At 40.1% G+C, this 57,671-nt stretch carries 51 protein-coding genes, 4 tRNA genes and 1 other annotated feature; of the genes, 12 read left to right on the plus strand and 43 right to left on the minus strand.

The features are described 5' to 3' along the window. Positions 1–142: 142 nt before the first annotated feature. The 3 genes from clpB to rluD form a co-directional block, all read right to left on the minus strand. A complete protein-coding gene (gene clpB, locus PSF28_RS03910) occupies positions 143–2,716 on the minus strand; it encodes an ATP-dependent chaperone ClpB (RefSeq protein WP_272684677.1) in 2,574 nt (857 codons plus the stop codon). A gap of 123 nt (positions 2,717–2,839) precedes the next feature. After that, entirely contained in the window at positions 2,840–3,574 is a 735-nt protein-coding gene (yfiH, locus tag PSF28_RS03915) for a purine nucleoside phosphorylase YfiH (protein ID WP_272684678.1), read from the minus strand. Next, entirely contained in the window at positions 3,574–4,551 is a 978-nt protein-coding gene (gene rluD, locus PSF28_RS03920) for a 23S rRNA pseudouridine(1911/1915/1917) synthase RluD (RefSeq protein ID WP_210840118.1), read from the minus strand. The genes yfiH and rluD overlap by 1 nt, the downstream gene beginning before the upstream one ends. A gap of 137 nt (positions 4,552–4,688) precedes the next feature. On the opposite strand from rluD, the gene bamD reads away from it, so the two are divergent. The 3 genes from bamD (at position 4,689) to pheA (ending at position 7,662) form a co-directional block, all read left to right on the plus strand. Then, positions 4,689–5,420, plus strand: a complete 732-nt coding sequence (gene bamD / locus PSF28_RS03925; protein WP_004913985.1) for an outer membrane protein assembly factor BamD — start codon at positions 4,689–4,691, stop codon at positions 5,418–5,420. Between the two features lie 450 nt (positions 5,421–5,870). Next, positions 5,871–6,203 carry a ribosome-associated translation inhibitor RaiA gene (gene raiA, locus PSF28_RS03930; protein WP_247605462.1) on the plus strand — a complete coding sequence of 111 codons (333 nt, stop codon included), beginning with the start codon at positions 5,871–5,873 and terminating at the stop codon, positions 6,201–6,203. 139 nt (positions 6,204–6,342) lie between these two features. Next, positions 6,343–6,463 (plus strand) — a sequence feature (Phe leader region). Positions 6,464–6,489: 26 nt separating this feature from the next. Further along, complete coding sequence (gene pheA / locus PSF28_RS03935; protein WP_198641897.1) at positions 6,490–7,662, plus strand: bifunctional chorismate mutase/prephenate dehydratase; 1,173 nt, start codon at positions 6,490–6,492, stop codon at positions 7,660–7,662. Positions 7,663–7,712: 50 nt separating this feature from the next. On the opposite strand, the gene PSF28_RS03940 is transcribed toward pheA, so the two are convergent. The 8 genes from PSF28_RS03940 to ffh form a co-directional block, all read right to left on the minus strand. After that, positions 7,713–9,281, minus strand: coding sequence for a methyl-accepting chemotaxis protein (locus PSF28_RS03940; protein ID WP_210840116.1), 1,569 nt, complete (start codon positions 9,279–9,281; stop codon positions 7,713–7,715). A gap of 316 nt (positions 9,282–9,597) precedes the next feature. Next, positions 9,598–10,719 carry a bifunctional chorismate mutase/prephenate dehydrogenase gene (tyrA, locus tag PSF28_RS03945; RefSeq protein ID WP_272684679.1) on the minus strand — a complete coding sequence of 374 codons (1,122 nt, stop codon included), beginning with the start codon at positions 10,717–10,719 and terminating at the stop codon, positions 9,598–9,600. A gap of 13 nt (positions 10,720–10,732) precedes the next feature. Then, positions 10,733–11,827, minus strand: a complete 1,095-nt coding sequence (locus PSF28_RS03950) for a 3-deoxy-7-phosphoheptulonate synthase (protein ID WP_272684680.1) — start codon at positions 11,825–11,827, stop codon at positions 10,733–10,735. A gap of 657 nt (positions 11,828–12,484) precedes the next feature. Next, positions 12,485–12,838, minus strand: coding sequence for a 50S ribosomal protein L19 (gene rplS / locus PSF28_RS03955; RefSeq protein ID WP_004914006.1), 354 nt, complete (start codon positions 12,836–12,838; stop codon positions 12,485–12,487). 41 nt (positions 12,839–12,879) lie between these two features. Continuing rightward, complete coding sequence (gene trmD, locus PSF28_RS03960) at positions 12,880–13,644, minus strand: tRNA (guanosine(37)-N1)-methyltransferase TrmD (RefSeq protein ID WP_198641904.1); 765 nt, start codon at positions 13,642–13,644, stop codon at positions 12,880–12,882. A gap of 38 nt (positions 13,645–13,682) precedes the next feature. Continuing rightward, complete coding sequence (gene rimM / locus PSF28_RS03965; protein WP_047757188.1) at positions 13,683–14,228, minus strand: ribosome maturation factor RimM; 546 nt, start codon at positions 14,226–14,228, stop codon at positions 13,683–13,685. Positions 14,229–14,246: 18 nt separating this feature from the next. Next, complete coding sequence (gene rpsP / locus PSF28_RS03970; RefSeq protein WP_004914031.1) at positions 14,247–14,495, minus strand: 30S ribosomal protein S16; 249 nt, start codon at positions 14,493–14,495, stop codon at positions 14,247–14,249. A gap of 136 nt (positions 14,496–14,631) precedes the next feature. After that, a complete protein-coding gene (gene ffh, locus PSF28_RS03975) occupies positions 14,632–15,993 on the minus strand; it encodes a signal recognition particle protein (protein WP_210837520.1) in 1,362 nt (453 codons plus the stop codon). 386 nt (positions 15,994–16,379) lie between these two features. Here ffh and PSF28_RS03980 point away from each other — a divergent pair, with 386 nt between their 5' ends. Together PSF28_RS03980 and PSF28_RS03985 are read left to right on the plus strand one after the other, a co-directional pair. Beyond that, positions 16,380–17,171, plus strand: coding sequence for a cytochrome C assembly family protein (locus tag PSF28_RS03980; protein WP_004264820.1), 792 nt, complete (start codon positions 16,380–16,382; stop codon positions 17,169–17,171). A 42-nt stretch (positions 17,172–17,213) separates the two neighbouring features. After that, positions 17,214–18,500, plus strand: coding sequence for a CNNM domain-containing protein (locus PSF28_RS03985; protein WP_272684681.1), 1,287 nt, complete (start codon positions 17,214–17,216; stop codon positions 18,498–18,500). A gap of 86 nt (positions 18,501–18,586) precedes the next feature. Here the strand turns inward: PSF28_RS03985 and luxS are convergent, their stop codons facing one another. From luxS to gpt, 18 genes are all read right to left on the minus strand, one after another. Next, positions 18,587–19,102 carry an S-ribosylhomocysteine lyase gene (gene luxS, locus PSF28_RS03990; protein ID WP_210837516.1) on the minus strand — a complete coding sequence of 172 codons (516 nt, stop codon included), beginning with the start codon at positions 19,100–19,102 and terminating at the stop codon, positions 18,587–18,589. Positions 19,103–19,255: 153 nt separating this feature from the next. Then, positions 19,256–20,815, minus strand: coding sequence for a glutamate--cysteine ligase (gene gshA / locus PSF28_RS03995; RefSeq protein ID WP_210837514.1), 1,560 nt, complete (start codon positions 20,813–20,815; stop codon positions 19,256–19,258). Between the two features lie 196 nt (positions 20,816–21,011). After that, positions 21,012–21,088 (minus strand) — tRNA-Arg (locus tag PSF28_RS04000). A 94-nt stretch (positions 21,089–21,182) separates the two neighbouring features. Next, positions 21,183–21,259, minus strand: a tRNA-Arg gene (locus PSF28_RS04005). Between the two features lie 138 nt (positions 21,260–21,397). Beyond that, positions 21,398–21,474: transfer RNA gene (locus PSF28_RS04010), tRNA-Arg, on the minus strand. An 11-nt stretch (positions 21,475–21,485) separates the two neighbouring features. Next, positions 21,486–21,578: transfer RNA gene (locus tag PSF28_RS04015), tRNA-Ser, on the minus strand. Between the two features lie 436 nt (positions 21,579–22,014). Further along, complete coding sequence (gene csrA, locus PSF28_RS04020; protein WP_004264815.1) at positions 22,015–22,200, minus strand: carbon storage regulator CsrA; 186 nt, start codon at positions 22,198–22,200, stop codon at positions 22,015–22,017. A 228-nt stretch (positions 22,201–22,428) separates the two neighbouring features. Then, positions 22,429–25,056 (minus strand): alanine--tRNA ligase, encoded by a 2,628-nt coding sequence (gene alaS, locus PSF28_RS04025; protein WP_210837512.1) that lies wholly within the window; start codon positions 25,054–25,056, stop codon positions 22,429–22,431. A 326-nt stretch (positions 25,057–25,382) separates the two neighbouring features. Beyond that, the gene (gene recA / locus PSF28_RS04030; RefSeq protein ID WP_004914068.1) at positions 25,383–26,450 is read right to left on the minus strand and encodes a recombinase RecA; all 1,068 of its coding nucleotides are present in this window, start codon (positions 26,448–26,450) and stop codon (positions 25,383–25,385) included. 104 nt (positions 26,451–26,554) lie between these two features. Next, positions 26,555–27,058, minus strand: a complete 504-nt coding sequence (gene pncC / locus PSF28_RS04035; protein WP_210837510.1) for a nicotinamide-nucleotide amidase — start codon at positions 27,056–27,058, stop codon at positions 26,555–26,557. A gap of 4 nt (positions 27,059–27,062) precedes the next feature. Further along, on the minus strand, positions 27,063–28,274 hold the full coding sequence (gene lplT, locus PSF28_RS04040; RefSeq protein WP_272684682.1) for a lysophospholipid transporter LplT: 1,212 nt from the start codon (positions 28,272–28,274) through the stop codon (positions 27,063–27,065). A gap of 1 nt (position 28,275) precedes the next feature. Then, positions 28,276–30,423, minus strand: a complete 2,148-nt coding sequence (aas, locus tag PSF28_RS04045; protein ID WP_210837506.1) for a bifunctional acyl-ACP--phospholipid O-acyltransferase/long-chain-fatty-acid--ACP ligase — start codon at positions 30,421–30,423, stop codon at positions 28,276–28,278. Between the two features lie 140 nt (positions 30,424–30,563). Continuing rightward, positions 30,564–31,061 carry a shikimate kinase AroL gene (gene aroL, locus PSF28_RS04050; protein ID WP_210837504.1) on the minus strand — a complete coding sequence of 166 codons (498 nt, stop codon included), beginning with the start codon at positions 31,059–31,061 and terminating at the stop codon, positions 30,564–30,566. Positions 31,062–31,188: 127 nt separating this feature from the next. After that, the gene (proA, locus tag PSF28_RS04055) at positions 31,189–32,442 is read right to left on the minus strand and encodes a glutamate-5-semialdehyde dehydrogenase (RefSeq protein ID WP_210837502.1); all 1,254 of its coding nucleotides are present in this window, start codon (positions 32,440–32,442) and stop codon (positions 31,189–31,191) included. A 2-nt stretch (positions 32,443–32,444) separates the two neighbouring features. After that, on the minus strand, positions 32,445–33,548 hold the full coding sequence (gene proB, locus PSF28_RS04060) for a glutamate 5-kinase (protein ID WP_210837524.1): 1,104 nt from the start codon (positions 33,546–33,548) through the stop codon (positions 32,445–32,447). 116 nt (positions 33,549–33,664) lie between these two features. Continuing rightward, positions 33,665–34,066 carry a sigma factor-binding protein Crl gene (gene crl, locus PSF28_RS04065; protein ID WP_272684683.1) on the minus strand — a complete coding sequence of 134 codons (402 nt, stop codon included), beginning with the start codon at positions 34,064–34,066 and terminating at the stop codon, positions 33,665–33,667. Positions 34,067–34,137: 71 nt separating this feature from the next. Beyond that, complete coding sequence (gene frsA, locus PSF28_RS04070) at positions 34,138–35,388, minus strand: esterase FrsA (RefSeq protein ID WP_272684684.1); 1,251 nt, start codon at positions 35,386–35,388, stop codon at positions 34,138–34,140. 184 nt (positions 35,389–35,572) lie between these two features. After that, a complete protein-coding gene (gene gpt, locus PSF28_RS04075; protein WP_036958965.1) occupies positions 35,573–36,037 on the minus strand; it encodes a xanthine phosphoribosyltransferase in 465 nt (154 codons plus the stop codon). A 435-nt stretch (positions 36,038–36,472) separates the two neighbouring features. On the opposite strand from gpt, the gene pepD reads away from it, so the two are divergent. Then, entirely contained in the window at positions 36,473–37,933 is a 1,461-nt protein-coding gene (gene pepD / locus PSF28_RS04080) for a beta-Ala-His dipeptidase (RefSeq protein ID WP_210837496.1), read from the plus strand. Between the two features lie 208 nt (positions 37,934–38,141). Here the strand turns inward: pepD and dinB are convergent, their stop codons facing one another. Next, positions 38,142–39,197 carry a DNA polymerase IV gene (gene dinB / locus PSF28_RS04085; protein WP_210837494.1) on the minus strand — a complete coding sequence of 352 codons (1,056 nt, stop codon included), beginning with the start codon at positions 39,195–39,197 and terminating at the stop codon, positions 38,142–38,144. Between the two features lie 284 nt (positions 39,198–39,481). Here dinB and PSF28_RS04090 point away from each other — a divergent pair, with 284 nt between their 5' ends. From PSF28_RS04090 to PSF28_RS04105, 4 genes are all read left to right on the plus strand, one after another. Beyond that, a complete protein-coding gene (locus tag PSF28_RS04090; RefSeq protein WP_272684685.1) occupies positions 39,482–40,396 on the plus strand; it encodes a glycerophosphodiester phosphodiesterase family protein in 915 nt (304 codons plus the stop codon). 185 nt (positions 40,397–40,581) lie between these two features. Further along, positions 40,582–40,896 (plus strand): hypothetical protein, encoded by a 315-nt coding sequence (locus PSF28_RS04095; RefSeq protein ID WP_272684686.1) that lies wholly within the window; start codon positions 40,582–40,584, stop codon positions 40,894–40,896. 328 nt (positions 40,897–41,224) lie between these two features. Continuing rightward, on the plus strand, positions 41,225–41,587 hold the full coding sequence (locus PSF28_RS04100) for a hypothetical protein (protein WP_272684687.1): 363 nt from the start codon (positions 41,225–41,227) through the stop codon (positions 41,585–41,587). Between the two features lie 54 nt (positions 41,588–41,641). Then, positions 41,642–41,842, plus strand: a complete 201-nt coding sequence (locus tag PSF28_RS04105; RefSeq protein ID WP_272684688.1) for a hypothetical protein — start codon at positions 41,642–41,644, stop codon at positions 41,840–41,842. A 303-nt stretch (positions 41,843–42,145) separates the two neighbouring features. Here the strand turns inward: PSF28_RS04105 and nqrM are convergent, their stop codons facing one another. The 8 genes from nqrM to PSF28_RS04145 all read right to left on the minus strand — a co-directional run bounded on the left by nqrM (position 42,146) and on the right by PSF28_RS04145 (position 49,501). Continuing rightward, positions 42,146–42,373, minus strand: coding sequence for a (Na+)-NQR maturation NqrM (gene nqrM, locus PSF28_RS04110; protein ID WP_198641892.1), 228 nt, complete (start codon positions 42,371–42,373; stop codon positions 42,146–42,148). A 17-nt stretch (positions 42,374–42,390) separates the two neighbouring features. Next, positions 42,391–43,422: an FAD:protein FMN transferase gene (locus PSF28_RS04115; protein ID WP_272684689.1), complete on the minus strand. Its 1,032-nt coding sequence runs from the start codon at positions 43,420–43,422 to the stop codon at positions 42,391–42,393. A 240-nt stretch (positions 43,423–43,662) separates the two neighbouring features. Next, positions 43,663–44,889 (minus strand): NADH:ubiquinone reductase (Na(+)-transporting) subunit F, encoded by a 1,227-nt coding sequence (gene nqrF, locus PSF28_RS04120; RefSeq protein WP_004914098.1) that lies wholly within the window; start codon positions 44,887–44,889, stop codon positions 43,663–43,665. A gap of 15 nt (positions 44,890–44,904) precedes the next feature. Then, positions 44,905–45,501 carry an NADH:ubiquinone reductase (Na(+)-transporting) subunit E gene (nqrE, locus tag PSF28_RS04125; protein ID WP_004914100.1) on the minus strand — a complete coding sequence of 199 codons (597 nt, stop codon included), beginning with the start codon at positions 45,499–45,501 and terminating at the stop codon, positions 44,905–44,907. Positions 45,502–45,505: 4 nt separating this feature from the next. Continuing rightward, complete coding sequence (locus PSF28_RS04130; protein ID WP_004914102.1) at positions 45,506–46,135, minus strand: NADH:ubiquinone reductase (Na(+)-transporting) subunit D; 630 nt, start codon at positions 46,133–46,135, stop codon at positions 45,506–45,508. Continuing rightward, positions 46,128–46,922, minus strand: a complete 795-nt coding sequence (locus PSF28_RS04135) for a Na(+)-translocating NADH-quinone reductase subunit C (protein ID WP_004914104.1) — start codon at positions 46,920–46,922, stop codon at positions 46,128–46,130. Before PSF28_RS04135 ends, PSF28_RS04130 begins: the two co-directional genes overlap by 8 nt. After that, complete coding sequence (locus tag PSF28_RS04140; protein ID WP_210840184.1) at positions 46,915–48,153, minus strand: NADH:ubiquinone reductase (Na(+)-transporting) subunit B; 1,239 nt, start codon at positions 48,151–48,153, stop codon at positions 46,915–46,917. Before PSF28_RS04140 ends, PSF28_RS04135 begins: the two co-directional genes overlap by 8 nt. A 4-nt stretch (positions 48,154–48,157) precedes the next feature. Next, positions 48,158–49,501 (minus strand): Na(+)-translocating NADH-quinone reductase subunit A, encoded by a 1,344-nt coding sequence (locus tag PSF28_RS04145; RefSeq protein WP_272665446.1) that lies wholly within the window; start codon positions 49,499–49,501, stop codon positions 48,158–48,160. Between the two features lie 416 nt (positions 49,502–49,917). Here PSF28_RS04145 and PSF28_RS04150 point away from each other — a divergent pair, with 416 nt between their 5' ends. Beyond that, a complete protein-coding gene (locus PSF28_RS04150) occupies positions 49,918–50,655 on the plus strand; it encodes a L,D-transpeptidase family protein (protein ID WP_272684690.1) in 738 nt (245 codons plus the stop codon). Here PSF28_RS04150 and PSF28_RS04155 read toward each other — a convergent pair. Then, positions 50,626–51,393 (minus strand): class II glutamine amidotransferase, encoded by a 768-nt coding sequence (locus tag PSF28_RS04155; protein WP_004914108.1) that lies wholly within the window; start codon positions 51,391–51,393, stop codon positions 50,626–50,628. The genes PSF28_RS04150 and PSF28_RS04155 overlap by 30 nt on opposite strands. Positions 51,394–51,421: 28 nt before the next feature. Next, positions 51,422–52,000 carry a D-sedoheptulose 7-phosphate isomerase gene (gene lpcA, locus PSF28_RS04160; protein ID WP_004914109.1) on the minus strand — a complete coding sequence of 193 codons (579 nt, stop codon included), beginning with the start codon at positions 51,998–52,000 and terminating at the stop codon, positions 51,422–51,424. Between the two features lie 390 nt (positions 52,001–52,390). Between lpcA and fadE the strand changes: the two genes are divergently transcribed. Then, the gene (fadE, locus tag PSF28_RS04165) at positions 52,391–54,856 is read left to right on the plus strand and encodes an acyl-CoA dehydrogenase FadE (RefSeq protein ID WP_272684691.1); all 2,466 of its coding nucleotides are present in this window, start codon (positions 52,391–52,393) and stop codon (positions 54,854–54,856) included. A gap of 80 nt (positions 54,857–54,936) precedes the next feature. Here the strand turns inward: fadE and PSF28_RS04170 are convergent, their stop codons facing one another. From PSF28_RS04170 to PSF28_RS04180, 3 genes are all read right to left on the minus strand, one after another. Beyond that, on the minus strand, positions 54,937–55,632 hold the full coding sequence (locus tag PSF28_RS04170) for a hypothetical protein (protein ID WP_272684692.1): 696 nt from the start codon (positions 55,630–55,632) through the stop codon (positions 54,937–54,939). 124 nt (positions 55,633–55,756) lie between these two features. Continuing rightward, on the minus strand, positions 55,757–56,863 hold the full coding sequence (locus PSF28_RS04175; RefSeq protein ID WP_272684693.1) for a hypothetical protein: 1,107 nt from the start codon (positions 56,861–56,863) through the stop codon (positions 55,757–55,759). A gap of 17 nt (positions 56,864–56,880) precedes the next feature. After that, complete coding sequence (locus tag PSF28_RS04180; protein WP_272684694.1) at positions 56,881–57,519, minus strand: sel1 repeat family protein; 639 nt, start codon at positions 57,517–57,519, stop codon at positions 56,881–56,883. Positions 57,520–57,671 lie beyond the last annotated feature (152 nt).

The raw sequence follows: 57,671 nt of genomic DNA on the forward strand, positions 1-57,671 counted from the left end.
GTGTTTTTTTGAAAATAATTTTCAAGTGGTGATATTTTATACTTTACGCCCGATTCTCAAACAAAAAAAGTGGTTTTATACGTAATTTGATATAAAAAAGGTGGCTATTATTAGCCACCTTTTGATTTCACAATAACATCAATTACTGTTTAGCAACGATTTCGTCATTTTCTACATCTAAAATGACAGGTTTACCTGGCAATAACTTACCTGACAAGATTTCTTGTGCCAGAGGGTTTTCAATTTCCTGCTGAATTGCACGTTTCAACGGCCTTGCTCCGAAGATTGGGTCAAAACCAGCCTCCCCAATTTTCTCAAGTGCCGCTGGTGTTACACTGACTTCATAACCGTGCTCTTCAAGGCGTTTATATAAACGAGCCAATTGAATATTGGCAATATTCGTAATTTGCTCTTTACCTAATGGATGGAATACAACGACTTCATCTATACGGTTAATAAATTCAGGCCTGAAACTATGGGACACCACTTCCATCACCATATCTTTCATTTCTGAGTAACCAATCATGCCAAACCTTTCTTGGATTAAGTCAGAACCCAAGTTGGATGTCATGATGATTACTGTATTACGGAAGTCTACCGTTCTACCTTGCCCATCCGTTAAACGTCCATCATCAAGCACTTGTAATAAAATGTTGAAAACATCAGGGTGTGCTTTCTCAACTTCATCCAATAAAATGACTGAATAAGGACGACGTCGAACTGCTTCAGTTAAATACCCACCTTCTTCATAACCGACATATCCTGGAGGTGCCCCCACTAAACGTGATACCGCATGTTTTTCCATAAATTCAGACATATCGATACGAACCATTGCATCATCGCTATCAAACATAAAGTTTGCTAACGCTTTACATAACTCAGTTTTACCTACCCCTGTTGGTCCTAAGAACATAAATGAGCCAATTGGTCGGTTCGGGTCTGATAACCCTGCACGACTACGACGAATTGCATTCGATACTGCAACTACAGCTTCATCTTGTCCAATAACACGCTGATGGAGTTGCTGTTCCATACGTAACAGTTTCTCTCTTTCGCTTTCTAGCATTCGAGACACAGGAATGCCAGTCCAACGCGCTAAGATTTCAGCAATTTCAACATCTGTTACCTTGTTACGTAACAGTTTCATGCTTTTACCTTCAGCTTTCGTTGCCGCTTCAAGCTGCTTTTCCAATTCAGGAATTTTACCGTATTGCAATTCAGACATTTTTGCCAAATCACCCATACGGCGTGCTTTTTCCATCTCGATGCGTGTGTTTTCAAGTTCAGCTTTAATATGCTGAGTACCCGTTAATGATGCTTTTTCAGCTTTCCATTCTTCTTCTAACGCAGAATATTCACGCTCTTTCTCTGCTAGCTCTTCTTCTAACATCTCAAGACGTTTTTTACTTGCGTCATCCGATTCTTTTTTCAGCGCTTGCTGTTCAAGTTTGAGCTGAATAATACGGCGTTCCAGCCTATCTAAGGATTCAGGTTTCGAATCCATTTGCATACGTAAACTAGCACCCGCTTCATCAATTAAATCAATCGCTTTATCGGGTAACATACGGTCAGTAATATACCGATGTGATAACGTTGCCGCCGCCACAATCGCCGGGTCAGTTATTTGCACATGGTGATGCAATTCATAACGTTCTTTTAAGCCACGTAAAATAGCAATTGTGTCTTCAACGGATGGCTCTGCGACATACACTTTTTGGAAACGACGTTCTAAAGCTGGGTCTTTCTCAATGTATTGTCGATACTCATCCAATGTGGTTGCACCAACACAGTGTAATTCACCACGAGCCAACGCAGGTTTTAACATATTACCCGCATCCATCGCGCCATCGGCTTTACCTGCACCAACCATAGTATGTAGCTCGTCAATAAATAGAATGACGTTACCTTCCTGTTTGGCGAGGTCATTTAGAACGGCTTTCAGACGCTCCTCAAACTCACCACGATATTTCGCACCTGCAATCAGTGCCCCCATATCTAGGGATAATACACGTTTGTTTTTTAACCCTTCTGGAATTTCACCATTTACAATACGTTGTGCTAACCCTTCAACAATTGCTGTTTTACCAACACCTGGCTCACCAATCAGCACTGGGTTATTTTTAGTACGGCGTTGCAATACTTGAATGGTCCGGCGAATTTCTTCATCTCGACCAATCACCGGGTCTAATTTTCCTTGCTCTGCACGCTCGGTTAAATCAACCGTATATTTTTTCAAAGCTTGGCGCTGATCTTCAGCGCTTTGGTCATTCACTTTTTCTCCACCACGCATCTGTTCTATTGCCTTTTTTAAATTATCTTTATTAACACCTGCTGCTTTGAGCATGTCTGCTAATGTTGTATTGGCTTCTAAAGCGGCGACAAGAAATAATTCAGAGGAGATAAATTCATCTCCGTGCTTTTGTGCCAACTGATCACATAAATTCAAATGACGCATTAAGTCACTTGATGGTTGAACATCTCCCGCAACACCCTGCACTTGAGGTAAACGACCTAACGCATCTTCGACTTTTTGCTGAAATTGTACGGCATTCACGCCTAACGTCGTCAGCAATGGACGAACGGTGCCCCCTTCTTGATTAAACAAGGCACTTAATAGATGTATAGGTTCTATAAACTGGTTTTCGCGCCCAAGGGCTAGTGATTGGGCGTCAGCGAGAGCTTGCTGGAATTTATTAGTTAAACGGTCCAGACGCATAACACCTCCAATAAATGAGATTAAATTTGCTACTGGATACTAGATGAGGTCAGTATTTAAATATTCAAGTTTTGCAAGAAATTATTTTCATAATATCCATTAATTTAGAATAAAACACCAAAACTAGGTGTTTATCCATATTAATGAAGCCATTCTGCCAGTCTTTCCTTCCCTTCGATAGGAAAAAAATCTGTTTTCATCTGTTACGGTACAAAAATCACCACCATAAACTTTCGTTACACCAGCAGCTTGTAGTTTTTTACGCGCTAACAAATAAATATCAGCTAGATATTTATCATTATAAGGAGTAAAAGCAGAGGCTAAATCAGACGATTGATTAACAAAAGCCTCTTTGACTTCCTCACCGACTTCAAATTTCTTAGCACCAATAGCTGGGCCAAGCCAAGCGATAATTTCATTTGCAGGACTAATAAATTGAGCAACTGTATTTTCAAGGACTCCATGACATAACCCACGCCACCCTGCATGGGCTGCGGCAACTTCCGTTCCGGCCTGATTAGTAAATAACACAGGCAAGCAATCCGCCGTCATAATGGCACAAACTTGGCCAACCTGGTTGCTATACACCGCATCCGCTTGCCTATTGTGAATTTTATTCCCAACAAGATGCAGCACATCAGTACCATGCACTTGCTCAAGCCATACAGGCTGTTGTGGTAGCTGAGCAAGTTTCTCAAGGCGTTGACGATTTTCACTGACAGCGTTGGGAACATCCCCAACATGATCACCTAAATTCAAGCTATCAAAAGGTGGTTGGCTCACACCACCTGTACGAGTTGTACTACAGCTAGCTATATTTTTAGGTTGTGGCCAATCAGGGAAAATCAATGTATTCATTACCAGTCCATATCGTCTTTATGCAGTTCAGTATCTGCTTTTAGAGCTTCAATAAGCTTAACCATATCATCAGGTAACGGTGCATGCCACTCCATTTGAATACCTGAGATTGGGTGATATAAACGCAACATGGTGGCGTGCAGTGCTTGCCTATCAAAATTACGCATGACCTCTAAAAATTCCTCTGTCGCCCCTTTTAATGGACGTGGCCGCCCGCCGTATAAAGGGTCACCAATTAATGGATGATTGATATGGGCCATATGAACTCGAATTTGGTGTGTTCTACCCGTTTCCAGACGTAAACGTAAACGAGTATGAGCTCTAAAGTGTTCCATCACACGATAATGCGTTATGGCTAGTTTGCCCATTGGGTGTACAGCCATATGAGTTCGTTTAGTTGGATGGCGAGAGATAGGTTCTTCTACCATGCCACCCGCAGTCATACGACCGACCGCAACTGCTTCATATTCACGTGTAATTTCTCTACGCTGCAATGCTTCGACAAGGTGCGTTTGAGCTGGAACGGTTTTTGCAACAACCATTAAGCCTGTTGTGTCTTTATCTAAACGATGAACAATACCCGCCCTTGGCACATCTGCAATTTCAGGATAACGATATAATAACGCATTCAGAATTGTGCCATCTGGGTTTCCTGCCCCGGGGTGGACAACTAAATCACGCGGTTTATTAATAATTAGGATATCTTCATCTTCATAAATCACATTAAGTGGGATATCTTGTGGTTCCCAGCGATTATCTTCTTCAATGAGGGCATCGATTAAAATTTGTTCACTGCCGAAAACTTTTTCTTTTGGCTTATTGATAACTTTGCCATTAACCTGCACTCTATCAGCTAAAATCCATTCTTTTATGCGAGAACGTGAATAATCAGGGAACAATTCGGCCAAAGCCTGATCTAAACGTTGACCAAGCTGTGATTCAGCGATAGTTGCACTAAGTTGTACTTGTTGAGCCATAAATTAATCTACTTTTTGGTGTTTGTATTTTGACGGCAGTGCCGTTTCATTTAAAATATATGCTATTGTAACTCGAATTTTGCCGGGAGCCTTATGGATAGACTCCCTCGAAACACTCAGAGGATAACCTACACGTGATGATACGTATGAAAAATCTGGTGGCTGCAGCCACGTTGAGCCTGATTTTAGTCGGCTGTTCCAGCACTCCTGAAGTCAGCCCTGATAGCTCCCCTGCTGAAATATATGCAACAGGTCAGCAAAAACTACAGGACGGCAATTTTAAAGCAGCGATTAAACAATTTGAAGCTCTTGATAACCGTTATCCATTTGGTCCATATGCTCAGCAGGTTCAATTAGACCTGATTTATGCATATTATAAATCAGCAGAGCTGCCAATGGCGATAGCCGCGATTGACCGTTTCATGCGTTTGAACCCAACTCATCCAAATATTGATTATGTCCTCTATATGCGAGGCTTAACCGCGATGGCTCTGGATGATAGCTTATTGCAAGGCCTCTTTGGTATTGACCGCTCAGACAGAGATCCACAGCATGCACGAGTTGCATTCAAAGATTTCAGTCAGCTAGTTCGCTACTATCCTAACAGCTTATATTCCAATGATGCGAGTAAGCGATTAGTTTACTTAAAAGACCGTTTAGCAAAATTCGATCTTTCTGTTGTCGAATATTACAACAAACGCGGTGCTTATGTCGCGGTTGTTAATCGTGTTCAACAAATGCTAAAGGACTACCCAGACACAGAAGCAACACGTAATGCCTTAGCATACATGGAAATTGCTTATAATGAGATGGGGCTAAACCAAGAAGCGAATAAAGTTGCGAGTATTATTGCTGCAAACCCACAATAATATCATCGTGAAATCTAAAACAGCAGCCTTAGCTGCTGTGAGGCTGTTGACAAAGCGGGATAAAAGCATAGTTTTTCCCGCTTTGTGTTATCAGCCGAAAATCAATAAATTGATTTTCCTAATTTATTTTCAAAACTTATTAGGCTTGCCGCCAAACATAATATGTTTGTCAGCAGTCTGACACTAACGGCGATTTAGTTGCTTGCCCATTTAGTGTGCTAATTTTAACCCAAAAAAAACTCCGGCTAATTACCGTTCCGTTAGCCAACTCAGCCAGTTTCCCTTAATCAATTCATTTTGGCAATGCTTTTTCGCCCCTTTTTTACGTGAAATCACACTTCGGATGAGTGCAACTCTTCCTCTGAATGAGATGTGATCTACATCAATTTTTTCTTAGCAAGAACGGGTATTCTGAACTCAACAAAGACGGAAACAATGAGAGGTAACTATATGATAGTGAACATTACTAGCAAACAAATGGACATTACCCCAGCGATTCGTGAGCACATTGAAAGCCGTCTAACAAAACTCGATAAGTGGCAAGCATCCTTGATAAATACGCATGTTGTTTTATCAAAAGAGCCACAAGGTTTTATAGTTGATGCCAACATAAAAACAGCGACAGGAAAATTGGTCGCAAGTGCCAAGCATGAAGATATGTACGTTGCAATTAATGAACTAATTAACAAACTCGAAAGACAACTTAATAAAGTGCAACATAAAGGAGAATCAAGAAGAGCATATAATAGTGTAAAAGAAGCGAATAATACTGTTACGTTATAATTTTATATTATCTATCAACTAATCTTGAACCTTGTAAACGCGCTCGCTATGGGCGCGTTTTTTTATGTTTCTGATCCTTAGCTATTGACTTCTTAGTGAGTATCGGGTTTATTTAAATTGAATCTACTAAAGGTATTCATATGAATCTTAATTTTGTTTTCTTTTTCTTCTTTTTTAGCAACTCCTAATTAGGGGCTTTTGTCGTTCGAGAAAGAAAAGAAGACAAAATTAGAAAGCCCCCTCTAGGGGGCTTTTTTTATATCATAATATTAACAGGGTGGGCAGCATGGAAAACAGCACTAATTTATTGAAAGTAAGAGAAAAAATAAGTCAACTGGATAGTGAATTACTAAATCTTTTAGCAAAGCGCCGTGGTTATGCTGTTGAAGTCGCTGAAACAAAAATTGATGATAGCCGCCCTATTCGTGATAAAGACCGTGAGCGTCAGCTTCTTGATGTTTTAATCAACAAAGGTAAACCGCTAGGGCTTGATGGTTTTTATATCACCCGACTATTCCAAATGATTATTGAGGACTCCGTTCTTACACAACAGGCGATTTTACAAAAGCATTTAAATTTAACCCCGAGTGATACTGCCCGTTTCGCATTCTTAGGGCCGAAAGGTTCTTACTCACATATTGCTGCACGCCAATATTCTGCTCGCCATTTTGACCAACTGGTTGAATGCAGTTGCCATAAATTCCAAGATATTTTTTCATTAGTTGAAAGTGGGCAAGCGGAGTATGGCATTTTGCCAATAGAAAATACCAGTTCAGGTGCAATTAATGATGTTTACGATTTACTGCAAAATACATCATTATCAATCGTTGGAGAGATTCGACTCCCAATAAACCATTGTCTCTTAACAACTGGAAATACCGATCTCAGCCAGATCAAAACCGTGTATAGCCACCCTCAGCCTTTCCAGCAATGTAGCCAATACTTAGCGCAATTCCCTCACTGGGAAATAAAATATTGTGATAGTACATCAACTGCAATGCAAATGGTCGCAGACCAAAACTCACCGAGTGTCGCGGCGCTTGGAAGTGAAGCCGGTGGCGCGTTGTATAATTTAAGCGTAATAGAGCATAATCTTGCTAATCAGCAAATTAATATGACACGTTTTATTGTTGTTGCACCGCAACCAATTGAAGTCACTGAACAAGTCCCCGCTAAAACAACACTACTTCTTACCACTGGCCAACAAGCTGGTGCCTTAGTTGATGCATTAGTTATTTTGAAAAATAATAAGATAATTATGAGCAAATTAGAATCTAGGCCAATTAATGGTAAGCCTTGGGAAGAGATGTTTTATGTAGATGTTCATGCAAACTTACGTTCAGATAATATGCAGCAAGCTTTGAGAGAACTTTCAACAATTACTAGATCAATTAAAATATTAGGCTGCTACCCATCCGAAAATGTGGTTCCTGTTGAACCTGAAAAAATCACGCCTTAATAAAATATAATCAGGCTGCACTTTTATTAGTGCAGCCTATTTAACGGAGACTATATTGCTGCTTTAGGCTGATGACTCGACGATTTAACTCTGAAATAATTCACTAACTCCTTCAAATGATATGCTTGTTCATTTAAGGAGTCCGCAGCAACAACAGATTCTTCCACTAAACTCGCATTTTGTTGTGTGGTTAAATCAAGTTGCCCTACCGCACTATTAATTTGAGAGATTCCATCGCTTTGCTCACGGCTAGCTTGCCCAATTTCACGTAGTAACGCATTCATCTCTTTTACACTATCTACCATGCCATGTATTTGCTGAGTTGCTTTTTCAACAAGTTCCATGCCTTCTTGCGTTTGTGACGATGAGTTTTCAATCAACCCGCGAATATCACTCGCTGAAGCTGCACTTTTCTGTGCTAATAATCTCACTTCCCCAGCAACAACGGCAAAGCCTCGCCCATGTTCACCGGCTCTTGCTGCTTCAACGGATGCATTCAATGCTAAGATATTAGTTTGGAATGCAATCGAGTCTATTAGGTTAATAATTTCTGTCATCTGTGATGATGAACCGTTGATTGCTCGCATTTTGTTCGTAACTTGGCTCATCATATCGCCATTATTTTGCACAATCATCGCTGCTTGGTCTGCAAGCATGCTTGCTTCATGGGTGTGCTCAGTCGTGTTTTGAACAGTTGAAGTTATTTGCTCCATTGAACTAGCCGTTTCTTCAACTGATGCGGCCTGTTCTTCGGTACGTGCGGCAAGGTTTTGGTTCCCTGCAACAATTTGCCCTGCTGCTGCCGAAATACTTTCAGAACCTTGCTGAACCTCTTGGACGATTTCCAGCAAGTGTTCTTTCATATCATTAAGTGCATTTAGCAACACACCTGTTTCATCTTTTGAGGTGACCTGAATATCTTTAGTCAAATCCCCATTTGCAATTGACTGAGCGAAATTAACCGCATTTTCCAATGGTCTAGTAATAATAGTCGTAATATACCACCCCATTATGCAGCCCGCAGCGATACTCAAGATTGAGAGTACAGCAAGTAATAACTTATTACTTTCATAGTCTGCATTGACTTTCCGACCGATCTCTTGCATCTGCAAGTCTTGGATTGCCATCAATGTTTGAATGTGATCTCGATAATCCCGCTGAATACTCGAAGTTTTCGTCATCATCTCATCTATAGCGGCTTGGCGATTATTTTGTTGTAAGAATGCATTCATACGTGCCAGCGATGCATGGAATTGTTGGCGGATCACACGTAAATCCGCTAAAATTTCTTTAGAGCGATCATCAGTGACACTGCTTTCTAGTTTTTCTAACAATTCTGTTATTTTCAGTGTAATTTTATCAAGCTCTTCACGGCGCTTATCACTACCTCTGTCATCAAGTAAAATCAGCTCTTGGATCCCAATAAAAGAATAAAAGTTATCCATCATCTGCCCTGCAGTCGAAGCAATAGGATAGCTTTCATAAAGTACTTCCTTCATTCCTTCATTAGCTCGATTCATATTCGCTAAAGAAAATATTGAACTTAAGATAATAAGCGCAACAAAACCACCGAATGCTATCGTTAACTTCATACTGATTTTGAGATTTTTAAAAAACATATATTTACCACGCTAGCCATCATTTAATGAGTAGTGTTATCGGTAAAATAGATAAGATCTTTATCATATAAATCGATCGATTTATAAATATTAATTTTAAAAATTGATTAATTTGAAATTAAATAGTGAATAAATTTAATTTTAGGCTAATTAGCATATTATTTGATAGAAATTATACATATAAGTACAATTACTTATTTTAAATAAAGATTTCAAGTGAAATTAACTAAAATGGAATAATATGGAAGACAGTGATAAATTAACGCCCCAAATAAAGCCCCCTACCGCTATAAAACACGATAGAGGGCGGGGATGATTATTTTCGATTATCGTTTGCTCGTTGCAGTAATGATTGGCTTTCTTTCATAAAATGATGGGCATCTTCGCCGAACCACTGGCTAACTTGATTAAATTGGCGAACAAATTCCGCTTTATCTTGTTTCTCCAATAACGCTATTGAATCGCCTAACAATTGGTGATACCTACGTATTAGTTCAACATTTTCATTTGAAGACATAATAATATCTGCATACAGTTGAGGGTCTTGAGCAAACAGCCGCCCAACCATCGCGAGCTCTAAACGATAAATAGGCGATGATAAATCAAGCAGTTGCTGTAAATCGATATTTTCCTCAGCAAGATTTCGTCCATAGGTAAATGTTGTAAAGTGCCGTAATGCCTGAATAAAGCTCATATTTTTATCATGCTCTTCAGCTGATATTTCTTTCAAGCGAGCTCCCCAAACTAATAGCTGTTCAAGGAACCACTGATAAGACTCCGAGCTACGGCCATGACAATAAGCAAATACTTGCTTTGCAACGCTACCAACATCAGGGCCAAACATCGGGTGAAGTCCAAGTACGGGCCCATCATGCGCCGCTAACATCGCTTCTAATGGCTGTTGCTTAATTGACGCGATATCCATCAAGATCGTGCTTTTATCCAACTTAGGCAGTTGGTTGATCACTTGTACCGTTGAATGAATAGGCACACTGATGATCACCACACTTGCTCCACCAATAATAGATTCTGCTTGCGACCAATCACCTTCATTCAATGTTTTGACTTGGTAACCTGATAAGCTAAGGAGACGATGAAATAACCGCCCCATTTTCCCATCACCGCCTACAATCACAATTGGGCCAGCTGATGGGTTCAATGTTTTGAACCCTTTATCATTTTCACGAGCATAAGATTCACGCATAATCCGCCTTAGAATATCCTCGATCAGATCAGGTGGGATCCCCATACGCTCAGCTTCGGCGCGACGTGCTGCCAACATACTGGTTTCACGCTCAGGCACATAAATCGGTAAGCCATGTAAGCTTTTCACTTCACCAACTTCAGCAACCAGTTGCAGCCTTTTTGCTAATAAATCGAGTAACGATTTATCAACTTCATCAATTTGTTCCCGTAAATGGGATAACTCAACAGACATACCAATACCTTGATCAGCTCACTTTACTCAATTTTTGCGCACGTTGTTCAAGCATAGGTAATAATGCCTGATGCAATTTACGCAATACCGTTTCCGTCGTTTGCCAGTTAATGCAGGCATCAGTTACTGAAACACCGTATTTCATTGAGTCACGGGCTTGTTCAGACGTTTGATTCCCTTCATTAATATGGCTTTCTAGCATAATACCTGTAATTGATTCATTACCATTAATAATTTGTTCAATAATAGAATCAACAACTAATGGCTGACGGCGGTAATCTTTATTTGAGTTTCCATGGCTACAATCCACCATAAGTGATGGCTCTAAACCTGCTTTTTTCATTTCAGATTCACAAGCCGCTATGTCTTCAGCGTTGTAGTTAGGTGTTTTTCCACCACGTAAAATGACATGGCCGTTACTATTACCTTTAGTATGTAATAAACAAACTTGGCCAGATTGATTAATCCCCATAAAACGGTGTGGCATCGCAGCAGCTTTTAATGCATTAATTGCTGTAGATAAACTTCCGTCCGTTCCATTTTTAAAACCAACAGGCATAGATAAACCAGAAGCCATTTCGCGGTGTGTTTGTGACTCAGTAGTTCTTGCACCAATGGCAGACCAACTAAATAGATCCCCTAAGTATTGAGGATTGTTAGGGTCCAGTGCTTCTGTCGCTAATGGTAGCCCCATATTCACTAAATTAGTCAGCAAGTCACGAGCGATATGCAGACCTTTTTCCATTTCAAAAGAGCCATCCATAAATGGATCACTAATCAAACCTTTCCAACCCACGGTTGTACGAGGTTTTTCAAAATACACACGCATCACAATATATAAGCTATCACTTAATTCTTCGGCTAATACTTTCAGACGCTCACCATATTCAATAGCAGCATCCACATCATGGATTGAGCAAGGACCACATACCACGAGTAAGCGAGGGTCGCGTTGATGAATAATGTCAGCAATCACTTGGCGCGATGTCGCAATGGCATGCAGGTTGCTGCGACTCAGCGGATATTTCTCTTTCAGACTCTCAGGAGTGATTAATACCTGCTCGTCTTGAATATTCACATTGTTGAGTACATCTTTTTGCATGATCATTTTTTACCTACTTATTAGCTTATATTTGCTTAGTTTATTATTTACGTATTGTGTTTGAGTGTATGGGTAATAACATACCATGCATCGTAAACAATTCAATCCATTTATGTAAATTATTTCCATATACGTAAAGTAAAATTTACAGTGTGATAATAAATTGATAAATATGCGATTTCACATAAAATTAACATTTCCAATGTTTAAATTAGAGTTCAATACCAATTTTTAGTAAATATTTATTTACAGATTAAGAGATTAATCTCTCAGCTATATTCTAAATAGTTCGAGTTGTAGCAAGGCGGCAAAGGAATGAGACGCTAGGAGCATACACAAGTATGTGACTAGTGCGAATGAGTGCTGCCAACACAGCTACAACTTGAAATATGACGAAATAGGTATGTGACCTGTGTGGCTGAGCGAAGCCAACACAGCTAGGACTTGAGATAAACTCTCTCAGCTATATTCTAAATAGTTCGAGTTGTTGCAAGGCGGCAAAGGAATGAGACGCTAGGAGCATACACAAGTATGTGACTAGTGCGAATGAGTGCTGCCAACACAGCTACAACTTGAAATATGACGAATATAGTGACAAATATAAAAAGGCCCGCATTTGCGGGCCCCTCTCATAACATAACTTTCGGATGTAGCGAAAGCGTATTACTTGGCGTTCAGACGCTCTTTGATACGAGCTGCCTTACCAGAACGCTCACGCAGGTAGTACAGTTTAGCTCTGCGAACAGCACCACGACGTTTAACTGCAATGCTATCTACGACTGGTGAGTGAGTTTGGAATACACGCTCAACACCTTCGCCGTTAGAAATTTTACGAACAGTGAATGCAGAGTGCAGACCGCGGTTACGAATAGCGATAACCACGCCCTCGAATGCCTGCAGACGTTTTTTAGAGCCTTCTACGACCCATACCTTAACTTCCACGGTGTCACCCTGACGGAATGAAGGTACGTCCTGCTTCATTTGCTCTTGTTCAAGTTGTTTAATAATGTTGCTCATAATAACTCTCTTACCCTAGGTAAACTGATATGTTTAGACAATTAATTGTCTGGATTCATTTGTTGCTTGGACTGATATTCAACTTGGAATTCAGTCAACAACATCCTCTGCTCGTCAGTCAGAGCTAGGCTTTCCAGAAGCTCAGGTCTTCTAAGCCAGGTACGGCCAAGTGATTGTTTCATGCGCCAGCTATCTATTTTAGCGTGGTTTCCTGAAAGTAAAACTTCCGGAACCTGCATACCGTCTAACACTTCAGGGCGGGTATAGTGTGGACAATCTAACAAACCATCTGCAAAAGAGTCTTCTTGAGCAGAGGCTTGATGACCAAGTACCCCCGGAATAAACCGTGAAACTGAGTCAATCAACACCATCGCGGGGAGTTCCCCACCACTGAGAACGTAATCACCGATTGACCATTCTTCGTCAACTTCGGTTTGAATGATACGCTCATCAATACCTTCATAGCGGCCACAAACAAGAATCAATTTCTCATTGGTTGCCAGCTCGCAAACACCGTCTTGACTGAGTTTGCGCCCTTGCGGTGAAAGATAAATAACCTTTGCACCAACACCTGCCTCAGTTCTTGCTGCGTTGATTGCATCCTTAAGCGGTTGCACCATCATCAGCATGCCTGGACCACCACCATAGGGGCGATCATCAACAGTTTTGTGCCTATCGTGAGTAAAATCCCGCGGATTCCAGCACTCAAATGTTAGCAGGCCATTTTTCACTGCCCGACCAGTTACCCCGTACTCGGTTATTGCGCGGAACATTTCGGGAAACAGGCTAATTACACCAATCCACATCATTTCGTCCCACTTATCAATACCGTTCAACCGGAGATTTAAAAACCAGGATCCCAATCCACTTCAATAAGTTTGGCATCGAGATCGACTTTCTTGATAACCTGCCCATCAAGAAACGGAACCAACCGCTCCTTGATGCCAAATGCATCTTTTAAATTCGCCTTAATGACCAGTACATCATTTGAACCGGTCTCCATCATGTCAGTGATGGTACCAAGGTCATAGCCTTGTAACGTCACTACATGGCAGCCCATCAGGTCTTTCCAGTAGTATTCGTTTTCTAACTCAGGAAGTTGGGTTGAATCAACCGCAATCTCAAAGTTAGTCAAAAGCGCAGCTGCATCGCGGTCATCGACCCCGTTCAGCTTGACGATGATATCCTTGTTATGATGTTTCCAATCTTCAATTTCAATGTGTTGCCATTGACCTGAGCGTTGGATAAACCAAGGCTGATACTCAAAAATACTTTCAGCATGTTCGGTGGACGAAAAAACTTTGAGCCAACCACGAATACCGTACGCTGCACCTAATTTCCCCAACACGATTGGGTTTTCAGGTGGCTGTAGTTTAGTTTGCTTGCTCATTGTTACCACCGCGACAGATTAAGCTGCTTTCTTAGCTTGTTTGACCAGTTGTGCAACACGGTCAGAAATAGTTGCGCCTAAGCCAACCCAATGCTCAATACGGTCCAGGTCTAAACGCAGTTCTTCTGCTTGACCAGCAGCGATCGGGTTGAAGAAACCGATACGCTCAATGAAACGACCGTCACGCGCATTGCGGCTATCGGTTACAACGATTTGGTAGAACGGACGTTTTTTAGCGCCGCCACGAGATAAACGAATTGTTACCATAACATCCTCATTAGTTAACAAAACAACCAGACTCCATCGAGGGATAGAGTCCGGCTGTCATATAAAAAGCCCGAAAAGTTTACTCACTTTGACGCAAAAATCAATCAAAAGTGCGTTTTCTTTGAGGCTTTATTGCTTAACGCCCCGGAAAACCCGGAGGCATCATACCCTTCATGCCGCGCATCATCTTGGCTAGACCACCTTTTTTCATTTTCTTCATCATGCGTTGCATGTCATCAAATTGTTTTAAGAGGCGGTTAACTTCTTGCACGGTAGTTCCCGAACCTGCCGCAATACGACGTTTTCGCGAACCTTTAATAATTTCAGGTTTTTCACGTTCTTTGCGTGTCATGGAATTAATCATCGCTTCCATACGAACGGTGATTTTATCATCCATTTGGGACTTAACGGCATCCGGTAACTGAGACATTCCGGGCATTTTGCTCATCATGCTCGCCATACCGCCCATATTACGCATTTGCTTTAATTGACTTAAAAAGTCATTTAAATCAAAGCCATCCCCTGTTTTAAGTTTTTTAGCAAGCTTTTCAGCTTCATCACGGTCAACTTTATGCTCAATCTCTTCAATCAGAGAAATCACATCACCCATTCCAAGAATACGCGACGCAACGCGCTCTGGATGGAATGGTTCTAAGGCGTCAGTTTTTTCACCAACACCTAAGAACTTAATGGGTTTCCCCGTAATAGCACGAATTGAAAGTGCCGCACCACCTCGCGCATCACCATCGACCTTGGTCAACACAATCCCGGTCAGTGGCAAGGCTTCATTAAACGCTTTCGCTGTGTTTGCCGCATCTTGCCCTGTCATCGCATCAACGACGAATAAGGTTTCAACTGGCTTAATAATGCGGTGAACTTCTTGGATTTCTTCCATCATCGCTTCATCGACGTGCAAGCGACCCGCGGTATCCACTAACAGCACATCGTAGAATTGCAATTGTGCATGTTTTAATGCTTTTTGAACAATCGCAGCGGGTTTTTCTTGTACTTCCGAAGGGAAAAAATCAATACCAACACTTTCAGCTAACGTCTCTAATTGTTTAATCGCTGCGGGGCGATAAACGTCAGCAGAGACAACTAATACTTTTTTCTTTTGTTTTTCTTTTAAAAGCTTACCTAATTTTGCAACGCTGGTTGTTTTACCCGCACCTTGCAAACCCGCCATTAAAACGACCGCAGGAGGTTGTGCGGATAAATTAAGTTGGTGGTTTTCGTCCCCCATCGCCCGAGTCAGTTCATTTTGAACTATTTTGATGAACTCTTGGCCTGGTGTTAGACTTTTATTGACATCTTGCCCAACCGCATTTTCTTTAACTTTTTGAATGAATTCACGGACAACTGGCAAAGCAACGTCAGCTTCCAGCAAGGCCATGCGAACTTCGCGTAGTGTTTCTTTAATATTTTCATCAGTTAGACGCCCACGCCCACTGATATTGCGCAACGTGCGCGATAGTCTGTCAGTTAAATTATCAAACATATGTCTTAGCTCAATTCTGTTGATGGGCCGATGTCAGCCTGATCTGGTTGCTAATACAGATAATTTCAAGTGCGTTTTATCTAACAACTTGAATTATAAGCATCAATGCCTTCACAACGATGAAGGAAAACCAACACTAAAAATAATTGCGGCAAAATAATGCCCCATTGTAACATGCCCGCAGTTTTTTCGCTGCCCCCTGTTTGAAACGGATGATACAGGTTATTATGGCTTGAATTTAATAATACGAACCAAACCCGTAGGCGCGTGAAGTGCTATCAGCAATGAATATATTGCGATTGACCCGTCCAATAGTTGGAGCCTGCACTCGTACAAGTTATACTATGAAATAACTTTCCACTAAAAATGATTAACGACACTATACTATGCCCGTATTTGCAGTCATAGCAGTTTGTACATACATGGTCAGTCTGTTACTGATCGTCCCCGGCCAAGTGCGTAAACAGCCGTTTTACCGCCATCTCGCGCTTTTTCTTGCCGTTGTTGCGTTAGTAACTCACGCTATTACATTGAAATTTTTGATTTTCAGTGAAGCCGAAGGACAAAACCTCACGCTGTTGAATTTAGGCTCAACAGTGAGCTTACTCATGTGTGTGATTATGACTGTTGTCGCTTACTGGGGAAAGGCTTGGTACTTAACACCCATAGTCTATAGTTTTGCCATCATTAACCTGATGCTGTCAACGCTAATGCCTGGTGAGTTTATTACCCACCTCGAAGCTCGCGTCCCCCTGTTTGTTCACATTGGCCTCGCTTTGTTGAGCTATGCAACACTCCTTATTGCGGCTTTGTATGCATTACAAGTGGCTTTAATTGACCATCAGCTAAAAAATAAGACCTTAAAATTTAGCCCCGATATGCCACCGATGATGGTGATTGAACGTAAAATGTTCCATATCACTCAAGTTGGTGTCATTTTGCTAACTCTAACCTTATGCACTGGCTTTATTTATATGGATAATATTTTTGATAAAGAAAATATCCATAAATCAGTGTTATCCGTTATCGCTTGGTTTGTTTATATCACTCTACTTTGGGGGCATTTCCATGGAGGATGGCGAGGTAAGCGCGTCCTATTTTTCCATGTTGGCGGCTCAATCATCTTAACTATGGCTTTTTTTGGCAACCGTCTAATACAGGAGTTTATGGTATTTTGACGCAAATAAAGTCACTACTTTCACCACATAAGGAAACTTGTTTTGGATGATGTGTCCACGAGTACGCTAATCATCATATTGATTGTTTTAATTTTTATGTCAGCCTATTTCTCTGCATCAGAAACTGGGATGATGACGCTAAACCGTTACCGGTTAAAACATTTAGCAAAACAAGGTAATCGCTCAGCGATACGTGTTGAGAAACTCCTTAAACATCCTGATAAGCTGTTAAGCCTAGTCCTTATCGGTAACAACTTAATCAACATAGTTGCTTCCGCATTAGCCACTATTATCGGTATACGACTATATGGTAACGCGGGTGTAGCAATGGCAACTGGGATCCTGACTTTTGTGATCCTCATTTTTGCCGAAGTTATGCCAAAAACACTGGCAGCGCTGTACCCTGAAAAAATTGCATTTCCAAGTAGCTATCTCTTAAAACCATTACAAGTAGTTATGATGCCTATTGTTTGGGCATTTAATACTATTTCAGCACTACTGTTACGTTGCATTGGGGTGAAGTCACTAACCGCACGGACTGATGCGGTTAATAAGGAAGAGCTACGCACCATTGTTAACGAATCAAAGCATAAAATTAGCCGCCGAAATCAAGACATGCTGATTTCAATTTTAGACTTAGACAAAGTCACAGTTGGCGATATTATGCTCCCCAGGAATGAGATTGTTGGTATTGATGTCAATGATGACTGGAAATCAATTATTCGGCAGCTTACGCACTCCCCTCATGGCCGCATTGTGCTTTATCGCGATTCACTTGATGACTCTATTGGCATTTTACGCGTCCGCGAAGCGTACCGTCTCATGATGGAAAAACGTGAATTTAATAAGCAAAATCTCATTAAAGCTGCAGACAACATTTATTTTATTCCTAACAGTACACCGTTAAATGTTCAGTTAGTTAACTTCCAGCACAATAAAGAAAAACTCGGGATTATTGTTGATGAATATGGTGAGATTCAAGGCCTTATCACTGTAGAAGATATCTTAGAAGAGATAGTTGGTGATTTCACCACCTCTATGTCGCCATCCTTAGCTGAAGAAGTTTTACCACAGAGCGATGGGAGCGTTCTTGTAGATGGTTCTGCTAATATTCGTGAGCTGAATAAGGCTTTTGATTGGAATCTCCCTGTAGATGGTCCTAGGACGGTTAATGGCATGGTTTTGGAAGTCATCGGTGATATTCCACAACTTGAAGAGCAAATCGTGGTAGGACATTACCTTATCGAAGTATTAGCGATGAATGAAAATATCGTTAAGCAGGTCAGGATCACACCTCTTACTTTTAGTTCTCAAGTTCCCGATCTTTGATTTGTTTATAAACTTGCCATTAAATACTTCTATAAAAATAAAAAGAGCCTTAATTGGCTCTTTACATAGAGAATATTTGATAAAAACTAAACATGTAGCTGTTCAAGTTTCTCTGCAGGTAATGCTAACTCATCGTTCTTATTGATACCAATTTCAGATGCAAGCACATTACGTGCAATTTGCTGGGCTTCTTCCAGTGAGTGCATTTTATATGTACCGCACTGATAGACATTCAATTCAGGAATTTTGTTTTGATCTTTCACCTGCAAAACATCTTCCATTGCTGCCTTCCATGCATTAGCAACATGCAGTTCATCAGGCTGACCAATAAGGCTCATATAAAAACCAGTGCGGCACCCCATTGGTGAAATATCAATAATTTCAACACCGTTACCGTTGAGGTGGTCACGCATAAAGCCTGCAAAGAGGTGCTCTAAAGTATGCGTCCCTTTTTCTGTCATGGCTTCTTCATTTGGTACAGTAAAACGCAAATCAAAAACCGTGATGGTATCACCACTTGGTGTTTTCATGGTCTTTGCCACACGTACAGCAGGCGCTGACATGCGAGTATGATCGACAGTAAAGCTATCTAATAATGGCATTTTGTGACCTCCTCAAAAATAAAAAATATTTTCTAAAATAAATGAAACTATTTTGAAAATGCAGAGTCTGAATTATTGAAAGACGCGCAATTTGTTATCATCCCTAATTCTCTAAGAGATTTTTTATTTGGCCACCTAGAGTGGCCATTTCTTTTAGCGTCCTGCATGAATGCGTAGATAGTCCTCAAAGCTTTCGCTCTCACTTTGTTCCATCTTCGCTTGCTTCTCTATTGAAGCCAATCGTGCTTGCTCAAATTGCTCTTCAGTTATCACTTCATACGGTTCATTCACTAACTGTTCAAAATATTTTTCAGCTAATTCTAACCCGTAGCCACCAATGCCTTTTTCTAACATTTCATCCATAACAAGCGCTGAATATGTGAGAGTTGGGTCTTTAAACATAGCGACAAATTGGTGACAAACTTCTTGATATTTAGCATCGCAACAAGTGTCTAACACTTCAGCCACGCGGATCAAGTCATTAAATAATTGCTGCCCAACTTCAACTAATGGCTTAACTTCACTACCACAGCCGAAACCAATAACTTGACCGGGTTTACGGCCTTCAAGGATGACACGATTCCAGTTTTGACGACAACAATCTAATTCTTGTGCGTTCATTTCAGGTGCATCAGCGAGTACGCACCATATTAAGAATAGATCAACAAAACGAGCTTGTGTTTCATTAACGCCTATTGCACTAAATGGATTGATATCAAGTGAACGGACTTCAATGTACTCAATACCACCGCGCAATAATGCATCGGAAGGTGATTCATTGCCTTTAGGAACGCGTTTCGGCCGTATTGGGGCGTAGAGCTCATTTTCAATTTGTAGCACATTCGTATTTAGCTGAATATATTTGCCATCTTTTTTGACACCCAGTTTTTCAAATTCAGCTGAAGGCTTATGGATAGCTTTTTTCAGGTTTTCTACATATTCATCCAGTTTATTGAACGTGATATTTAAATCACTTTGTGATTTATTTGTATAACCTAAGTCACTCATGCGTAGAGATGTCGCATAAGGCAAGTAATACGTACCACAGTCCGTTTTATCAAATGATAGCGTTGTATCCCTATCTTTCAAAAAAGAGCCGCAAATAGCCGGAGATGCACCGAATAGATAAGGAATAACCCAACCAAAGCGGTAGTAATTTCTAATCAGACGTAAATAGCCTTCAGAAATTTTTTCTTTACCGCTTTCTTCATCTTCAATGCCTGCCCATGCTTGCCAAAATTCAATCGGCAAAGAGAAGTTATAATGCACCCCTGCTATCGTTTGCATCAAAGCGCCATAACGATTTTTAAGGCCTTCACGGTACAGCGTTTTAAACTGCCCTACATTAGAAGAGCCATATTGCGCAAGAGTGATTTTATCTTCACTTTCAATAAAGCACGGCATACTCAACGGCCACATTCTTTCATCTTGAAGGTGTCGAGCTGTATAGCGGTGTAAATCCCGCAAAAAAGCCAAATTATGGCTAATGCTTTTATCTACAGGAGTAATAAATTCGAGTAGGGACTCCGCAAAATCTGTCGTGATCCATTTATGTGTTAAAGCTTTTCCCAGCCCTTCTGGATGCAAGGTCTCTGCAATTGCGCCTGTAGGGGTTACACGCAATGTTTCACGCTCTATACCACGTTGAATACCATTTAGTGTTTCTGGGTGCGCCTCTAACCATGAGAGCGCTTTCGATACGTCCGGGATCAAGTCGACCTCCCGCCTGTGATGTTAATTTATTTTATTAAGGCAATTACTTTAGCTTAAATCACATAAATTGTCGCTGTCTAGATGTGTGGTTTATGAGGGAATAAATCAAAGATGCATGGAAAATGCGATTTAGTTAATTTTATGAATGGTAATTTTAGGCAAAAAAAAACTCCTCAGATGAGGAGTTTCTTAATGATGGTGCATCCGGGAGGATTCGAACCTCCGACCGCTCGGTTCGTAGCCGAGTACTCTATCCAGCTGAGCTACGGATGCAAAATTCATTCGATTTTGAATCGATGTATTCTCAATAACTTTTCTGAGTTAAATTAAAAGGTATTATTGATATGCTAACTTATTAGCTAAGAGATGGTGCATCCGGGAGGATTCGAACCTCCGACCGCTCGGTTCGTAGCCGAGTACTCTATCCAGCTGAGCTACGGATGCATACTTAATGCAAGATGTGCTGCTCTCTCAAACTTCTTTATCAACTTCTACTTCTGAAAATCAACTTCTTAGTTACTGCTTTGTTTGGTTGCTAAAACCAAAGCAAAACCCCATCAGATGTTCTCATAGGGTTAAAGATGGTGCATCCGGGAGGATTCGAACCTCCGACCGCTCGGTTCGTAGCCGAGTACTCTATCCAGCTGAGCTACGGATGCATAATCTAAAATGGCGGTGAGGGAGGGATTCGAACCCTCGATGCAGCTTTTGACCGCATACTCCCTTAGCAGGGGAGCGCCTTCAGCCTCTCGGCCACCTCACCATATTTTAGTTACACACGATTTGTTTTTTCAAACATCTCGTTGCTGTGTGGCGCACATATTACTTTCCTAGACTTAGAAGTCAAACAATTTTTCCAAACTTTTTGCATTCCGGTGTCTGTTTGCACATTTCACAAGCAAGATGATTAGTTTAACACCGAAAAAGATATATTTCAGCCCTTATGACACTAACTTTATAAACAAAAATGCTGGAAAAAAATTATTCTACAAATGAATAAAAATGCGTTCACAGGATTGATTAGCCTATATTTCGAACAAAAGGAAACTAAATTTCAGTACAAGAGAACCGAAGACTAAATAATAAAGTGAGTTTGATGCTAGAAAAGTATAAAAACGAAAGGATATTTTTAGAAATAATGCGAGTAAGACAAGCGCCCATTCTTGCTGTGTGGTCAATCATTGGACGCTTATTCATTATTATTGATTATCTGGTTGAGTCTTTTCAGCCTGGATCCGTTGATAAATTTCTTCACGGTGAACAGAAACTTCTTTTGGGGCATTAACACCAATACGAACTTGGTTGCCTTTGACACCCAATACAGTAACTGTTACCTCATCGCCTATCATGAGTGTTTCACCAACTCGACGAGTCAGAATAAGCATTCTTTGCTCCTTGAAATATTAAAAGAGTCGGGTCTCTAGGTATCCCCCGCTATTGTCCATCACACACCGTGAAAACGTAAAGCAATGACATTCACCTAAAGCATTGATGCCATCAATACAAGCATTCTAATTATTTACAAGCAAAATATAGCACTACAAACGATACATTAACAATGCCGCAACAGATTAAAGTTGCCTCATCTTTTAATGAGGCAACTTTGTAAGTGCTTACAGGCGTGCTTCAACCCATTCTTCGACACTCGCCATCGCAGCAGGCAATGCGTTAACGTCAGTACCTCCTGCTTGAGCCATGTCTGGGCGGCCACCACCTTTACCACCAACCTGACTTGCAATATGGGAAATCAAGTCACCTGCTTTAACTTTAGCAGTTAAATCATTAGTCACCCCAACAATCATACTGACTTTATCACCACTTGTTGTTGAAAGCACGATAATCGCTGATTTCAACTGATTTTTAAGGTCATCAACCATAGTTCTCAACAACTTAGGATCAGTATCTCCTAATTGAGTCACTAATAATTTGATGCCTTTCACGTCTTTCGCTTTGCTACTTAGTGAAGCACTTTCTTGAGATGCTTGTTGATCTTTTAGTTGCACAATTTCTTTTTCGAGCTGGCGAGATTTATCTAATGCCGCTTTCACTTTCTCGACAAGGCTATTCATATCACCTTTAACCAAGTGTGCAATTGCCGAAAGTTGCTCTGATTGATTGTGAATACTTTCAATTGCTGTAGTACCTGTCGTCGCTTCAATACGACGAACACCCGCAGCGGTACCCGATTCACTCAGAATGCGGAATAAACCAATATCTCCGGTACGACGCGCATGAGTACCACCACATAATTCGATAGAAAAATCACCCATACTCAGAACACGTACACGCTCTTCATATTTTTCACCAAATAATGCCATAGCGCCTTTTGCTTTTGCACCTTCTAAATCCATCAGTTCAGTTTCAATTTCTGAATTTTTACGGATTTGCGCATTCACAATATCTTCTACTTGGCGTAGTTGGTCTTGTGTCATCGCCTCAAAATGGGAGAAGTCAAAACGCAAGTATTTATCATTAACCAATGACCCCTTTTGAGAAACATGGTCACCTAATACTTGGCGTAATGCCGCATGCAGTAAGTGCGTTGCTGAGTGATTCAAACGTATAGCATCACGTCTAGCACTATCCACAAAAGCGGTAATTCTATGGTTAACAACGAGTGTTCCCGCTTCAACCTTACCAATATGCCCAATCGCTTGACCATATTTTTGTGTGTCAGTAACTTTGAAGCTCACACTATCATTATTTAAATAACCAGTATCACCGACTTGCCCACCAGACTCTGCGTAAAATGCTGTTTTGTCTAGTATAACTAAGCCTTCTTCACCTGCATTCAAGCTGTCTACAGGCTGGCCATCTTTATATAATGCAGTAATAGTCGCTTGTTGCTCATCATATTGATAACCGGAGAATTCACTGCGCTTATCAACTTTAATTAAAGAGTTATAATCTGCACCAAAACCACTGGATTCGCGCGCACGACGACGCTGGTCCTCCATCGCTCGCTCAAAACCTTCTTCGTCGACTTTAATATTGCGTTCACGGCAAACATCTGCCGTTAAATCGATTGGGAAGCCATAGGTGTCATATAAGCGGAATGCGGCTTCACCGTCCAGAGTATCCCCTTTCAGTGAGGCAAGTTCTTCATCTAATAACTGAAGACCACGTTCTAAAGTGCGAGCAAATTGCTCTTCTTCGGTCTTGAGAACTTTTTCGACCATTGCTTGCTGGCGTCCAAGTTCATCAGCCGCAGACCCCATGACGTTAATCAGTGGCGCGACTAATTTATAGAAGAAGGTATCTTTGGCACCAAGCATATAACCATGACGAACAGCACGACGGATAATGCGGCGCAGAACATAACCACGACCTTCATTTGATGGAATAACACCATCACTAACAAGGAATGCACAAGAACGAATATGGTCAGCAATAACACGTAATGATTTATTTTCTAAATCCGTCGCACCTGTTGCTTTAGCGGCTGCAGCGATGAGATCGCGAAAAATATCAATTTCATAGTTTGAATTAACGTGCTGCAATACTGCAGAAATACGCTCTAAGCCCATTCCTGTATCGACTGAAGGTTTTGGCAGAGGCTCCATTGTCCCGTCAGACTGACGGTTAAATTGCATGAAGACCAAGTTCCAAATTTCAATATAGCGATCACCGTCTTCTTCTGGGCTTCCTGGAGGTCCACCCCATATGTGGTCACCGTGATCATAGAAAATCTCGGTACATGGGCCACAAGGACCAGTATCACCCATCTGCCAGAAGTTATCTGACGCATATGGCGCGCCCTTGTTATCACCGATACGAATAATACGCTCAACTGGAACACCAATTTCTTTGTTCCAAATGTCATAAGCTTCATCGTCAGTTGCGTAAACGGTCACCCACAGCCTTTCTTTTGGTAAGTTAAACCATTCTTCGCTAGTCAATAATTCCCAAGCAAAACGGATAGCGTCATGCTTAAAGTAATCGCCAAAGCTAAAATTGCCTAACATTTCAAAAAATGTATGGTGGCGAGCGGTATAGCCCACATTTTCTAAGTCGTTATGTTTACCACCTGCGCGCACACAGCGCTGCGCGGTTGTCGCTCGGGAATATGCTCTTTTATCCAGACCAAGAAATACATCTTTGAACTGGTTCATCCCTGCGTTTGTGAACAATAGTGTAGGGTCATTATTTGGCACTAGTGAACTACTAGAGACCACTTGATGACCTTTTGTATGAAAAAAGTCGAGAAACGCTTGACGGATCTCAGCGGTGCTTTTACTCATATTTATCCCGATATCAAGCTGGAAACAGAATTACGAATTGTTGAGATGGAATGTAACATCACCTCTAATCAACTCTCCGATTAAAAAGTGACTGATAAGATAAAGTCTCTTTGTGCAGAAGTAAAATATAGATACATCCATTCGCAGCTTTCATTGTAAAGCGTCTAGATATTTTCTGAAAGTATGTTTATACCTTGCACTGGTGTATTTTTCCACAGAAAAACTGTTCAATAAACTATTAATGTAATAGGTTTAAAATAAAACAGGCGCAACCACATTAGTGGAGCGCCTATAATTTACTTACCAATCAATTAACTAGATTGATATTAAAATTCTTCTGGTGTTTCCTCTTCATCAGAATCATTGATAAAGTCTGTTGCCGCACTGCTAAATTCACCTGTGTGGTTTAATAACATTTCACGCAGTTTGGTATCAATTTCTTGGGCGACTTCAGGGTGCTCTTTTAAATAATTTGTTGAGTTAGCTTTACCTTGGCCAATTTTATCGCCGTTATAGCTATACCAAGCCCCTGCTTTTTCAATTAATTTGTGTTTTACACCCAAGTCAATTAGCTCGCCGAAGGTATTAATACCTTCACCATACAAAATTTGGAATTCAGCTTGTTTAAATGGCGCTGCAACTTTGTTTTTTACCACTTTAACGCGAGTTTCACTACCGACGATTTCCTCGCCATTTTTCACTGCACCAATACGACGGATGTCTAAACGAACAGATGCATAGAATTTTAATGCATTACCACCCGTTGTTGTTTCTGGGTTACCAAACATAACACCAATCTTCATACGAATTTGGTTGATAAAGATCAGTAGGGTATTAGATGTTTTTAAGTTACCCGCTAACTTACGCATTGCTTGGCTCATCATACGAGCAGCTAAGCCCATATGTGAATCACCGATTTCACCTTCAATTTCCGCTTTTGGTGTTAACGCAGCAACGGAGTCAACGATGATCACATCAACTGCACCTGAGCGAGTTAATGCATCACAAATTTCTAGCGCTTGTTCACCAGTATCGGGTTGAGAGCACAGTAAGTTATCGATATCGACGCCTAATTTTTTAGCATAGATAGGGTCTAAAGCGTGTTCAGCATCGATAAAAGCACACGTTTTACCGCTACGTTGTGCTGCTGCAATAACTTGCAGGGTTAGTGTTGTTTTACCTGAGGATTCAGGGCCGTAGATTTCAACAATACGACCTAGTGGTAAGCCACCAGCACCCAATGCAACATCAAGGGATAAGGAGCCTGTTGAGATAGTTTCAACATCCATAGAGCGGTCTTCACCAAGACGCATAATGGAGCCTTTACCAAATTGCTTTTCAATTTGGCCTAATGCTGCTGCAAGTGCTTTTTGTTTGTTTTCATCAATAGCCATGTTTACTCCCTAAGTGCAATGCTTTGACCACTGCAAATAAAACGATTGAATTCGGTTTGTTGAAATTAATTATACTGTATAATCATACAGTATCAAGGAAATTTTTAATTTAACTGCTTTAAAAGTGTTTCAAGTATATAAACTGTTGATTGAAAACGAACTTCGTTTCGGTTTCCTTGAAACACTCTATGTTGTGTTGTAACAAATACCGTTTGGTCTGCCTGTTTTTGCGCAAAACCAAACCATACCGTACCAACAGGTTTTTCTATACTACCGCCCCCAGGGCCTGCAATTCCACTAACTGAAACAGCGAAATCTGCACAGGCTTCTTGCAAAGCGCCTTCCGCCATTTCAGTAACAACTTGTTGGCTTACAGCGCCATACCGTTGTAAAGACTCACTCTTAACACCGATCATTTGATGCTTTGCTTCATTACTGTATGTCACAAAACCGCGCTGGAAGTAATCTGAGCTACCCGAGATATCGGTTAAAACCTTCGCAACCCAACCCCCGGTACAAGACTCGGCGGTTGTGACTGTTTTACCCTGATCTTTCAATTTCAGTCCAACCTGAATACTCAGTGTTTCAAGCCGCTTCTCATCTATCATGATGTTATCTACCTTTATGCCATTTTTTACGAGCACGATCCCAAACCCATAAACCTGCAATCGCAATTGCAAATACAGCACCAAAACCAATACCCGCATTCACAACTGACAAACCTGCTTTAATAGCGAGTGAGTACAAGCCTAACATAATCAGCATTGCACTATTTTCACCTAAATTTTGTACGGCGATCGCATTCCCTGCTCCAACGGTTTCCTTCCCTTTTTCTTGCAATAATGCATTCAATGGAACGACAAATAAACCGCCAAAAACCCCAAGAATGATTAAAATAAAATAGGATGGAATAATGTTAGTTTGCAAAGAAAGTAACACTACCATCACACCTATAATAACTCCCGCAGGGATGCATCGATAAACCGTTTTTAAGGTAATAAATTTGGCAGCAAGCCCCGCACCTGCGACTATCCCCACCGCAACCATTGCATTTAGAATGGTTGGTGTGGTGTTGTCTTGTAACCCCAACGCCACAGGCACCCATGCAACGAGTAAAAAACGCAACGTTACCCCGGCTCCCCAGAACAAGCTAGTTCCGACTAGTGAAAAACGACTTTCTTGATTCGCCCATAGCACACGGCAAGCACTGAAAAAAGACGTCATCAACAGCTTAAGATCCCAACCTTTTCCAGGCCTCGCCGCAGCTAAGTGTGGAATGAAAAAATTTGCGATAACGGCTAACGCATACAGTGCAGCACATGTACCTAACACTAAGATTAAGTTAATATCGGAAAGCATTCCTCCGACAACTGACCCCACTAAAATGGCTGCAATTGTTGAAGCCTCCATCACACCATTGGCCTTAACAAGGTTATCGCCACCAGTGAGTTCACCGAGAATACCGTATTTAGCCGGTGAATAGGATGCGGCACCGATACCTACTAACCCATAGCAAAGGAATGGGTTTAGGCCAAAACAAATCCCTAATGCTCCAATAAACTTAAAGATGTTAGAAAACAACATCACTCGGCCCTTTGAGAACCTATCGGCAATTTGCCCAACAAATGGCGCTAAAATGATATAAGTGAAAACAAACACCATTTGCAAGATAGGGTGACTCCACTCGGGGTAAAATTCGGCTTTGAGCTGGGCTAATATGGCAAATAATAATGCATTATCCGCAAATGCAGAGAGGAACTGTGAAGCCAGTACTGCTTTCATACCTCGGCTCATTAGCGGTGAATTGGAAGTGCTTTCTTGCATATTATTCATCCTTTAATGCCATTTGCTTTAATGTAACAAAATCCGTTTTACCACTACCTAGCACTGGCAACTCTTTAACAAAACGAATATCGCGTGGAACCGCTAACTCGGTTAACCCTTTGCTTTTGGCTGCACTGGATAATGCGCTACGGTCTAATTCTTTATCTGTTGTGAACAAAACAAGCGCTTCACCTTTACTGCTATCTGGCTTTGTAACCACACCGTGATTTGCATTGGGAGAAAGAGATGCCACCATTTGCTCGATACTTTCGAGGGAAACCATTTCGCCTGCAAGTTTAGCAAAACGTTTAACACGGCCTTTTATAGTACAGAAATTTTTATGGTCTAATTCAACGATATCACCAGTGTCGTACCAACCTTCCTCTATTTCACCTTGTGCATTTTCAGCTTGTGGTGTTTCAAGGACGCCTGGGGCTTCAACGCGCAAATACCCTTTCATAATATTTGGGCCTTTAAGCTGTAATTTACCACCCTGTTCAATTCCAGAAATTGGAATAATTCGCGCTTCCATTTCAGGTAAAATTTGCCCAACAGAGCCTTCTTTCGCGGCCATAGGGACATTGATTGATACAATTGGTGCACATTCAGTGACCCCATAACCTTCAAGAATTCGGATGCCAAATTTATCAAACCAGATTTTTTTCGTTTTATCCGATAATTTTTCTGCACCGGCAACCACATAACGTAAACGTGCGAAATCATACTGATGAGCAAACCGTGCGTAGTTGCCTAAAAAGGTTGATGTTCCGAATAATACGGTGCAGTTTTTGTCATAGACTAATTCAGGAATGACTCGGTAATGCAATGGGCTTGGATAAAGGAAAACTCGGCTTCCTGAAAATAGAGGGATAAATAAACCAACCGTCAAACCAAATGCGTGAAATAACGGCAGTGACGACATAAAGCGGTCACGAGGTGTAAAATCGGCGATCGTTTTAATTTGTTCTACGTTTGCCATTAAACTGGCATGGCTGTGGACAACACCCTTCGGTGTACCTTCCGAGCCGGATGTGAATAAAACAATCGCTTCATCGGACGGTTTTCGGGGAATAATGGCTTTTTTAGGATTAAATAAGTGCTTAATAATCCATATTTTATCTTGCCATGTTACCGTATCTTTTAAATCTTCAAGGTAAATCCAACTTGCTTCTGGTACTTGTTCTGGAATATGCGTTAAGTTGCCTTTTTCCAAAAATTGGCGCGAAGTAAAGACGACTTTCGCCGCAGAGGCTTTTAACGCGTTGCTAATACCGTGACTGCCTGCGGTGTAATTGAGCATAGCAGGCACTCGGCCTCTCATTAAAGCGCCAAAAATTGCGGCCGCGGTGACTGTCGCATTTGGCAATAATAGGCCAACTCTTTCATTTTCATGTGTATAGCGTTCAATAATACGACCAACCCCTAAGGTTTTTTTCAATAGGGATTGATATGAGTCTTCTTTAAATGCGATGTCCTCAATACAAGGCGTACGACGGCCAAAAAACTGAACACTTTGAATAAATTCTTCAACTAATGTGACTTGTGGTAAACAAGACATTCGAGCAGATTTCATGATTTGGTACAGGTGTTCACCAGCCAGAGCTCGACGCTCTACAGCCTTAGGTGCTTCTGGCATTGGTATAGCTTGTGCTGGCAAGATATGCAATGTGATCTTCGGAAACCATTTTAATGGAAAAATGCCTTTCAAACGCCCAAAATGGCTATATTGAGCCCCTTCTATACGAATAGGAACAACTTTTGCTCCGGACTTTGCGGCCACAAAAGCCGCTCCTTCGTATATTTTCATTAAAGAGCCATGAACCGAAATTCGGCCTTCTGGAAAAATAACTATCGGGCGCCCTTTTTCTACCTCTTTAACTAGATGACGAATACCTAGAGGGTTGGCAGGATCAAGAGGGACAATATCCGCATAGGGCTTAAGGCGCTTCACCATTTTCGGTGTGGCAAATGTTGAATAAACAGCAAATACAGGTTTAACAGGTAAGAAAAGCGCGATTAATACACCATCAAGGAAAGAAACATGATTAGGTGTAATCAAGCATTTATCTTGATTAAACTCTTTCGCATCGCCGATAACTTGCACGCGAAACAAAAATTTAAGTACTGTTTTGACTATCTTTGCCAACATAATGAGTCCCTATACTATGATTATATTTTTATATATTAGTGTGATATGACTATACCTTTAGTAACTTCTATCTTACTGAGCTACTCCCTTTACTCTAATTAGTATATTCCGAAAACACCGCTGGCTTATCACTCATGGGTTTAAGTTAAATCATTAAGTTGTGCGATGATATCGTCGACAGGCTGTGCAGCATCAATAATATGGTGAGCTGTCGCACGGTAGATAGGTTCCCTTTGTTGCATCACTTCTTCAATTTCTTCAACTAAAGATTTCCCGGTCAAACTTGGTCGTTGATCCGCTTGTGGCTCTGCTGCAAGGCGTTTTGCTAAAACTTCAGGATGGGTATTTAAATAAATAACAGTGCCGTTATTACGCATAATTTGCTGATTTTCTTCTGCGAGAACCAAGCCTCCGCCAGTAGAAACAATTATATTGTTTTGCTTAATCGACTTAAGGACGTCAGTTTCTAGCTGACGAAAGTAATCCCAACCGTGCTGTTCAACAATTTCAGCGATGCTTTTTCCCGCTTTTTCTAAAACCAATTTATCTGTATCAACAAATTGATAGCCTTTAGATTCTGCAAATTTTTTACCAATTGTGGTTTTACCCGAACCTCTTGGACCGATAATGTAAAACATTAAATTTCATCCCATCATCATGAATACTAAGCAATACTGATTACAAATTTGCTTATGATAAATTGCCTAATTTGACAAATAAAAAAAGAAAGCCACACAAGTGTGGCTATCTCATCATTTTTACTCATTACGGACGACTCAAAAAGTCGCCATATCCGATCCATTTATACGTTGTTAGTGCATCTAACCCCATAGGGCCACGTGAATGTAATTTCTGCGTACTCACTGCGACCTCTGCACCTAAACCAAACTGCCCACCATCAGTAAAGCGAGTGCTTGCATTAACATATACCGCTGCTGAATCTACACATTGAACAAAATAGTCAGCTTGATGAATAGATTCTGTCAAGATAGCATCAGAATGCGCAGTACCATACTGACGAATATGGTCAATAGCCGCGTCAATGTCATCAACAATTTCTACGTTAAGATCCAGTGATAGCCACTCATCGACAAGGTTTTCAGGTTTAACATCAACAACTTTCGCTGGGCCTTGTTTTAGTAATGGGAGTGCTTTTTCACTCGCATGCAGTGTGACTTGTTGCTGCGCCATTTTTTCACTTAAAAACGGTAGGAATTCACTCGCAATTTCTTTATGAACTAATAATGTTTCAAGTGAATTACAGGCACTTGGGCGCTGAACTTTCGCATTAATAATTACGTTAATGGCTTTATTAAAATCCACCGATTTATCAACAAACGTATGGCAAACGCCAATTCCCCCAGTAATTACCGGGATCGTGGATTGCTCACGACATAATTTATGTAACCCCGCACCGCCGCGAGGGATTAGCATATCGACGTAACGATCTAATTTGAGTAATTGCGCAACTAATTCACGGTCCGGATTATTAATAGCTTGTACTGAATCTGCTGGCAATCCACTAATTTCCAATGCTTTTTGAATAACTTCCACCACCGCAAGGTTAGTATGATGCGTCTCTTTCCCACCACGTAAAATGACCGCATTACCTGTTTTTAAACATAACGAAGCCACATCAACGGTGACATTAGGGCGTGCTTCATAGATAACGCCAACAACTCCTAATGGAACACGGCGCCGTTGTAAATTTAAACCGCTATCCAATTGGCTTCCATCAATGATTTGCCCAACAGGATCAGCTAATTGACATACTTTTCTGACATCATCAGCAATACTTTTTAAACGCTCTGGCGTCAATAATAAGCGGTCTTGTAACGCCTCACTCATACCGCTTGCTTTTGCCTGCGCCATGTCTTTTTGATTCGCTGCAAGTATAACTGCATTATCTTGTTCTAGTAGATCTGCAATTTGTAATAGTGCGGCATTTTTTTGTTTGGTACTTAACTGAGCTAATTGCCATGAAGCAACTCTTGCTGCCTTACCCATTGTCTCTAACATAATTAACTCACTATCATATCATCACGATGAACAGCCACAGAACCGTGTTCATAGCCAAGTATTTTGCTGATTTCTTGTGAATGGTGCCCAGCAATCATTCGAAGTGCATCACTGTTATAATGGCTGACCCCATGAGCTAGGTCTTTTCCTGCCATATTACGAATACGGATCACTGCACCTCGAGAGAAGTCGCCTTCAATCTTTTTAATTCCTTTTGGTAACAATGAACTGCCTTTTTCCATAATCGCCAGTTGTGCACCATCATCAATGTAAACATCCCCAGCGGCTGGAGCACCGAAAATCCAACGTTTACGATTTTCCATTGGATTTTCTTGCCCATAAAAACGGGTACCAACAGGGTGATCTTCTATAACCGCATTAATAACATCCGGTTTATTGCCTGCAGCAATGATAACATCAATTCCTGCGCGGCCCGCGACATCTGCTGCTTGTAGTTTAGTTGCCATTCCGCCAGTTCCTAACCCACTGACGCTTCCCCCCGCCATTTCACGAAGTTCATCATTGATACCATACACTTCGGGGATCAATTTTGCATTTGGATTACTGCGTGGGTCGGCATCATATAAGCCTTCGATATCCGTGAGTAATAGCAGTTTGTCGGCATCGCCGAGAATCGCAGCCAAAGCAGATAAATTATCATTATCACCGACTTTTATTTCCGCGGTAGCAACGGCATCATTTTCATTGATAACTGGAATGATTCCGTTATCTAACAATGCTTGCAAGGTATCTCGTGCATTTAAGAAACGTTCTCTGTCTTCTAAATCGGCTCGTGTCAGTAACATTTGCCCAATATGAATGCCATAAATGGAGAATAACCGTTCCCATAACTGAATTAAACGACTTTGACCGACCGCCGCAAGCAACTGTTTAGATGCTATGGTAGCCGGCAGTTCGGGGTAATTTAAATGTTCGCGACCCGCGGCAATTGCCCCAGAAGTCACAATAATAATGCGATGCCCTTTTTCATATTGCTGCGCGCATTGCCTAACCAGCTCAACAATATGAGCTTGATTTAAACGGCGCGAGCCCCCTGTTAATACACTGGTCCCTAATTTAACTACCAGCGTCTGGCTATTTTTCATCATTTTTCTGCCATTAGGATTAATAAACCAAAAAGTAGGTATTATTTTTATCAGGAGAAGCGCGTTATGCCAACAAGCATAACGCAAAATTCAACAAAAGTTGGTTTAAAACAAATTTATGCGCTTAATTCCAGTTTTAATTCTGCCATTAGCGGGGAGGGAAAGAGGCTTAACTCAAGGTCAGATAATTGCTTTGCAAGGGTTTGGTGAAATGACACTAAATTTTGCTCAGTCGCTTCAATGGTTGCCGCGTCTTTTAGTGTTTTGACTTGCCAACTACCATGGCTGTTGTATAGGCCAAAATGATAAGTAAATTCAAAGCCCTTATCAGTTGCAACCAATTTTAGCCACCATCCCCAAAATTCACGTTTTTCTGGGGCAATATTTGCATTCACGCAAACAACGAGGCTATCAAATATATAACAGCCATTTAAACATTGTTTTTCACGTAAATAAGGTCCTATCGAAGCAAACTTCTTTAAATACTTTCCATTTGAGTAATCAGTCGGTAAAGCCATGTTAAGGATCTCCTTCTTGGGAAGATCCCTTTTTAACAAATGGGTAAAAATAAGCAAGTTATTAAATAAAATTAAAGTATTTTTGCTTTTAACCAATTAGTGGTTTCACTTAACGCCTTTTCAAAATTAGCAAAAACAGGCTGGCTTGGTAGCATTATCGTATCAGCATCCATCGAAGAGCGTCGAATTAAATCAGATTCGGTTTTAGGGCTATAAATATCATCTTTAAGGCTAACCGATAACATTGGGACTTTACTGCGTCGCCCCAAAAGCCCTTGATTTTTAAGTGAATAACAACTTAATTCATGGCGTAAAGCAGAACCATCAACTTGATAAATACCCAAACGACTGGCGAACACATCCAAAACCATCCGAGGAATATCCTGCTGATATTTCTCTTCATGCAATAAACTGTGCACAATTGGCCCTATGACAGCGACTGCTTTAATCTTGTCTGGACACATATAAGCTAATCTTAACGCTATATTTGCGCCAAAACGCATACCCACGATGCCAAAACGCGTGTGGTCAATCCAAGCGATATCCCCAAGCTGGCGAACAATTTGCTCATGTAGGGTGCTTGTTTCCTGTGTAAGCTTTTGTTTTACCGAATAACCAATAGACGGCATATCCAGTGTTAGCATCGCAATGCCGAGAGGTTCGAGGTAGTCACGGAAATAGCGGCAAAAATCAATTTGTAAGCTATCTAACATACCGCAAATCATCACTGTCGGGTAAGGCCCTTGACCGTGTGAAGGAATATGCAAAAAGCCACAGACTTCTTTTCCACCATCAACTTTAAATGGAATTTTCTTTAAACGATATTGAGAAAACTTTGCTGCGCTATCATACGCTTTACAAGCCAGCAAAATAGCTTGATCAGCCAACTCGTCACCTTTAATAAAAGGATAAGCAGCAATACTGTATAAGTTAGCTGAACGCAACCAAGCGTCCCCTGCGTCTGTACCTTTTTCAAGTTCTAATGCTTTTTGCTGCCAATGCATGGCTTGCTGAGACCATTCAAAACACCAATTTCCACGACGATTGCCAATGACCGTATCCAATAAATTATCATTACTACGCTCAGCATCTGAGATAGCAATACGACTTAGCACCTCTTCAATTTCTAAGGCGTCTATTCCTCGCCAAATCCACATTAAGCGGTTAATCATACGGTACCACCCCGCATGGTGAGATCCACTTAACACGCTATGTTCTTTAATTTGAGAAATTGTTTGAGATGAATAAGAGACTAATGTTGACGTTTCAACTTGTCTGACTTTAGGTTTGAAAAGTTTTTCTGAAAGGTTTTGCTGAGTCATCCCTATTTCCTTGTCTATCAGAGTTGAATTTGGCCAAAAATAAAGGGAATGCAAAAATGCACTCCCCAAATTATATCGTGTTTAGTTTAAAGATTTTAGGTATTAATGTGTTTTTGCAATCAATAAACTCTATAACACTTTATAATTACAATGTTTTTACCTAAAACTCGCGTAAAACACAGATTTATTTATCTTGTTCACACAATGGTTTAACAAAAACGACACCCATATCCCATGGCTGTTCGATCCATGTGTCTTGTGGGATATCAACTACGTAGTCATCCACTAATGGACGCCCTGCAGGTTTTGCAAAAATAGTAACAAAGTGGGCTTTAGGGTACATGTTACGGATAGCTTGAGCTGTGCCGCCTGTATCCACCAAATCATCAATGACAATATAGCCTTCACCATCACCTTCAGCACGTTTAATCACGGTTAATTCGCGCTGGTTGTTATGGTCATAGCTAGAAATACAAACGGTGTCAACGTTACGAATACCAAGTTCGCGTGCTAGAAGTGCACCAGGAACAAGGCCACCACGGCTAACCGCGATAATACCGGTCCATTGCTCTACTGGTAATAAACGTTGTGCGAGTTTACGGGCATGTATTTGCAACATATCCCACGTTACGACATATTTTTCGCTCATAAAATTCGGGTCCCGACTGCTGAGTAAATCTGAAATGTGTCTTGCGGAAAAAAGGTTGCGCGAGATTATAGTGATTTGGCCGGTTAAAAACCAGTAAAAAGCACCATTCGACATTAATTATTATCATTTACACTGTCCATTGCTCAAAAGAAAGTGTTATCCTGAGTTTATCAGCAATGCATCATTTAATTTTGCATATCAAGCTAGTAACTAACATAACTCAACTAAAAATCTCTGAGGTAATTTGAGTTGCTCGGTCAATAAAACTAGTGATGCCATACCCCAAGGAAATTAAATATTTTCCCTAAATAATTTGGGTTGTGGCTAGACGGCAAATGAGAAAATCCCGAGGAGCATACATAAGTATGTGACTAGGGTTTACGAGTGAAGCCAACAACGCTACAACTCAAAATATGACGGGAAAAGGAGAAAAACGTGTCTGAACTTGCTATATTATCCCCCCAACCACTATGGGACATCTTCGCGAAAATCTGTTCTATCCCGCACCCTTCATACCACGAAGAAGCCTTAGCCGCACATATTGTTGATTGGTCAAAACAAAAAGGCTTTCACGTTGAGCGCGATGAAGTGGGCAATATTCTGATCCGTAAACCTGCAACGCCTGGTTATGAAAACCGCAAAGGCGTTGTTTTACAAGCTCACTTAGACATGGTGCCACAGAAAAATAACGACACGGTACATGACTTTAAAACAGATCCAATTCGTCCATATGTTAATGGTGAATGGGTCACCGCTGAAGGAACCACTTTAGGTGCTGATAACGGCATTGGTTTAGCTTCTGCGTTGGCTGTTCTTGCTGATGATAGTGTTGAGCATGGGCCAATGGAAGTTCTTCTGACCATGACCGAAGAAGCCGGCATGGAAGGTGCATTTGGCTTGAAAGCAGGCTGGTTACAAGCCGATATTCTGATTAACACCGACTCAGAAGAAGAAGGTGAAATTTACATGGGCTGTGCTGGTGGAGTTGACTTTACCACTACGTTTGACCTGACGCGTGAAGTATTACCACAAGGCTATAAAACCTTCACAATGACCTTAAAAGGCCTAAAAGGTGGGCACTCAGGTGGTGATGTACATTTAGGCTTAGGTAATGCCAATAAACTGTTAGCACGTTTTCTAGCTGGGCACGCAGAAGATTTAAACCTAAAACTATTAGATTTCAGAGGCGGTACTGTTCGTAATGCGATTCCACGTGAAGCCTATGCCATTATTGCTGTTCCAGCAGACAAAGTTGCTGAGTTAACTGCGCTAAGAGCACGTTATGAAGATATTCTGAAAAATGAATTAGCTGTCGTCGAACCCAACCTTGTTCTGCTACTAGACGAAATCCAGAGTGAGCTGAAAGCTCTTTCTGACGATTGCCAAAAACGTTTTGTTTTCTTCTTAAATGCAGCACCAAACGGTGTGATCCGCATGAGTGATGTTGCCATTGGTGTGGTTGAAACGTCACTTAACGAAGGTGTTGTTCGCCTGACAGAAGATAAAGCAGAAATTATCTTCCTTGTTCGTTCACTTATCGATAGCGGTAAAAACTACGTTGTTAACATGCTGACATCTATCAGTAAATTAGCACACGCCCAATACCGTGCAGAAGGTAGCTACCCAGGTTGGCAACCAGATGCAGACTCACCTGTGATGCATTTAGTCAGCGATACCTACAACAAGCTGTTCGGTAAAATCCCGAATGTCATGGTGATCCACGCAGGCCTTGAGTGTGGTCTATTCAAAAAACCTTACCCAGACATGGATATGGTTTCAATTGGGCCAACTATTCGCGGTGCACACTCCCCTGATGAACGTGTACACATTGCAAGCGTTGGAGAGTATTGGAAATTACTAACTGCGGTTTTAAAAGTAATTCCAGTCAAAGAATAAACAATTCATTGTTGTGACCCCCCATCATGCGATGGGGGGTCACACTGCTGACAAACATATTATGTTTGGCGGCAAGTCTAATAGGTTTTGAAAATAAATGAGGAAAATCAAATTATTGATTTTCGTCTGATAACACAAAGCGGGAAAAACCACGCTTTTATCCCGCTTTGTTAACAACCTCAAACACCCATCATGCGATGAGTGTTTTTTATAATTCAAGCAATAATTGCCTTTCAAGCTGCGGGCTTTGCAGCATTACATGCAAACCAACTAACCGAACACCACGCTCTAAGCGGCGATTATCCCAAACTTGTTTCGCTATCTGGACTAAATCTTGTTTATTGAGAATTGGGTATACGTGTTCTTGTGTTGTTTGCTGAAAGTCTGCAAATTTAAATTTTACACCTTGACGGGCAATACGCAGATCGGGTTTTACCTTCGCTAAACGCAATTGTAGCTCGTCATAGAGTCTATCAAGCAGTAACAGACAATCGTTCCATTGATATATATCTTCTGCAAGGGTGCGTTCAACCCCTACCGACTTTCTGAGCCTATCAGGGTTAATAGCACGCTCATCGATACCATGGCATCGATCCCAAAGTACCTGCCCAAATTTACCCATGCTTTTAACCAATGTAACAACATCATATTTTTGGACATCAGCACAAGTGAGTAACCCCATATCCGCTAATTTCTGAGCGGTAACCTTACCCACGCCAGGAATTTTTTTAAGAGGCAAGCTAAGAATAAATTGATCAATATTTTGCGGCGTGATCACGAATTGGCCATTAGGTTTATTCATATCTGAAGCTATTTTCGCCAAAAATTTTATTGGCGCTATCCCCGCTGAAGCGGTTAATTGCAGTTCATCAAAGATTTGCTGGCGAATGGCCTCAGCAATTAGCGTTGCAGAGCCATGTAATTGCGTACAATCAGTGACATCCAAATAAGCTTCATCAAGAGAAAGTGGTTCTATGAGGTCAGTATAGCGTGCAAATATTTTTCGAATATACAGGGAGGTTTCTTTGTAAAGTGCCATATGCCCAGGAACCACTTTCAAGTGAGGGCAAAGCCTAAGTGCAATCGCAGTAGACATCGCACTGTGAACACCGTAGCGACGGGCTTCATAATTTGCAGTACTAATAACTCCTCGGCGATCTGCGCTTCCCCCCACCGCAATGGGGACATTACGAAGGCTTGGGTCGTCACGCATTTCGATCGCTGCATAAAAGCAGTCCATATCAATATGAATAATTTTACGCACGGGTTAGCTCTGCCAATCAAACACCTGATTAAATATACAGTATTTTTATTAGCCATGCAATTATTGTCACATCTCCATAAAATTGATGAATAGAAAATCTAACCTCATGATAATTAGACAATTCATATTATTGCAATAATCATCTGCCAAGCTATCCAACTCAAGATTCGATTTAAAGTTTGTCTTAAAAATAAGCGTTAATACTTACTTTTAAACAAAAAAGTAATAAAAAGAGTTGTTTTACCAACAACAATACCTTGAAAAACTATTTATGGATCATCTCTATGGCAATTATATCAACATCAAAATATGTTAAATTTATGGCTCCTCTCATAATGCTGCTTGCTAGCCAAACAGTTTTCGCACTATCACCTAATTTAGCACTATCACCTAAAATTGTAGCTCACCGTGCAGGAACAGCGGATGCACCAGAAAACACAATTTATGCCATTGATTTAGCCAAGCAAAATAATGCCGATGCTATTTGGCTTACTGTTCAACTTAGTAAAGATAATCAATTAGTCCTATATCGTCCGAGTGATCTAGATTCATTGACGGACAAAAAAGGTAACGTATCTGCTTATACTGTAGAACAACTCAATCATGTCAATGCTGCTTATAAGTTTAGTCAAAAACATAATCAGCAATTCCCATTACAAAAAACAACTATCGCTACACTAGAAAGTATTCTACAAAAATACCCAGACACAACTTTCTACATAGATTTAAAATCCCCTGACGCCAGCCCTGATATTCAAGCAAAGGCGATTTTAGCCCTCTTAGATAAAACCAATTCATTTAATCAAGTACGTTTTTATTCCACTAATGATGAATTTTTAAAAGCACTCAAATCCCTTTCTCCAAAGATCCCACTATTTGAAAGTCGTGATGAGACTCGCACCCTGTTGGCAAATGTTGTGATGAACCATCAATGTTCAATAGCAAATGACAAAACAACAACTCGTTGGTATGGCTTTGAATTACATCGTAAAGTTGAAGTAGTCGAAAAATATACATTAGGAGAAGCACGTTCACCTGCAACCCTTTCATGGGATAAAGAAGCCATCGACTGTTTTAGAAAAAATGGCAATGCTTATATCATTGTCTTTGGCGTTAATACTGACAGTGACTACCAACTTGCAAAAGAAATTGGCGTAGATGCTGTAATGGTTGATTCCCCAAAAGCATTTAAAAAATAATCAAATAACATCACCTAAGCTATTATTACTTTAATAATAGCTTAGGAATTAAATCACATCCTAAAAACATTCATTCCTTTTCATCAATTAATAATAATTGTTCTTAATTTAACTCTATAGAAAAATTGATATATTTAATCCGCCACAAAAAACATTTAAAAATAAACTAAAATAAAGGATTTTATATGTCAAACAACTTAACTATAACGGTAGAAAATTATTGGAATGAAAGATTAGAGAAAGTTGAAATATTTTACCATAATAGTGACCTTCCAAATAATAATGCCTTTGTATTTTTTGATTTGGAAAGTAGACAGTCGTCTACTACCGTAGATTCGGTGTATTTCCTTTATCAACCAGAGGTGAAAGCTCATGGAAAGCTAGAATTAGCACTGAATCAGGTACTGTTTGGAGCAGCGGTGATTTTTTACTATGCCAAATTAATCCTGATGATAATAATACTGTTACAATTAGTTTTGATGGAAATTTTGAAAATATGACAGTTTATTATCCATCCTCTAGCTCGTGCTCTAAAAAAATGGAATTAAGTAAGAAAAACTAAGCAACAAAAAACATAGGCTATAATAACAGAATTCAACCATATGATATTTTAAATTTTGGATAATAAATTGGAACATCTCTTAATTTTCAGATAAGAGATTAGTATAAACCCCATAATAATTAACCAACCTAAAACATTATTAAAGACACACATTAACATAAGAACAAAATAATTTAATTATAGCTTGGTTTTGTATTTTGTTATTAAAAAAAACATCAATTACACATTTAAAACCATTACATTTATTTGATATTAAAGGAGGTTACATGTCAAACCTTGGAACAATGATTGTCGAAAATTATTGGAATGAAACATTAAAAAAAATTGAAATACATTATCATAATAGTGACAACCCCTATGATAGTGTGTTTATATTTTATAATCTAGGAGACTCCACATCTAGCTCTACTGCCAATTCATTCCCTTACTCAACAACAGGTAAAAGTGCTTGGAAAGCTAAAGTTACAACGAAAAATAATGAACTGTTGAGTAGTGGTGACTTTTTACCTTGCCAAATTAACAGCAGTGATAATGGAAAGGTTACGATTAGATTTGATGGCAATACAAAAAGCATGCATGTTAATTACCCAGTCTCCGATTCATGCACCAAGAGAATGCAGCTAATTTAGGCCATATAATAGAAAAAAGATAAAAATAGAGTAAATTTATATTAAGAGGTTAGTATGCTAGCTCCATTAGGCTTAGTAACTGTTGAAAATTATTGGAATAAAAATATCAAAGAATTTAAGTTAGTCATTAATACATCTAATTTTACGAACACCTATAAAGTTTTTAATGATATAAAAGATAAACACGTTTTAAAAAATGCCTATAATTTTGTCTTTTTCTATGAAAAAAAATATCTTGGCAAGTCACTTTTATAACAGAAAGTGGTGAAACTTGGGGTAATGATTCATTTCTTCCTTGTAACTTCGCTACCTCAGATAATGGGAAAGCAATCATAGGTGTTAATGGCGACTCCAAACGCCTATATGTTGCCTTTCCTTCATCGAGTTCTTGTTCAATGGCTTTAACACAGATGTCATAAAGTTGTTTATAACATATTCTTAGTAAAGATTTATTATATTCTTGCTCATACAAGATAAAATAATATTTGGAGATGTCTAATAGTTATATTTAGACATCTCCAGCTCATTACTAGTTATATAACCATTAAATATTACTATTCAAATAATACGGTTTTTATCCAGTATTTTTTGGCGGGCTTCTTCACGCGCCATGCGTTTTTTACGTGCATCACAAGGCTCAGGGCAATCACACACCTTTTCAACACCAATACTGCTTAACCCGCCGCAGCTACCTTGGATACTCTTACGCTTAATAATATATCCAAGTGACATACCTAAAAAGGCCAGCAAAAACAGTGCAAAGGCTGCAATAAAAATATTCAGCATTTTTTATCCTCCTACCACTACTGTTTTTTGGTTAAAAATGGTTCGAATGCCTTAGTATAGCGCTCTTCAAAACCTTTATCTGTCTTAACAATCATAAAAACAGGAATATTCATTTTTTCAGCTAAAGCAAAGCCAACTTCAGGCCCTAAAACATTTAATCCTGTAGATAAGCCATCAGCACTCATGCAATTTTCTGCAATTACTGTAATAGAGACTAAATTATGTGTGATTGGTTTTCCTGTTTTCGGGTCTATCGTATGAGAAAAACGAACGCCATCTTGCTCGAAGTAATTACGGTAGTCCCCTGATGTAGCGATAGAACGGTCACCTGGTTCAATAATCTCTTGTGCTGTTTGGCTAACACCATCCGCAGCAGGTTTTTCTATTGCGATACGCCATGGCACTTCTTTACCATTTGTTCCTTTCGTACGCACTTCGCCACCAATATCAACCATATAATTATTGATGCCTAATGATTCTAAATATTCTGCAACAACGTCAACACCATAGCCTTTCGCAATTGAAGAAAGATCGACGTACAGCTCAGGGATCGTTTTAATTAAGTTATTATCTTGAACAGCAAGTTTTTCGATGCCAACCCATGCTCTGCGCTTAGCCAATTCTTCATCCGAAGGTGCTTTAGTGACTCTTCCTTCAGGACCAAACCCCCATAAATTAACTAAAGGCCCAACCGTTACATCTAATGAACCATCAGTCAGCTTATTAATTTCAATGGCTTTTTTAACCACAGTTGCCGTTGCAGCAGAAACAGGGAATGGCGTATTTACTTCTTTAAACTGATTGAAACGACTTAATTCTGAATCTGGGCGATATGTTGACATTTGGTCGTTAACTTCTTCCAAACGTTTATCTATTTCGGCTTGAATTGCTTCAGGCTTTGGCTCCGAAGAATCTGTGACATATTTAACCGAATAATACGTACCCATCGTTTGCCCCTGAAGGTTTTGTTGTTCAGGTCCACCACAGGCAGTAAGAAACAGTGCTGCAACAAATAGCAGTACCGAGGTATAAATTCTTTTTCTTAGCATAATTTTCTCCGCGTCAATCATGAGCGCATTTTGTTAAGGCCGCCCAGACTATTAACACACTTTACATCGTCACCCATGCAGAGAATGTTCCAGTCAAAATAATCATAAACCTACCTATTAACCGTTAACTAATCAGCGCTTAATAGATTTACTAAAATCACAAAGAGGGAAAATATTTTCCCTCTTTAAAATGTTACTGTCTACTGACTTTGATAAGTCTAATAAAATCAGCTAAGTTGCTTAACCACCGAAGTCATCCAATAAGATATTTTCATCTTCAACACCGAGGTCTTTCAACATTTTTATCACGGCAGCATTCATCATTGGAGGTCCACACATGTAGAACTCACAATCTTCCGGTGCTGGATGGTCTTTCAAGTAGTTTTCATATAAGACATTATGGATGAAGCCAGTATAACCATTCCAATTATCTTCAGGCATAGGGTCAGAAAGTGCTACATTCCATGTAAAGTTTTCATGTTCTGCTGCGAGTTGGTCAAAATCTTCGGTGTAGAACATCTCACGGACAGAACGCGCACCATACCAGAAACTAATCTTACGTTTAGAGTCTAAGCGACGCAGTTGGTCGAATATATGAGAACGCATTGGTGCCATACCTGCACCACCACCGATAAACACCATTTCAGCTTCCGTTTCTTTAGCAAAAAACTCACCAAACGGCCCAGAAATAGTCACTTTATCCCCTGGCTTTAATGACCAAATATAAGAGGACATAATTCCTGGTGGGACATCCGGATTACGAGGTGGTGGCGTAGCAATACGCACGTTTAGCATGATAATACCATGCTCTTCCGGGTAGTTTGCCATGGAATAGGCACGAACAGTTGGTTCTTTAACCTCAGACACATAACGGAATAGGTTAAATTTATCCCAATCTTCACGGTACTCTTCTGGTACATCAAAATCTTCATATTTGACAACATGTGCCGGGCATTCAATCTGAATAAAGCCACCCGCACGGAAAGGAACGACTTCTCCTTCAGGAATTTTCAATTTCAGCTCTTTAATGAAAGTTGCTTTGTTATCATTAGAAATAACTTCACACTCCCATTTTTTTACGCCAAATATCTCTTCTGGAAGCTCAATTTTTAAATCTTGCTTAACGTTGACCTGACACGCTAATCGGCAGCCTTCTTTTGCTTCACGCTTGTTAATGTGAGAAAGCTCAGTAGGCAGAATATCACCACCGCCTTCTTTGATTTTCACACGGCACTGACCACAAGAGCCACCACCACCACACGCTGATGAAACAAAAATACCTTGGTTTGATAACATGCCTAATAGCTTGTCACCCGCAGGAGCTTCAAAACTTTTGTCTGGATCGCCATTAACTTCAACTTTGATGTTCCCTGTGTTGACTAGCTTGGATTTTGCAAACAGGATTAAGCCTGTCAGCACCAAGACAATCAGGGTAAACATCACGACACCTAAAATAATAATTTCCATGAATTCTTCTCGCCTTTATAGCTGCACACCGGAGAAGGACATAAAGCCCAATGCCATTAAACCGGTTGTCACAAAGGTGATACCTAACCCTTTTAGACCCGATGGAATATCTGAGTACTTCATCTTCTCTCGAATAGCTGCCATCAATACGATTGCGAGCATCCAACCGATCCCCGAACCGAACCCATATACGACCGATTCGCTAAAGTTATAGTCACGTTGCGCCATGAAAGAAACACCACCAAAAATGGCACAGTTAACGGTAATCAATGGCAAAAAGATACCTAACGCGTTATACAGTGATGGGAAGTAGCGATCTAAAATCATTTCAAGGATCTGAACTAACGCGGCAATAACACCGATAAACGTGATAAAGTTCAAGAAGGATAAGTCGATACCTTCAGCAATCGCGCCATCACGTAATACCAAGTTGTATACCAAGTTATTGGCTGGGACAGAAATCCCAAGAACTACCGTTACAGCGATACCCAGTCCAAAAGCAGTTTTTACATTCTTCGATACCGCAAGGAAAGTACACATTCCCAAGAAAAATGCTAATGCCATATTTTCAATAAAAATGGCTTTAACAAACAGGCTAATATAGTGTTCCATGTGATTAGTCCTTCTCTACCTGAGCTGGTTTCAGGGTACGTAACCCCCAAATCAGCATACCGATGATAAAGAATGCACTTGGCGCGAGGAGGAACAGGCCATTTGGCATGTACCAACCACCGGTTTGTAGTGATTCAAAAACTGTGATACCAAACAATTTGCCGGAACCAAATAACTCACGTAAAAAGCCGACTAAGACAAGGATCACACCATAACCTAGACCATTACCAATACCGTCCATGAAGCTTTCAATTGGAGGTGCTTTCATTGCATAAGCTTCAGCACGCCCCATTACGATACAGTTAGTAATAATCAAGCCAACAAATACAGAAAGTTGTTTTGATATTTCATAGGCATACGCGCGTAAAATTTGGTCAACCACAATAACTAAGGAAGCAATGATTGCCATTTGAACGATAATACGTACACTGCTCGGAATATAATTCCTGATGAGTGAAATAAAGAAGTTAGAAAATGCCGTCACTAAGGTTACAGCAATAGTCATAACGAGTGCTGTTTCTAACTTCGTTGTCACTGCCAGTGCAGAACAAACCCCTAATACCTGTAAAGCAATTGGGTTGTTATCCAATAACGGTCCAAGTAGGACGCGTTTTACTTCTTTTGAATCAGCCATTATTCAGCGCTCCTTCACGTACTTTTTTCAGGAACGGACCAAAACCGTTATCCCCTAACCAGAAATCAAACATATGTTGGATTCCGTTTGATGTTAGAGTCGCACCTGAAAGGCCGTCGATACCGAATGGGTTATCTGTCGCCCCACCGCGCACGATTTTAATTGCCGGAACCCCCTGCTCATTGAACAGTTTTTTACCTGGCCATTGGGCTTTCCACTGAGGGTTATCAACCTCACCGCCCAGCCCTGGGGTTTCACCATGTGCATAATAAGTGATACCACGAGAGGTGACACCATCTACATCTACCGCAATAAAGGCATACATGACAGACCACAAACCAGAGCCGTAAACAGGTAAAATAATTTGTGATACTTTTCCAGCTTCATCTTTAACTAAATAGATTTCAGCGCTATTGGCACGACGGCGAATTTTTGCAATATCTTCTGCAGGAGAGAGTGCAATACTCGTTTCTTCGCTGCGTAGCTCGCTATTTAAGTCATAACGGCTAGTGCTATCAGATAATTCATTAGTTTTAAAATTCAAAAGTTTAGGTTCGATACGATCCTTATATACATCTTGAACTTCCTCAGCGGTCATTTTAGGTTGCAGCAAGCCAGCAACACTTAAAATATTACGTTGAGTATCTAACTGAATCTGTTCTTGCTGCTGTGGTTTTAGACCAACTGCAGCCCCTGCGACGACAATAGAGCAAACTAGACAAAGAATAAAAACAACTAGAAATGTTCTGCCGACGCTATCGTTATTCATTGGTTTTTCATTAGCCACGAGCTTTTCTCCGCTTAATATTTGCTTGAACGACCAGATAGTCAAACAGAGGAGCAAACAGGTTGGCGAATAGGATCGCCAGCATCATCCCTTCTGGATAAGCTGGGTTAACAACCCTGATAAGAACACACATTACACCGATCAGAATGCCGTACGCCCATTTACCTTTGTCTGTGAAAGACGCTGATACCGGGTCTGTCGCCATAAAAATCATACCGAATGCGAAGCCACCAAGTACCATGTGCCACCACCATGGCATGGCAAATAACGGGTTCGTATCAGAGCCAATAGCATTGAATAGGTAGGACATTGCAATCATGCCAACCATCACGCCAGCAACAATACGCCATGATGCGATACGGAAGAACATGATAAGAGCACCACCAATAAACAACATCAGTGTTGACACTTCACCAATTGAACCTGGCATATTACCTAAAAAGGCTTGCATCCAAGTAATAGGTTCATGAGTCACCGTGTTCATTAGGGCATGCTCACCACCTGTTGCCCATTGTGATAATGGTGTCGCACCAGAGAAGCCATCTGCAGCAGTCCAAACTAAGTCACCTGATATTTGAGCAGGATAAGCAAAGAATAAGAAAGCACGGCCAGCTAATGCTGGGTTTAAAAAGTTACGCCCAGTACCGCCAAAAATTTCTTTCGCAACAACAACCCCGAAAGTGATACCTAATGCAGCCTGCCATAAAGGAATGGTTGGTGGCACAATCAAGGCAAATAGAATCGAGGTAATAAAGAAGCCTTCGTTAATTTCATGGCCGCGGATCATGGCGAATAAGACTTCCCAGAAACCACCGACTAAGAAAACGACAGCATAAATAGGAAGGAAATATACTGCTCCTAGCAGCATTTTACTTCCCCACCCTGCATCCATCGAAAGTGATGCACCTAAAAACTGCGCTAAGCTATAATGCCAATCACTCGCGAGAACTTGCTGTAACTCAGCCCCGCTATATAATTGGTGCAAAGCTGGGATGGCTTGGTTACCAACGTTATACATTCCCCAGAACATCGCTGGGAAAACCGCTAGCCACACCAATATCATCATACGTTTCAGGTCGATGGTATCCCTGACATGAGAACGCCCTTTTGTTACCGTACCCGGCGTATAAAAAACAGTCGAAACTGCTTCAAATAACGCATAGTATTTTTCTAGCTTTCCACCGGGCTCAAAATGGTGCTCATACTTTTCAAATAAACTTTTCAGACCCATGGAATCACCCTTCTAGCTCAATCTTGGTCAGAACATCACGTAGCACTGGACCATATTCATATTTCGCTGGGCAAACATAGGTACATAAACCTAAATCTTCTTCGTCCAACTCTAAACAGCCCAATTCTTGTGATGTATCAGTGTCTCCAGCGAGGAGATCGCGCAACAAATGAGTGACCATGATATCGAGGGGCATGACTCGCTCGTAATTACCAATTGGTACCATCGAACGCTCACCGCCGTTCATTGTCGTTGTGAAATTAAAACGTTTATTTTTCAGGAAGTGCCCGATTGTGGTACGCGTTATCGTAAACTTATTAACACCAGGCATAATCCAGCCAAATAATTCTTTATTGCGACCTTCGGCTAACACTGAGACTTGATTGTGAAAACGACCAAGATAGTGATGAGTATCATCACATGTCACGCCCCAAAGGACTGAACCTGAAATAATACGGTTTTCACCCGCTTTAAGCTGACCTTGTGTTAATTCATATAAATCAGCACCTAGGCGAGTACGCAGAAGACGAGGCTTTTCAACTTGCGGCCCTGCTAATGAAATCACGCGATCTGTATATAGGTGACCCGTAACAAATAGCTTACCAATAGCGATAACGTCTTGGTAATTAAGGCTCCAAACTTTTTTCTTGATACTAACAGGTTCTAAGAAATGAATATGAGTTCCCACTAAACCTGCAGGATGCGGCCCTGTAAATTGGGTATAAGAAATTTGGTTATGAGCCGTATTCTTCGGTAAGTCTCCCTCTCCATGACAAACATGGATTTTACCTTCTGTTAAGCGGCTTAGAACCAAAAGCCCATCGTTAAATGCTTGTTCTTGCTCTTGAATAACTAAAACAGGATCCGCTGCAAGTGGATTGGTATCCATTGCAGTGACAAAAATAGCGATAGGTGAAGAACCCGGTTGTGGAGAACGGCTAAATGGACGCGTTCTTAAAGAAGTCCACAAACCCGATTTTATCAAGTTTTCTTCGACTTGTTGCTGCGTTAATGTAGATAGCTCATCACGAGTATAAGCTGCAAAAGTTTCTTGTTCATCGCCATCAATTTCGATGACAACAGATTGAAGCACACGACGCTCACCACGATGAATAGCAACAATTTTACCGCAGGCTGGGCTTGTAAATAAAACCCCTGGGTTCTTTTTATCTTCAAAAAGAACCTGTCCTTTAACTACACGCTCACCTTCTTTAACCAGCATCGAAGGACGCATTCCGACATATTCCTCACCTAGCACAGCTACGTGTTGAATTTTCGGGCCGTCTTCTATCACTTGGGCTGGCTCACCTGCAATAGGAAGGTTGAGGCCTTTTTTAATTTTAATCATAAGATCTGCACAAGTTTATCAGTTAAACCCTAAGCTAACGATTCAGCAATGAATGATAGCGACTCATTAAATAAAAAATAGCTCAAGCAATAGGCATCACTTAAGCAGGTATTCTCACATAATTGTTACTAAATTTTATCTTCTGCCAACCATAATTTTATCAGTTCCCACTCTCTATGTCCGGCTATAGAAGTGACATAGTTCAAGCAAATTGCATTAATATTTAAATTTTTTTGTTAACAACTCGGTATTATCGATACTTAAGCTCATATTTATCGATCATTGTTCATTATTTAAACAATAAAGGTTCATTTAAAAACTATTAACAAACTATATTAATTTTCGATTTACTCGTCTAGAATGCATAAAATATGTACTCTTTTTATTCAATAATATTCTCTTGATATGGCTTAGATATGAAATTAAGTAAATTTTTTAGTGCAATTTTCTTATTTGTACTCATATATTCTCCTGTTATTCAGGCGAGTAACTATTCATATCTACTTAATAATAACGTATCGGATAGCTCAAACTCATCTATTTTTATTCAAATATTTAAGCAAGAAGGTTTATTAGAACTCTACCAAAAAACGCCATCAGGAAAATATAAACTGTCGAAAACTTACCCAATTTGTAAGTTTTCTGGCGGGCTAGGCCCCAAAAAAATCGAAGGTGATCTAAAAAGTCCAGAAGGATTTTATCAAATTACTGCCGAACAGCTCAATCCTAATAGTCGGTATTACCGATCTATCAATATTGGTTTTCCTAATGAGTTTGATAAAGCACAAGGTTATAGTGGCAGCTATCTTATGATCCATGGCAGTTGTGTTTCTGTGGGATGTTATGCCATGACAGACAAATATATGGGCGAGATTTACCAAACAGTAGAAACGGCCTTACTCGGTGGACAGCCCGTCATTAATGTCAGCATTTATCCATTTAAAATGACAAATGAAAATATGCTGCGCTATCGTAATTCCAGCCACTATACTTTCTGGAAACAATTACAACCGGCTTATGAGTATTTCAACCGCACAGGAAGGCCTGCTGAGGTGTCAGTCTCTTTAGGTAAATATGCGGTTATTGACCAAGCTGAGACTCCAACTAAATTGTTAGGGTCTAAATCACAATATGCGCTCACCAAGATAGAATAAGACAAAATTGCCTGGGTCAATTCGCTGCCAGTTTTCGTTACCCGTGAGTGGTTGTGTTGCGATCACAGAGACCACATCAGTAGGTGTCGTGCACTGCTCGAAATCGATTTCAATATCTTGGTCAAGTAATTTTGCTTTACCAAACGGTGCCTTACGCGTTAGCCAATGTAAATTCGTCGAGCTAAAGGCCATCATATATTGCCCATCGGACAGCAACATATTAAATACACCTTTATGACGCAATTGGTCAGCTAGTGTCGCAATAAAACGGAACACACTTTTCCAATTTGATGGCCTACGTGGATACTTTTCACTGAGTTGATGAAGTATCCAGCAAAATGCCCATTCGCTATCGGTTTCGCCTATCGGGCAATAGCGCCCAGTTTTCAGTGTACGATATCCTTTTAACTGCCCATTGTGCGCATAAGTCCAATTACGCCCCCATAGCTCGCGTGTAAAGGGGTGAGTGTTCACTAACGACACATCCCCTCGGTTTGCTTGGCGAATATGAGCAACAATACTTTCTGATTTAATCGGATATTCCTGCACAAAGCGAGCGACAGGTGATAAAAAACTAGGTTGAGGATCTTTAAATGTGCGACACCCGAGCCCCTCATAAAAGGTGATTCCCCAGCCATCTTTATGTGGGCCCGTTTGACCTCCTCGGGAAATCAACCCACTGAGGCTAAACGAAATATCAGTTGGAACATTGGCACTCATGCCAAGTAACTCGCACATTTAAAAAACTCCTGAAACAGTAATAACGTTATTTCACCATCTCTTTTTCAATTAACTGAATTAAGATATGAATAACTTTAATATGAATTTCTTGAATACGGTCGGCATAACCAAAGTGTGGGACACGAATTTCAATATCCGCAGTTCCCGCCATTTTCCCGCCATCTTTACCTGTTAATGTGATGACTTTCATACCTTTTTCACGCGCAGCTGCAATCGCTTTAATAATATTTCCAGAATTACCGGAGGTAGAAATTCCAAGTAAAACATCGCCTTTCATGCCAACGGCTTCAATAAAACGTGAAAAAACATACTCATAACCGAAGTCATTACTCACACAAGATAAATGACTCACATCTGAGATTGCAATCGCAGGATAGCCCGGACGGTTTTCGCGATAACGCCCTGTTAATTCTTCAGCGAAATGCATTGCATCACAGTGAGAGCCCCCATTACCACAAGATAATACTTTGCCACCCGCTTTAAAAGAGTCAGCCAGTAAAACGGCAGCCTGTTGGATAGCAGCAATATTGGCGTCATCGCTAAGGAAATTCGATAACGTCTCGGCCGCTTCTGTCAGCTCACCGCGGATTAGGTCTTGATACATGAGATTTCCTCTTAATTAAGAATACGTTACAGAAAATACGATTAATTTATATCTAAATTATCCTAAAAGAAAAATGTCACTCCATCGTAAAACTTAGGTAGATATTGGCAATTAATCTTTAATAGTCAGATTGTTGCACAGGGATAATTTTGTTTCTACTTTTGATTGTGCTGTCTTGATCCTACCGACAAAATTCATCGTGACTCATAGCTAATAACCTGACTTTTCATAGAGCCAATAATACAAATTACTACGATATTTTCCTTTATATGACGTTTTTGTGAGCTAAGTTGTAATTAGGATGTAAATATATTGCTAATTCTTTATTAATAGGTATAGATTAAAGCAACAAACAGGTCAGACCTCTTACAAGTAGACAGGAGCTTCGCTATGATCCTTCTCAGCATCGTGTTATTTCTCGCCTTAATAGGCGTACTTTGTTATCACAAAACATCTTTGGTTTTTAGCTCAGTATTATTATTGGCTTATACCGCGGTTATGGGAGTCATCAATATTTGGAGCTACTGGATGTTACTGCCAGTTGCCTTAGTATTATTTCCTTTTGTCTTCACTCCCGTACGCCAATCGCTTTTCTCTATCCGCGCGATGAAAATGTTCCAAAAAATCATGCCTCCTATGTCGAGCACAGAAAAGGAAGCCATTGACGCAGGAACAACGTGGTGGGAAGGCGACCTTTTCCGCGGAGCGCCAGATTGGAATAAATTGCATAACTATCCAAAACCACAGCTAACCGCAGAAGAACAAGCTTTTATTGATGGGCCTGTTGAAACCGTTTGTGGCATGGTCAACGACTTCGAAGTGAGCCATGAACTGGCAGATCTAACACCTGAAGTGTGGCAATACCTGCGTGATCACCGCTTCTTCGCGATGATCATCAAAAAAGAATACGGTGGCTTAGAGTTTTCTGCTTATGCGCAATCTCAGGTTCTACAAAAGCTCGCTGGTGTCTCCGGTATTCTTGCTATCACTGTAGGGGTACCCAATTCATTAGGTCCGGGTGAATTACTGCAGCATTACGGCACTGATGAACAAAAACAACGCTATTTACCAGGCTTAGCTACGGGTGAAGAAATTCCGTGCTTTGCATTAACCAGCCCTGAGGCAGGTTCCGATGCTGGTGCTATCCCAGATTCAGGTGTCGTTTGTATGGGGGAATGGCAAGGCGAGCAAGTATTAGGAATGCGCTTAACATGGAACAAACGCTATATTACTTTGGCACCAATTGCCACTGTATTAGGCCTTGCATTCAAACTTTCAGACCCTGATAAACTATTAGGTGGCGAGAAAAACCTTGGTATCACCTGTGCACTAATTCCAACCAATACCCCTGGCGTTGAAATTGGTCATCGCCACTTCCCACTAAATATTCCATTTATGAATGGTCCTACACGCGGAAAAGATATTTTTGTTCCAATCGATTACATTATCGGTGGGCCAAAAATGGCAGGCCAAGGCTGGAGAATGTTGGTTGAGTGTCTTTCTGTCGGTCGTGGTATTACATTACCATCGAACTCAACAGGTAGTTTGAAGAGTATTGCTATCGCGACAGGGGCTTACTCTTATATTCGCCGTCAATTCAAATTACCAATTGGTAAAATGGAAGGTATTGAAGAACCACTAGCTCGCATCGCAGGTAATACCTATCTGATGGATGCAGCAGCAACTCTCATCACCTCTGGAATTATGTTAGGTGAGAAACCTGCCGTTCTATCCGCTATTGTTAAATACCACTGTACACACCGTGGCCAGCGCGCCATTATTGATGCCATGGATATTACAGGTGGTAAAGGAATCTGTCTTGGGGATTCAAACTTTGTTGCCAGAGCCTACCAAGGCGCACCTATCGCCATTACGGTTGAAGGGGCAAATATCCTAACCCGCAGTATGATCATATTCGGTCAAGGGGCTATCCGTTGCCATCCATTCGTATTAGAAGAAATGGCCGCAGCACAGGATAATAACTTACATAAATTTGATAAAGCCGTATTTGGGCATATTGGTCATGTGGTTAGTAACCAATTCCGTAGCTTCTGGCTTGGTTTAACCAATGGTCGCGGAAGTCATGCGCCAACCAAAGATGAAACGCGCCGTTACTATCAAATGCTAAACCGCCAAAGTGCCAACTTAGCATTACTATCCGATGTTGCCATGGGTGTGTTAGGTGGTAGCTTGAAACGTCGTGAACGTATCTCTGCTCGCTTAGGAGATATTTTAAGCAACTTGTATCTCGCATCTGCAACCTTAAAACGTTATGAAGATGAAGGTCGTCAAAAAGCGGACTTACCATTAGTGAAATGGGCAGTTGAAGATTGTTTATATCAATCAGAAAAAGCGATGGATGATCTCCTGAAAAACTTCCCTAACAAGTTGGTTGCGGGGATAATGCGCATCACGCTGTTCCCTACTGGCCGTGCGATGTCAACACCATCAGACCGACTAGACCATAAACTGGCTCAAATTCTGATGGAACCATCAGAAACACGTGACAGATTGGGCCGTGGGCAGTATTTAACGCCTACGGAAAACAACCCTCATGGCCTTGTAAACCAAGCTCTGCTCGATATCATTGCTGCTGAACCAATATTTGAGCGCATCTGCCGCCTAAAAGAGCGTAAACTCAGCTTTACTCGCTTAGATAAACTTGCAGACCAACTACTTCCTGAAAATGTAATTACACAAGAAGAAGCTGATATCTTGCGCAAAGCAGAAGCAAGTCGATTACGGACGATTAACGTCGATGAGTTTGAGTTTGATGATTTGGGTGTACTTCCGACAAAAAAGTCACCAGATGAACCGTCAAATGAAGAAACCAGTAAGAAAAAGAAAGCGGCTTGATTAATTATTAAGTAATAAAAAAACTCAAGGAGTTATTCGCCCCTTGAGTTTTTTATTAGTGTAAATTATACATCTATCTTCTACATACTAGGTGAGTTTTCTCGCTGTTTAGCCTCTAATATATAAGGTCGTAATTTAATTTTATTATCCCAGTCACTCAGTTTAAATTGACAGATTTCTCCACCTTCATTTGCACAAATTGTTAGGTATTCCTTTGCTTTATTAAGCTCATTAAACTCATAAAAATATATTTCACCTGCTGCATCTAGCGCTAATAAACGGTAATAACCTTTAGTTTCTATTAACATTTCCCAATATTTCATTGATTGTTCTAAATTAATTTCCATGCCAATGCCATAATTATTGAAGTAAGCTAATCGGTATAAACCCAGCTGAAAATTAGGTTCAATCATCACAGTTTTATGTAAATATTCTAATGCAATCAAACAATTTTCATCTGCAATCCGCTTTAAATTGACTAGGCTTTTTTCAGAACAGTTCGAATCATCAAAATATAATAAAAACAAAAGATAATTGGTTTTGGCATCACCTTTACCTGCACTATTTTTAAGTAGATAAAATTTCTCCGCTGTTTTAATTGGTATCATGGCCTGAAAAAGTTTTTTCTCTTTTTCATGCTTCATATTATTAGTAGAAAAAGCCAGCATTCTATATGACGGCGGTTTTACGTCACTACTTTTAAAAAAGCTTTCATTGTAGGAATATGACTCATATCCACTGAAAATAAAAGCCAGCACAATTAATAACCACTTCATATTATTCCATTAAATAAACGGCCGTTATTTGATATTAAAAATGGGAATGTACTTGTCATTGAAGTAACTAGTTTTTTATTTAAGCTTATGGATGGCTCATTATTAAATAATGAAATAAACTCAACTAGTTGGTCTTCAGGATGGGATATCTCTTTTTGTTTAAACCACACATCAACAACATCTGTTTTTTTCCATCAATCCAAGTTACCTCTGATATTAATTTATGTTCATTACTATTTTCATCCACATAGTCAGAAAATGAATAATTTAAGCTTATTGATGAAATACCTATTTCACTTAAACCTAGTAGCTCTTCAGGCTGAGTTTTACCATCACTGTTCTCATCTCGCCATAATTTAAGATATTCCCAGTAAAAGTCATCATTACTAATAAACCCATCATTATTGCTATCAAAATCCAATAAACCATCAAAACCATTTAATGCAAAACAACCATTTTCTTTCAGATAATCATCCCCAAATAACTCACTAGAATCATTAATAATACCATCACTATTTTTATCTATAACTAATAATGCATCACTAGGAGAAACCCATCCGGTTTGTTTTAGCTTTCCATTGAACTCAAATAATACACCAAGATCATATGATAAAGTTTCCACACCATTATTATTTAAATCAATAATTAAAGGTGTTCTATATTCTTTTGCTATCATCTTTATTTTCTTTAAATTTTTCTTTGGCGTCTCTTCTAGTTTTATACCATTGACGCCAGATTTCTCAAGAAAATCACTCACAAAGTCAATACAATTGTTTGATATAAAATTATAATTCTCATTACCATCCGGGTTATTTTTAATTGAGTTATATGTATTAAACAAATTATTTAAATCATTGTGGAATATAGGCCCTTGCCCCACAATTGTCACAGATGATGCTTCTGAATATTTATTATGGTCATCGAACGAAATATTATCCGTATTTGTCAAATAGCTATTACCCGCACTAAAGCCTATTGATACACTTTCAAATTGGTTACTTTCCGGATTTGTACCTTTAAGACCAATAAATACATGACCAAAAGAAGAACCCCCTATACTTGTATTATCACCTACAACATCTATATATTGGCTATCTGGCGGAGCAATAAATATAGTAAAACTAGGACCTCCATAGCTAGAGAAACCATTATCATCTAGTTCGATTAACCGACTATCACCTTCATTCACGCTTTGTAAATAATGTTCCGGTATATATTCTTTAACTTCCATTCCCCCTCCTATTATCTTCATTTGTTTTTCATGTAGTTATCTATATCATTGAGATATTTATTACATTTATCGCTACCATTTTTCGAGCCAAGATTTGCATAATATCGTGCTTTATCAATATCTTTTATGTTTCTTTCATCATCAAAAAGAGTAATTTCAACTAAATAATCACAGACTAATACAGAATCTCGCCCTCCTTTTTCTATTATCTTATCTAGAATTAAATTTGCTTTATTTATATTTTTATCTAATACAACCCCTTTATAATGAAGTTTACTCATTTCAAATAACGCTATATTATTATCAGGATTTCCATTAACCGATTCAATTAAGTAATTAACAGCTTTTTTACAAATAAAATTAGGCATGGTAGGTTTAAAATCAAAATACTTACAATTAGAATCTTTAAGAAATAATTTAAACAATAATAAATTACTATTGGAATCTCCTGATGCTGCCTTTTCAACTAACAAGAAAAAATCTTTTTCATTTCTTGGTGGTGGATACTCATCATTAATAGACGGTTCATATATTAAATATTTGCTATCATAATTAAATGACAGCATCCTATATGATGGCATAATGACACCTCTTTTCAAATCTTGAGCTTTACACTCTAAAAAGACGAGGCTAAGTATAAAAAACATCAATTTCATATTATTCACTTTAAATAAAATAAACCATTAGAAATAATCAATTTATTTTTACAAATGGGAAAATATTGTAAATAACCCAAAAGAGTAATTTTAACCTTAATTAAAAACAAAAAAATCCAGCTATTTATTCAATAGCTGGACCCATTAATTTT

The sequence above is a fragment of the Providencia sp. PROV130 genome, assembly GCF_028482225.1.
Classification (GTDB): Bacteria; Pseudomonadota; Gammaproteobacteria; order Enterobacterales; family Enterobacteriaceae; genus Providencia; species Providencia rettgeri.

Coding starts and splice junctions, on each gene's coding strand:
- clpB (WP_272684677.1), bottom strand. CDS start 2,716: ATGCGTCTGGACCGTTTAACTAATAAATTCCAGCAAGCTCTCGCTGAC.
- yfiH (WP_272684678.1), bottom strand. CDS start 3,574: ATGAATACATTGATTTTCCCTGATTGGCCACAACCTAAAAATATAGCT.
- rluD (WP_210840118.1), bottom strand. CDS start 4,551: ATGGCTCAACAAGTACAACTTAGTGCAACTATCGCTGAATCACAGCTT.
- bamD (WP_004913985.1), top strand. CDS start 4,689: ATGATACGTATGAAAAATCTGGTGGCTGCAGCCACGTTGAGCCTGATT.
- raiA (WP_247605462.1), top strand. CDS start 5,871: ATGATAGTGAACATTACTAGCAAACAAATGGACATTACCCCAGCGATT.
- pheA (WP_198641897.1), top strand. CDS start 6,490: ATGGAAAACAGCACTAATTTATTGAAAGTAAGAGAAAAAATAAGTCAA.
- PSF28_RS03940 (WP_210840116.1), bottom strand. CDS start 9,281: ATGTTTTTTAAAAATCTCAAAATCAGTATGAAGTTAACGATAGCATTC.
- tyrA (WP_272684679.1), bottom strand. CDS start 10,719: ATGTCTGTTGAGTTATCCCATTTACGGGAACAAATTGATGAAGTTGAT.
- PSF28_RS03950 (WP_272684680.1), bottom strand. CDS start 11,827: ATGATCATGCAAAAAGATGTACTCAACAATGTGAATATTCAAGACGAG.
- rplS (WP_004914006.1), bottom strand. CDS start 12,838: ATGAGCAACATTATTAAACAACTTGAACAAGAGCAAATGAAGCAGGAC.
- trmD (WP_198641904.1), bottom strand. CDS start 13,644: ATGTGGATTGGTGTAATTAGCCTGTTTCCCGAAATGTTCCGCGCAATA.
- rimM (WP_047757188.1), bottom strand. CDS start 14,228: ATGAGCAAGCAAACTAAACTACAGCCACCTGAAAACCCAATCGTGTTG.
- rpsP (WP_004914031.1), bottom strand. CDS start 14,495: ATGGTAACAATTCGTTTATCTCGTGGCGGCGCTAAAAAACGTCCGTTC.
- ffh (WP_210837520.1), bottom strand. CDS start 15,993: ATGTTTGATAATTTAACTGACAGACTATCGCGCACGTTGCGCAATATC.
- PSF28_RS03980 (WP_004264820.1), top strand. CDS start 16,380: ATGCCCGTATTTGCAGTCATAGCAGTTTGTACATACATGGTCAGTCTG.
- luxS (WP_210837516.1), bottom strand. CDS start 19,102: ATGCCATTATTAGATAGCTTTACTGTCGATCATACTCGCATGTCAGCG.
- csrA (WP_004264815.1), bottom strand. CDS start 22,200: ATGCTTATTCTGACTCGTCGAGTTGGTGAAACACTCATGATAGGCGAT.
- alaS (WP_210837512.1), bottom strand. CDS start 25,056: ATGAGTAAAAGCACCGCTGAGATCCGTCAAGCGTTTCTCGACTTTTTT.
- recA (WP_004914068.1), bottom strand. CDS start 26,450: ATGGCTATTGATGAAAACAAACAAAAAGCACTTGCAGCAGCATTAGGC.
- pncC (WP_210837510.1), bottom strand. CDS start 27,058: ATGATAGATGAGAAGCGGCTTGAAACACTGAGTATTCAGGTTGGACTG.
- lplT (WP_272684682.1), bottom strand. CDS start 28,274: ATGCAAGAAAGCACTTCCAATTCACCGCTAATGAGCCGAGGTATGAAA.
- aas (WP_210837506.1), bottom strand. CDS start 30,423: ATGTTGGCAAAGATAGTCAAAACAGTACTTAAATTTTTGTTTCGCGTG.
- aroL (WP_210837504.1), bottom strand. CDS start 31,061: ATGTTTTACATTATCGGTCCAAGAGGTTCGGGTAAAACCACAATTGGT.
- proA (WP_210837502.1), bottom strand. CDS start 32,442: ATGTTAGAGACAATGGGTAAGGCAGCAAGAGTTGCTTCATGGCAATTA.
- proB (WP_210837524.1), bottom strand. CDS start 33,548: ATGAAAAATAGCCAGACGCTGGTAGTTAAATTAGGGACCAGTGTATTA.
- crl (WP_272684683.1), bottom strand. CDS start 34,066: ATGGCTTTACCGACTGATTACTCAAATGGAAAGTATTTAAAGAAGTTT.
- frsA (WP_272684684.1), bottom strand. CDS start 35,388: ATGACTCAGCAAAACCTTTCAGAAAAACTTTTCAAACCTAAAGTCAGA.
- gpt (WP_036958965.1), bottom strand. CDS start 36,037: ATGAGCGAAAAATATGTCGTAACGTGGGATATGTTGCAAATACATGCC.
- PSF28_RS04090 (WP_272684685.1), top strand. CDS start 39,482: ATGGCAATTATATCAACATCAAAATATGTTAAATTTATGGCTCCTCTC.
- PSF28_RS04095 (WP_272684686.1), top strand. CDS start 40,582: ATGTCAAACAACTTAACTATAACGGTAGAAAATTATTGGAATGAAAGA.
- PSF28_RS04100 (WP_272684687.1), top strand. CDS start 41,225: ATGTCAAACCTTGGAACAATGATTGTCGAAAATTATTGGAATGAAACA.
- PSF28_RS04105 (WP_272684688.1), top strand. CDS start 41,642: ATGCTAGCTCCATTAGGCTTAGTAACTGTTGAAAATTATTGGAATAAA.
- nqrM (WP_198641892.1), bottom strand. CDS start 42,373: ATGCTGAATATTTTTATTGCAGCCTTTGCACTGTTTTTGCTGGCCTTT.
- PSF28_RS04115 (WP_272684689.1), bottom strand. CDS start 43,422: ATGCTAAGAAAAAGAATTTATACCTCGGTACTGCTATTTGTTGCAGCA.
- nqrF (WP_004914098.1), bottom strand. CDS start 44,889: ATGGAAATTATTATTTTAGGTGTCGTGATGTTTACCCTGATTGTCTTG.
- nqrE (WP_004914100.1), bottom strand. CDS start 45,501: ATGGAACACTATATTAGCCTGTTTGTTAAAGCCATTTTTATTGAAAAT.
- PSF28_RS04130 (WP_004914102.1), bottom strand. CDS start 46,135: ATGGCTGATTCAAAAGAAGTAAAACGCGTCCTACTTGGACCGTTATTG.
- PSF28_RS04140 (WP_210840184.1), bottom strand. CDS start 48,153: ATGGGTCTGAAAAGTTTATTTGAAAAGTATGAGCACCATTTTGAGCCC.
- PSF28_RS04145 (WP_272665446.1), bottom strand. CDS start 49,501: ATGATTAAAATTAAAAAAGGCCTCAACCTTCCTATTGCAGGTGAGCCA.
- PSF28_RS04150 (WP_272684690.1), top strand. CDS start 49,918: ATGAAATTAAGTAAATTTTTTAGTGCAATTTTCTTATTTGTACTCATA.
- PSF28_RS04155 (WP_004914108.1), bottom strand. CDS start 51,393: ATGTGCGAGTTACTTGGCATGAGTGCCAATGTTCCAACTGATATTTCG.
- lpcA (WP_004914109.1), bottom strand. CDS start 52,000: ATGTATCAAGACCTAATCCGCGGTGAGCTGACAGAAGCGGCCGAGACG.
- fadE (WP_272684691.1), top strand. CDS start 52,391: ATGATCCTTCTCAGCATCGTGTTATTTCTCGCCTTAATAGGCGTACTT.
- PSF28_RS04170 (WP_272684692.1), bottom strand. CDS start 55,632: ATGAAGTGGTTATTAATTGTGCTGGCTTTTATTTTCAGTGGATATGAG.
- PSF28_RS04175 (WP_272684693.1), bottom strand. CDS start 56,863: ATGGAAGTTAAAGAATATATACCGGAACATTATTTACAAAGCGTGAAT.
- PSF28_RS04180 (WP_272684694.1), bottom strand. CDS start 57,519: ATGAAATTGATGTTTTTTATACTTAGCCTCGTCTTTTTAGAGTGTAAA.